This is a genomic window from Nonomuraea sp. NPDC003214, from assembly GCF_053590035.1.
Genome location: NZ_JBSFSX010000020.1, coordinates 1 through 55565, shown reverse-complemented (window position 1 = coordinate 55565; position 55565 = coordinate 1). Strand labels below are relative to the sequence as shown.

The following is a 55565-nucleotide window of genomic DNA, read 5'->3' as shown; positions in this document are numbered from 1 at the left end:
CTTGTTGTTCGAGCGCGGGTTGGCCTCGTCGGCCTGCGCCGGGGTGCGGTTGGTGTTGTTGGTCAGCGCGACGTAGACGGCGCCGGTGACCGGGTTGCGCTCCACGTCCTCGGGGCGGTCCATCTTCGTGGCCCCCACCTTGTCGGCCGCCACGCGCGTGTAGACCAGCACCTCGGCCGCGGTCATGCCCTCGACGTGCGACTCGTTGCCGGTGACCAGCGGGATCCACTCGCCGGCGCCGTCGAAGGCGCCGTCGGACGGCAGCTTGCCCGAGCCGTCGATCTCCTCCGCCGGGCTGTCGCCGGTGAACCGCGCCACGTAGAGCGTGCCCTCGTCCAGCAGGCTCCGGTTGTGCCGGTCGTTGCCCCGGCGGTAGCGCTCCTTCGAGACGAACTTGTAGACGTACTCGAACCGGGAGTCGTCACCCATGTAGACGACCAGGCGGCCGTCCTTGGCCAGCGTCGTCGTGGCGGCCTCGTGCTTGAAACGGCCCAGCGCGGTCCGCTTGATCGGCGTCGCGTCCGGGTCGAACGGGTCGATCTCCACGATCCACCCGAACCGGTTGGCCTCGTTCGGGTGCTTGGCCAGGTCGAACCGCTCCTCGACCCGGTCGAAGCGGCGGTTGTCGGCCGGCGTGCCCGTGGTGAGCGTGTAGCGCTGGACGTACGGCTTCTGCTCGGCGGGGACCTTGTCGCCGTTGACGAAGTACTGGTCGAAGTTCTCCTCGGCGGTCAGCACCGTGTCCCACGGGGTGGTGCCGCCGGCGCAGTTGTTCAGCATGCCCAGCGGCTTGAGTCCGGCCGGGTCGGCCGCGGTCTTCAGCAGGTCGCTGCCGGCGGCCGGGCCGGTGAAGCGCATCGGCGTCGTCGCGGTGATCCGCCGGTTGTAGCGGCGGCGGCCCCGGGTCACCAGCTTCCACTCGCCGCTGCGGTGCTCGCGCTCCACCTCGACCACCGAGCCGCCGTGCGCGGCCAGCGCGATCTTGATCTGCTCCTCGGTCGCGGCGGCGCCGCCGGTGTAGCCGCGGAACATCAGGTTCTCGTCGCTGTACTCGTGGTTCACCCAGAGCAGGCCACGGTCGCGGCCCATCGGGAAGAGGGTGACGAAGTCGCAGTTGTAGCCGAACTGCTTGGCCTGCGCGTCGGCCGTCTGGTTGGCGAAGTCGAACGCGGGCGCGTCCGGCAGCACCGGGTCGCCCCAGCGCACCACGACCGAGGACCGGTAGCCGTCGGGCACGGTCAGCTTGTCGTCGGTGTTCGGAGGAACGGGCGTGAAGTCCAGGCCGCCGCCCCGGTGACCGGCCGCCTCCGGCCTGCCCGGGTCGGCGAACGCCGGCGCGGCCCCGGCCAGCCCGGCCCCCGCCACCAGCACGCCCAGCGCGCCGGCGCGCAGCGCGCCACGACGCGACAGCGCCTGCTCGACCACCTCGCCGAAGTACGGGTTGCCGCTCGTGTTGGCCACGTCATGCGCGCACGCGTTGCCGCACCGGAACTGGCAGGTCATCGCGGATCGGCCACCCTTGTGCGGGGTGGAAAGCAGCGGCAGCAGCCGGCGCGGCGAGAGATTCGCCACAGGGTCCTCCAAGGTAGTGCGCAATCGTTCGAGCCGGACATTACGGTCACCGGAGAAACCGCAGGTGAACGAGGCCCTCCGGCGCGGTGAACGCTTCCAGGGAGCACAATGGTGGCGTGCCACCACGCAAACTCGATCCAGCGAAACTCCGCGAGGCACTCGACGCCCAGCTCGTCGCCCTCGACCAACCGGCTTACGACGGGCCCGCCGGCGCGCTGGCCGACGCCCTCGTCACCGCCGTGCTCACCGCCTACGACCGCGGGGTGCGGCCCGAGCGCGACGCCGCGCGGCAGGCCGTACGCCATCTGCTGGACCGGCTGGTGACCGCCGCGCCCGGGCGCACCGTCGAGGTGCGCGTGCCGCCGTACGCGGCCGTACAGGCGATCGAGGGGCCGCGCCACACGCGGGGGACGCCGCCGAACGTGGTCGAGATGGACGCGCGCACGTGGATCGAGCTGGCGGTGGGGCGGATGACGTGGGAGGAGGCCATGGGGAAGGGGGCGGTGGCGGCCAGCGGATCCCGAGCCGACCTGTCCGGATATTTGCCGCTATAACGCGCCGGAAGGCTACGTCGGCGTCGTCAGGACGGCGTGCTGCCCATCCACGGGATTCGCGCCTCGAAGCACCGGTCGGCCAGCCCGCCCGGGAGCTGGGCGCACTCCTGCACCACGTTCCAGAACCAGATCGCCACCCCCGCGAACAGCACCAGCGCCACGACGCTCAGCACGATGCCGGTGATCGCCCGGCCCTTCCCCACCCGCTTGGTCAGCGCCACGATGCCGAACACGATCGACAGGATCGCCGTCAGCAGGCCGATGAAGCAGACGAACACCAGGAACGGGCTCGCCACGCCCAGCACCAGCGACGCCGTCGCCAGCCCGCTGCCCGGCTGACCCGGCGGCCGCCAGTCCGGGGGGTACTGCCCCGCCCCGCCGGGCGGCGGCGTGTAGGCCCCGCCGGGCGGCGACCCGTACACCGGGCCCGCCCCCGGCGCTCCCCCGTACGGACTCGACGGCGCCGTCCCCGGGACCGCGGGCTCCCGCCCCTCCCCGTGCGGCGCGCCCTCACCGTAGGGGGCGCCCTCCGGCTGGGAGGCGCCTGTCCCGTACGTGGGGCCCTCCTGCGCGGCCCCTGTCCCGTACGGGTGCGCGGCGCCGGTCTCGTGTCCCTGGGGGGTCTCTCCTTGAGGGGCCAGCGGGCTGTACGGGGCGCCCTGGGCTGTGGTGTCGTCCTGTGCCTCGGGGGTCGGCGGCTCGAAGGACGGGCGGTCCGTGGGGGCCGGGTCGTAGCGGGACGGGGTGCGGGGCCCCGAGGGGCCGGGCTCGTCGTCCGAGGCGGCGCCTTCCCAGCCGGGGTACGACGGGGTGGAGCCGGGCATCGGGTAGGACTGCGTGTCGCCGGAACGGTTCCAGTCGGGCGTGCCGAACACCGCCGTGCGCTCCGCGTCCGCCTCGTCGGGGGCCGTCGCGGGCGGCGGCGTCTCGGGCGCCGTGGGCAGATCGGGATGCCGGGGCTCGGGACCGGGCCGCGGCTCTGGGCCGGGGCCGGGCTCTGGGCCAGGACGCGGCTCAGGGCCGGGCCGGGGTTCGGGGCCGGGGCCGGGTTGCGGCGGGGCGGGCGTGCCGGGCTGGGGGACCACGGGCGGCGCCGGGGCGATCGGCTCCTCCCCTTCCCCGGGCCCCTCCCTGGGCCCCTCGCCGGGCTCCTCCGTCCCGGACGGCTCCGTCCCGGGCGGCTCCGACGCGGACGACTCCGTCCCGGACGGCTCCGACGCGGACGGCTCCCCCTGCTCGCGACCGGACCGGCCCGGCCCGGCGGACTCCCCCCGCTCGCGGGCGGGCCGGTCAGGGGCGGGCTCCTCGGCGGCGCCCTCGGCCCACCAGGCGTGCGCGGCCGTCTGACCGGGCTCCTGGACGGGAGGCTCGTGGGCGGGCTCGTCCGGGCCGGGACGGTTCTCGCGCGGGCGAGGCTGGTTCGGGTCCCCAGGTGTGGTCACGTCTGCGTCTCCCCCGACGAGTCGAATGCCGGATACTTCACCTTTTCGCGGGAGCGCCCTTCGAAACCATCCGACACGGTAAGACAGGGGTCATCCTTGGCTCAAACAACCCGGGTGTGCGAGCACGGAAGGCCGCAACCTAGACTGAAGCATGTGCTGAAGGGCGACGGCCGGCTCGGCCATGACCTGGACCCCCAAGACCGCGCTCCGAAGGATGCCTGTGGTGTCTTCGGCGTCTGGGCGCCAGGCGAGGAAGTTTCCAAACTCACCTACTACGGGCTGTACGCGTTGCAGCACCGCGGCCAGGAGTCCGCGGGCATCGCGGTCAGCGAGGGCAGCCGCATCCTCGTCTACAAGGACATGGGCCTGGTGGCCCAGGTCTTCGACGAGTCGGTGCTGGGCACGCTGCGCGGCCACATCGCGGTGGGTCACTGCCGCTACTCCACGACGGGCTCCAGCGTGTGGGAGAACGCGCAGCCGACGCTGAGCTCGACCGAGGTGGGCGGTCTCGCGCTGGCCCACAACGGCAACCTGATCAACACCCCGGAGCTGGCCGAGCGGCTGGAGCCGGGCGCCACGCGGGCGACGACCGACACCGAGGTCCTGACCACGCTGCTGGCGCAGGATCGCAGCCGTTCCATCGAGGATTCGGCCGCCGAGCTGCTGCCGCAGGTCAAGGGCGCCTACTCGCTGGTGTTCATGGACGAGAAGACGCTGTACGCGGCCCGTGACCCGCAGGGCATCCGCCCGCTGGTGCTGGGCAGGCTGGAGCGCGGCTGGGTGGTCGCCTCGGAGACCGCGGCGCTCGACATCGTGGGCGCCACGTTCACCCGCGAGATCGAGCCGGGCGAGCTGCTGACGATCGACGAGCGCGGGGTCAGGTCGCGCCGGTTCGCGCTGGCCGAGCCCAAGGGCTGCCTGTTCGAGTACGTCTACCTGGCCCGCCCCGACACGACGATCGCGGGCCGCGGCGTGCAGGTCACCCGGGTGGAGGTGGGCCGCGTGCTGGCCCGCGAGCACCCGGTGGAGGCCGACCTGGTGATCCCCACGCCCGAGTCGGGCACCCCGGCGGCCGTGGGCTACGCCGAGGAAAGCGGCATCCCGTACGGCCAGGGCCTGGTGAAGAACTCGTACGTGGGCCGGACCTTCATCCAGCCGTCGCAGACGATCCGCCAGCTCGGCATCAGGCTGAAGCTCAACCCGCTGCGCGAGGTCGTCGAGGGCAAGCGGCTGGTCGTGGTGGACGACTCGATCGTGCGCGGCAACACGCAGCGGGCGATCGTGCGGATGCTGCGCGAGGCGGGCGCCCGTGAGGTGCACGTGCGGATCTCGTCGCCGCCGGTGGCGTGGCCGTGCTTCTACGGCATCGACTTCGCCACGCGGGCGGAGCTGATCGCGGGCTCGCTGTCGGTCGAGGAGATCCGCGCCTCGCTGGGCGCCGACTCGCTGGGCTACATCTCGCTCGAAGGGCTGACCGAGGCGACGACGATCCCGGCGGAGCGGCTGTGCCGGGCCTGTTTCGACGGCTCCTACCCCATCCCCATCGACCAGGACAACGTGGGCAAGTTCGTGTTGGAGAGCAAGGCATGAGCACGTACGAGGCGGCCGGGGTCGACATCGAGGCCGGTGAGCGCGCTGTCACGCTGATGAAGGACAAGGTGGCGCGGTCGCGGCGGCCGGAGGTGGTCGACGACGCGAGCGGGTTCGCCGGGCTGTTCGACGCCTCGGCGCTGCTGCGTTACAAGCGGCCGCTGCTGGCCACGTCCACCGACGGGGTCGGCACGAAGGTGATGCTCGCCCAGCAGTACGGCAAGCACGACACGATCGGCATCGACCTGGTCGGCATGGTGCTGGACGACCTGGTGGTGTGCGGGGCCGAGCCGCTGTTCATGACCGACTACATCGCGTGCGGCAAGGTGCTGCCGGAGCGGGTGGCGGAGATCGTCGGCGGCGTCGCCGAGGGCTGCCGGCTGGCCGGGGCGGCGCTGGTGGGCGGCGAGACGGCCGAGCACCCCGGCGCGATGGGCCCGGACGAGTACGACCTGGCGGGCGCGGGCACGGGCGTGGTGGAGGCGGACCGGATGCTGGGCCCGGCCCGGGTCCGCGAGGGTGACGTGGTGCTGGGGCTGGCGTCGTCGGGCGTCCACTCCAACGGCTATTCGCTGGTCCGCCACGTGATCGCCAACTCCGCGCTGACGCTCGACAGCGAGCTGCCCGAGCTGGGCCGGCCGCTGGGCGAGGAGCTGCTGGAGCCGACGCGCATCTACTCTCTCGACTGCCTGGAGCTGGCCCGCACGGTCGACGTGCACGCCTATTCGCACATCACGGGCGGCGGCGTCGAGGGCAACCTGTCGCGCTCGCTGCCGGAGCATCTCGACGCCCGGCTGGACCGTTCCTCCTGGACCCCGCCGGCGATCTTCGAGGTGCTGGCCGGTCACGGCGGCATCGCGCAGAAGGATCTCGACCGCACCTTCAACCTGGGCGTCGGCATGGCGGCGATCGTGGCGGCCGACGACGCCGACGCGGCGATCCGCCTGCTGGCCGGGCGGGGCCTGCCCGCGTGGGTGATGGGCGAGATCGTGCCCGGCTCGGGCCGGGCGGCCTACGCCTGACCGCTCCTGGCCCGCTCGTAGTGGCGGGCCACCCGGACCCGGTTGCCGCACAGCTCGGGCGAGCACCAGCGGCGTCGCGGGTGTGCGGGAAGGAACAGCATCCGGCAGCCCGGGGCCTCGCAGGACCTGATCCTGCTCGCTCCGGGCGTGCCGAGCAGCGTGATGGCGGCTTCGGCGAGCTCGGCGAGCAGCCGGTCGAGCGGCGCGGCGTCGCGGCGGGTCTCCACGCCGGAGCCGCCCAGGAACAGGTGGGTGGGGGCGGCGCGGGCCGCCTCGTTCAGCGCGGCGACGGCTGCGGCGGGCGGCGCCTGGCCTGCGACGACGGCAGTGACGGCCGCTTCGACGTGCGCGCGGAGCCGGTGCACCGCGGCGAGGCCGTCGGCCGTGAGCGGCTGCGGGAGGCCGGTCAGCCGGTCGGACTGGCGGGCCAGCCAGACGCCGAGGCCGTCGGCGGTGCCGAGGAAGTCCACGTCGCCCGCGGGCGTGCGGGCCCGCGTGTTGACCAGGTCCAGCGCCAGCGGCTCGCCTGTCAGCACGTCCATGCCCTAATGGTACGTGGCGCCGTCGACACGTTATGGGCACGCACGACAAAGCCCCACGGTCACCCGTGGGGCCCGACGCTCGTTGAGCGGTGGGTCCGCGCCGGAACGCGAACCCACGTCACGCGGAGGAACGGCTATCGACGGCCGGAGGGACGATCATCGTCGTCGTCTCCGGCACCGTAGCCGTCGGCGTAATCGGCATAGCGATCCGCCAGCTCGTCGTTGAGGTCGTCGGCGTCGTCGTTGCGGCCGGGGTCACCGACCCCGAGTTCGTCGCGAAGTCGGTCAAGATCCGTGCCACCGCTGTTGTACTTCAGCTGGCGAGCAACCTTGACCTGCTTGGCCTTTGCTCGGCCGCGCCCCATTGGCTCGACCCCCTCGTGTGGGGTCGTCCCCGACCCCTCGTCGCTAACGCACCACACACTGACGCCGCCCTGACTTTGGGCGTCAGCCTATCGTTCGCCTATTACCGTACCTGTTTTGTGCCCAGCTCGGTACGTCGTATGGGCGCGGGGCGTCAGCGGCCCAGCCAAATGCCCCTAATGCGCCCGACTTCCGACATTCTACGTTCAGCCAGCCTATCCGCTGCGACCGCCGGAGGAACGCCCTCGTCCGCGGCGATCCCGAAGATCTTCAGAGTCGTGTCGTAGATCTGGGCGGCCTTGGCCCTGGCCCGCTCCATGTCGAAGCCCGAGATCTCGTCGGCCACCTGGATGACGCCGCCCGAGTTGACCACGTAGTCGGGCGCGTACAGGATGCCGCGCTCGTCGAGCTGCTTCTCCACGCCGGAGTGGGCGAGCTGGTTGTTGGCGGCGCCGCAGACGATCCTGGCGCGCAGCCTGGCCACCGTGGCGTCGTCGAGCGCGCCGCCCAGCGCGCACGGCGCGAACACGTCGATGTCGGCCTCGGTGAGGGCCTGCGCGTCGGCCACCACGTCGACCTCCGGGTGGCGCTGCCGCACCCGCTCGACGGCCTGCTCGCTGACGTCGCAGATCACCACGTCGGCGCCGTCCTCGCGGAGCAGGTCGACCAGGCGGTGGCCGACCTTGCCGACGCCCTCGACGCCGACGCGCCTGCCGCGCAGCGACGGCGTGCCGAAGACGCGCTCGGCCGAGGCGCGCATGCCCTGGAAGACGCCGTAGGAGGTGAGGATGGAGGAGTCGCCGGCACCGCCGTTGGCGAGGGTGCGGCCGGTCACGTGGCGCGACTCGCGGGCCACGACGTCCATGTCCTCGCTGTAGGTGCCGACGTCGCAGGCGGTGATGTAGCGCCCGCCGAGCGTCTCGACGAAGCGGCCGTAGGCGCGCAGCAGCGCCTCGCTCTTGTCACGGGCCGGGTCGCCGATGATGACGGCCTTGCCGCCGCCGAGGTCGAGCCCCGCCAGCGCGTTCTTGTAGGCCATGCCCTTGGCCAGGTTCAGCACGTCGGCGAGCGCGGCCTGCTCGCTCTCGTACGGGTAGAACCTGGTGCCGCCGAGGGCGGGGCCGAGCTGGGTGTTGTGGATGGCGATGATGGCACGCAGGCCGCTCTGCTCGTCGGCGCAGAAGACGACCTGCTCGTGGACGTCCTTGTGGGACGTGCCGAAGACGTCGGTCACGGTAGTGACTCCCTGTCCGGTCCGCCGCCCCGTCGCGGCGGAGATCGCCTACCAGCGTAATGGGCGCCACAGTGCGAGCGCCGACGGCTTCATGACACGATGCGTGCGTGCTGCCCTATGCCGCCTACCTCCGCGTCTATGAGCCGCTGACCGCGTTCGCCGAGTCTGAGCGCAAGGTCTGGGCCGACTATGCCGACTCCAACGACCGCCCGCGCCGCGCCAACGCGCTCCAGGCCGAGCACGGCGAGGCCGTCAGGCGGCTGCTCGGCGCCCCTCCCGAGCTGGTCCCCTCGCAGGAGAGCCCCAACGCCTACCTGCGGCGCGTGGAGGACCGGCTGTACGTGTGCCCCTGGCAGACCCGGCTGCGCTCCTGGCTGGCCTTCTCGAAGCTGCGCGGGAGCACTCCGGCCAAGCTGATGGACCGCATCGTCTCCAAGACGATCGCCGACCAGACGGCCGACGACTTCGACCGCTACAAGCGCGCCGGCGGCTCGTCGGCGCTGCGCACCCACATCCGCACCACGGCGTGGCACGTGCCGCCGTCATGGTTCGTGCCTTTCGACGGGAACGAGCGCTGGCTGGTGCTCGGCTCCTCCACGCCCGGGCAGGACGTGACCACCACGACGGGGCGCAACCTCATCTACGTGACGTCCATGGCGCAGGCCAGGAGGCGGGCGGCGCGGGCGCTGCAGGTGCTGCGCCGCCATCTGGGCGAGACCTCGCCCAACTTCGACGTGGAGGACGTGGCGCGGTGGCTGGAGGAGTTCCATCCGCACTCGCTGGTCGAGCTCGACTACGGCGGCCTGGTGCATCTGATGGACGACGACGCCCTCCAGGCGGACCAGTCGGTTGCGGAGCTTTCGGCCGCTTTGACGGGTCTGGACACGGGTCAAGAAGAACTTGCCTATGCCATGTACCAGAGGGTCATCCTTCGCTGGAAGTCAATGCAACTTCTGGAATCTGCCAACTGAACCCCAATACGACGCTCTGACCTGCATGAGTAGGTCACGACTCGCGGCTGCTCTCTTCTGCGAACTGAGTAGTTTGCCGTTTTCACTGCGATACCACGAAACGTGTCGCTAGAATCACCGAGCGTGACATCGCCATGGGGGCGGGCAGTTGGGTCAAAGAAGGGCTCGCCAATCGCTCTGCGTGGCGGTATGGTCACATCGGGTGATGCCGCATATGGCTCAGAAAAGCCGCACGCTCTGCGCCATAGGGGGACATCCGTGACACGCGCAAAGGCAGTCACAGGATCGCGCTAAGCCGGTCCACACGGAGGAGAGGCCGCACAAATGTCAGCTCGTACACCCGAGGCCGAGCCGCTGCTCACGCCCGCCGAGGTCGCGACCATGTTCAGGGTCGACCCCAAGACCGTTACCAGGTGGGCCAAGGCGGGCAAGTTGACGTCGATTCGCACCCTCGGCGGTCACCGGCGTTACCGGGAGACCGAGGTCCGCGCACTGCTCGCGGGGATTCCGCAGCAGCGTTCGGAGTAGTTACGAACCTCAGGGGGGTTGAACGGTGGGCCAGGTCCGCACGACCCGGTCCACCCCTGTGACGATACGACGTCGCACGTGGGAGCTGGCGCCGCCCGCCCGGCGCCATTTCTCCACCGGTCAGCCGTGCTGCTCCAGCAGCCGGCGCGCGTCGGGGTCGTGCCGGGCGGCGACGCCGAGCAACGCCACCATCTGCTCGACGAGCATGCGTTCGAGCGTGGCCCGCTCGATGTCGCGGTGCTCCAGCCAGTCGAGCCCCGCCGTCTCCACCGAGGCGATCCACGAGCGCAGCGTCGCCCGCAGCACCGGGGTCGGCTCCTCGACGCGCATCTGCCGCTGGACGAGCCTGTAGAGCCGCTGCCGGACCCCGTCGACGATCTCCCCGACCTCGCCGGTCCGGTTGGCCGGCCCGCCGCGCAGCAGCGCCGCGAACCCCGCCGCGTGCTCTTCCACGAAGTCGAAGTAGCGCCCGAGCCCCGAGGCCAGATCGCCGAGCAGACCGGCGCCGTCATGCGCGCGCGGCCGCGCCTCCCGCAGCCGCGCCTCCAGCTGGCCGGCCGCGCTTCTCAGCGCCGCCACATAGAGCTCCTGCTTGCCGCCGAAGTAGTGATAGACCAGCGCCCGCGACGCCCCGGCCGCCGAGGCCACGTCGTCGATCGTGACGTCCTCCGCGTCCCGGGCGCCGAACAGCTCCAGAGCCGCCGCCATGAGCTCCTCGCGCCGCCGGTCGACGCTCAGCCTGCGCCGGGGCGGACGCGCCGTCTCGGGTGTCACCCCTGCACAGTATCCGAGCCCTGACCAGTGGAGATCGGGTCGTTGGCGACAAGGCCGTACCCTGCGGCGAACTCGATCGTTTGGTGGTACAGGTGCCCAACTTCGCATCGCGGGGGAGACACATGTCAGGACCGCCCGTCAAGACTCCGACCATCACCGACATGAGAGAGGTAGATACGCTGCCCCGGCCCAGGCCCACCATCCGCAACGTCGCCGAACGAGCCGGCGTCTCGAAATCGCTGGTCTCCCTCGTGCTGCGCGGATCCCCGCACGTGAGCGAGCACCGGCGCCAGGCAGTGCTCCAGGCCGCCCGCGAGCTCGGCTACCGGCCGAACGCGGTCGCCCGCAGCCTGGTCGAAGGCCGTACTCACCTCGTCGGCGCGCTCGTCGCCGACCTGCACAATCCCTTCTACGCCGAGTTCCTCGACGGCCTGCAGGAGAGCCTGCACGGCGACGGGTTACGCATGCTGATCGGCAACAGCCAGTGGGATCCCGCCTTCGAGGACGAGGCCGTGGAGGCCTTCCTGGAGCTGCGGGTCGACGGGCTGGTCCTCCTGGGCATCCCGCCGACCAGCGCCACCCTGATCGAGGCGACCTCCTACACCCCGACGGTCGTCGTCGGGGAACGTGACATCGAGCTCGAAGGCGTCGACATCGTCGTCGACGACGACCGGCTCGGCGCCCGGCTGGCCATCGACCACCTGGTCGAGGCCGGGCACAAGCGCATCGCGCACATCGAGGGCCCGCGGCCCTCCCGCTGCGAGGGCTACCTCGTGGCCATGCGCAGGCACTCCCTCGCCCCGTACATCATGGTCGAAGCCGCGGAGTCGACCGAGAACGGCGGCCACGACGCCGCCATCGCCCTCCTGACCCGGGACCCCAGGCCCACGGCGATCTTCGCCGCCAACGACGTGCTCGCGCTCGGCGTGCTCTCCGCCGCCACCGAGCTGGGCCTGCGCGTCCCCGAAGACCTCTCCGTGGTCGGCTACGACAACACCCACCTGTCGGCCTCGAACCACGTCTCGCTCACCTCGGTGGACCAGCCGCGCCGCGCCATGGGCCGGTCGGCCGCCACGCTGCTGAGCGACCGCATCTCCGAGCCGGGCAAGGGCGCCCGGTTGCGCGAAATCACGCCCGAGCTGATCGTGCGCCGCAGCACGGGTCCGGCCCAATAGCGGGCCAAAGCTGGGTCAACACGCCCCGTGACCGCGCCCCCCGGCTGTTTACTCGTCAGGGTCATGCTAATTGTGGCCGGATTCGGTCCGGCCACGATCTGATCCGGGGGGAACAGTCATGCGTGATCCGGAACTGGTGTCCTGCGCCCAGCGCGCGGCGGCCGAGCTCGAACGCGCCTGGGCGCAGTGGCGGGCCGGGCGCGGGCGGGGGACGGACGTCGGCGCGGAATCCGTGGCCAGCTACGTCGCACACTCCCTCGACCACCCGTGGGGCCGCCCCCGCGTCGTGCTCGGCCTGGACGCCGAGGACGCGCGGGAGCTGGCCGCCCTGCTGCAGCGGCAGGAGGTCGGCGAACACGTCTGGTGAGGCGTTTCGCGGCTCCCCGGGGGCGGGTTTCACGTAAGTTGGAGCCCATGCGCGCTCTACCCGCCTCCGTCCTGGCCGTCTGCGGCCTGCTCATCTCCGCGTGCGGCGGCGCCGGTTCCGGCGGGACCGCCGCCGGTCAGGCCGCCGCCCCGGCCGCCACGCAGGCGGGCTCCCAGGCACGCACCCCGGCCGTCGTCACGGACGAGTCCGGCACGCCCGCCCCCGCCGAGCGGGCCCCGGCGCCCAAGCCGCTGGAGGGCAAGACGGTCGTCATCGACCCCGGCCACAACGGCGGCAACGCGCGCAACCCGAAGGCGATCAACCGCAAGGTCAACGTGCTGACCCAGTGGAAGGCGTGCGACACGACGGGCACCGCCACCAACGACGGCTATTCGGAGGCGGCCTTCACCTGGGACGTCTCCAAGCGGCTCACCAAGATCCTCAAGAACCGCGGCGCCACGGTCAAGCTCACCCGCTCCAGCAACACCGGCGTCGGGCCGTGCATCACCGAGCGGGCCGCCATCGGCAACCGCAGCAAGGCCGACGCCGCGATCTCGGTGCACGCCGACGGCTCCGCCCCGGCCAACCACGGCTTCCACGTGATCATGCCGAAGAAGATCAACGGCCCGGTGGACCCGGTGGTCAAGCAGTCGTCCGACCTGGGCGTGGCCGTGCGTGACGCCTTCCGCAAGGGCACCGGGCTGCCCTACTCCACCTACATCGGCGACAAGGCCCTCGACTACCGCAACGACCTGGGCGGGCTCAACCTGTCGACGGTGCCGAAGATCTTCGTCGAGTGCGGCAACATGCGCAACGCGGCCGAGGCGGCCAAATTCCGTGACGCCCAGTTCCGCCAGCGCATCGCCCTGGCTTTGGCCAACGGTTTGCAGCACTATCTCACTACATGATTCCTCGCCCATCGCTGCACAACCCGCTCTCCGGCTCCTATGAGCTCACCGCCGGGGCCACCGTCTCCGGCCCGCTGATCGAGCCCGTACGGACCGCGCTACCCGGACTGGACCTGCTGCCCGGTGACGACGGCGCCGTCGCCACCCGGCTCGACCCCGCGCTGGGCGCCGAGGCGTACCGGCTGTCGGTCGGCTCGCGCGGCGTCGAGATCGCCGCGGGCGGCCGGGAGGGGGCCTTCTACGCCGCCCAGTCGCTGCGCCAGCTCCTGCCCGCCGACGCCTACCGGTTCGGCGCCGGCCAGGCGTGGAACGTGCCCGGCGTGCGGATCGAGGACGCGCCCCGGTTCGCCTGGCGCGGCCTGCACCTGGACGTGGCCCGGCACTTCTTCCCCAAGCGGGAGGTCATGCGGCTGCTGGACCTGATGGCCGTGCACAAGCTGAACCGGCTGCACCTGCACCTGGCCGACGACCAGGGCTGGCGGGTGGAGAGCCGGGCCTATCCCCTGCTGCACGAGGTCGCCTCGCACCGGCCGCGCACCGCGACCCACTTCTACCGCGAGCCCGAGGCGTACGACGACATCCCGCACGGCGGCTACTACACGCTGGCCGACCTGGCGGAGCTGGCCGCGTACGCGCGCTCCAGGGCGGTCACGATCGTGCCGGAGATCGACGTGCCGGGGCACGCCTCGGCGATCCTGGCGGCCTACCCGCAGCTCGGCGCGACCGGCGAGCCGCACGAGGTGCTGGACCGGTGGGGCATCTCCCCCGCGATCCTGTCGCCGCTGCCGCCGACGGTCGAGTTCCTGACGACGATCTTCGACGAGCTGCTCGGCGCGCTCGGCGAGACGCCGTACGTGCACATCGGCGGCGACGAGGTGGTGCTCGACCAGTGGGCCGCCTCGGCGGAGATCACCGCCTACGGCGAGTCGCTGGGCCTGGCGGGCGCCAACGACCTTCAGGCGTGGTTCCTGCGGCAGCTCGCCGACGCGCTGGCCGAGCGCGGGGCGCGGGCCGTGGTGTGGGACGAGGCGTTCGTCAGCGGGCGGCTGCGCCAGGACACGGTGGTGATGCCGTGGCGCGGCATGAACGTCGGCCGCCGCGCCGCCGCCGCGGGCCACGACGTGGTGGCCACACCGGTGTTCCCGCTGTACTTCGACTACGCGGAGGCCGCCTCGGCGGAGGAGCCGATGGCGATCGGCGAGACGATCACGGTCGCGGACGTGGCCGCGTTCGAGCCGGCGCCGGCCGAGTGGGCGGAGGAGGAGCGGGCGCGCGTCATCGGCGTGCAGGCGCAGCTCTGGAGCGAGCGGGTGCCCGACGGCCGGGTGCTCGACTACCGGCTGTGGCCCCGTACGTGCGCGCTGGCCGACGTCGCCTGGGGCGGCGGCGAGGGCTTCACCGAGCGGCTGGAGGCGCACCTGGGCAGGCTGGACGCGCTCGGCGTCGAGTACAGGCCGCAGGCGGGGCCGCGCCCGTGGCAGCGCCGCCGCCCGCACCGGCCGGGCGTCGTGGACGTGACGGCGGTGCTGGCGCGCATCGACGGCATGACGCACGACGCGGAGTCGACCCGCCCCAGCGTCTGACGGTCACGGCGCGGCGAGCTGGAGCGCCAGCCGGTGGGACAGGGCGGTGTTGCGCCGCCCGCCCAGCCGGTGCACGGCCAGCTCCAGCGCGTCGCGCCCGCCGACCAGCACCACCCACGCCTTGGCCCGCGTGACCAGCGTGTAGAGCAGGTTGCGGCGGAGCATGACGCCGCCCGCCTCGGCCACCACCGGCGCCACCACGAACGGGTATTCGCTGCCCTGGGCCCGGTGGACGCTGATCGCGTAGGCGTGGGTGAGCTCGTCGAGCTCGTCGAAGGTGTAGGGGACGGCGCGGCCGTCGTCGGTGCGCAGCTCGACGAGCCGTTCGCGCGGGTCGACGGCGGTCACGGTGGCGGTCTCGCCGTTGAAGACGCCCTTGTCGTAGTTGTTGCGGATGGGCATCACCCGGTCGCCGGGCCGGAAGACCGACGGGCCCGCCCAGTGTTCGGCGACGCCCTCGCGGGCCGGGTTGAGCCGGTCCTGGAGGCGGCGGCCGAGCTCGGTGGCGCCGGTCTCGCCCCGGCGCATCGGGCACAGCACCTGCACCTGGCCGGGCTCGACGCCCTGCTTGCGGGGGATCGCCTCGGTGGCCAGCTCGATGACCCGATCGGCCACCTTGACCGGGTCGTCCAGCTCCTCGAACCAGAAGCCGCCCCCGCCGGGCAGGTCGGGCAGCTCGCCGGCGCGGATGCGGTGGGCGGCCCGGACGATGCCGCTGTCGTGGGCCTGCCGGAACACGTGGGTGAGCCGCACGCGCGGCACCTCCGGCACGCCGAGCAGGTCGGCCAGCACCCTGCCGGGGCCGATGCTGGGCAGCTGGTCGCTGTCGCCGACGAACAGCAGGTGGCTGCCCGACGGCACGGCGGCGGCCAGCCGGGTGGCCAGGTGCAGGTCGAGCATCGACGCCTCGTCCACCACGATCAGGTCGGCCTGCGCGGGGTCGTCGGCGAACAGCGCGCCGTCGTCGGGCTCGGCGCGGGCGGACAGCAGCCGGTGCACGGTCATCGCGGGCAGCCCGGTCAGCTCCGACAGCCGTTTGGCGGCCTTGCCGGTCGGCGCGCACAGCGTCACCGAGCCGCCCATCGCCCGCACGGTCGAGGCGATCGCCGCCACGGTGTGGCTCTTGCCGCAGCCCGGCCCGCCGGTCAGCACGGAGACGGTGCTGGTCAGCACCAGGTTGACGGCGGCGCGCTGGTCCTCGTGCAGCCGCTCGTCCTCGGAGTAGGGGCGCATCCGCAGCGTCGAGCGGGCCCGCAGCAGCCTGGCCAGGTGGCCGGCCAGCGCCACCTCGCGGCTGTGCTCCTGCTTGCCGTAGACGACGAGCCGGCCCGGGTCGGACGGCGACGGCTCGACGACGACGCGCCGCTCGGCGCTGAGCGCGTCGACGGCCCTTCTGACCGGCCGCTCGTCCTGCTCGACCAGCGCCACCACCTGGGTGACCAGCGCGTGCAGCGACAGGAAGCAGTGGCCGCCGCCCGCGGCCGCCGCCTCCAGCCGGTCGAGGACCGCCGCCCGCAGCCGCGCCGGGCTGCTCTCGGGCACGCCGGAGCGCAGCGCGATGCGGTCGGCCGTGTGGAAGGCGATGCCGCGCACCCGGCCGACGAGCTGGTAGGGGTCCTTGGTCAGCACCTGGAGGGCGTCGTGCCCGTACGCCTGGTAGAGCTTGGCGGCGAGCAGCGGGCTGACGCCGAACCCCTGGAGGGCGACCATGAGCTCGGCCACGGCCTTCTGCTCGGCCCACGCCTCGACGATCTGCGCCTGGCGGATCGCGCCGATGTTGACGACCTCGCGCAGCCGCTCGGGCTCGGTGTCGATGACCTTGAGCGTCTGCTCGCCGAAGTGGCTGACGATGGCGTGGGCCAGGCGCGGGCCGACGCCGCGGATCAGGCCGGAGCCCAGGTAGAGGGTGATGGCGCGGACGGTGGACGGCGCGACGCGCTCGCACTGCTTGACGGCCAGGCGGCGGCCGAAGCGCGGGTGCGACTCCCACGCGCCGGCGAGCTGGAGCCGCTCCCCCGGCTGGATCCCGGCCAGCGGCCGGCCCGCGGCGACGAAGGAGCCGGCGTCGTCGGAGCTCATCCGGGCCACGGTGTAGTGGTCGTCGTCGACGAAGACGAGCTGCTCGACGGAGGCCTCTACCTTCACGCCCGGAGACTAACCCGCGGCTACGACAGTCGAGGGCGTCCCCGGGGCGCCGGTCATGCCGTGCGGCCGATGATCTCGGTGATCGACTTCAGGCCGTGGCGGCGTACGCGTCTGGACAGCTGGCGGTGGATGCGGGAGGCCCACAGCGGGCCGCCGTAGATCCAGCCCGTGTAGCCCTGCACCAGCGTGGCGCCGGCCAGCAGGCGTTCCCACACGTCGTCGACGTCCTCCACGCCGCCCACCGACACGAGCGTCAGGCGGTCGCCCACGCGGGCGCGCAGGCGGCGCAGCACCTCCAGCGAGCGTTCCTTGAGCGGGCGGCCGGACAGGCCGCCCGTCTCGCCCGCGTGGCGGATCGTGGTGTTGGTCGCGATGATGCCGTCGAGGCCCAGCTCGACCGCGAGATCGGCGACGGAGTCGACGTCCTCGTCGGCCAGGTCGGGCGCGATCTTGACGAGCAGCGGGGTGCGCCTGGGCGTGCCGTCGGCCACCTCCTTGACCGCCTTGAGCAGCGGGCGCAGCAGCTCGACGGCCTGAAGGTCGCGCAGTCCCGGCGTGTTGGGCGAGCTGACGTTGACCACCAGGTAGTCGGCCAGCGGCGCCAGCGTCCTGGCACTGGTCACGTAGTCGGCGACCGCGCCCGACTCGGGCACCACCTTGGTCTTGCCGATGTTGACCCCCACCACGACCGGCACCCCGCGGGTGCGGCGCAGGCGGCGGGCGGCGGCGCGGGCGCCCGCGTTGTTGAACCCCATCCGGTTGACGACCGCGTGCTCCGGCACCAGCCGGAACAGGCGCGGACGCGGGTTGCCCGGCTGGCCGTGGGCGGTGATGGTGCCGACCTCGACATGCGAGAAGCCGAGCGCCGCCACCGCCTCCGCGCACGCCGCGTCCTTGTCGAAGCCGGCGGCGAGCCCGAGCGGCCCCGGGAAGTGCACGCCGAAGGCGCTCACCCGCAGGGCCGGGTCGTGCGGTGCGAGAGCCCGGTGCAGGGATCGCTTGAGCAGGGGCAGCCTGGCGAGGATCGCGAGGGCCCTGACGGTCTGATGGTGCACGGCCTCGGCGTCGAACCGCCGCAAGACCTGCGTGAACACGAGGCGATACATCACGGGTCAGGCTACCAATCCAGCCTCGTGGGCGATGATCGCGGCCTGGACGCGGTTGCGCACGTCGAGCCGGGTGAGGATGGCGCTCACGTACGCCTTGACCGTGCCCTCCACGATGTGCAGCGTGCGGGCGATCTCCGCGTTGGACAGGCCCGCGCCCAGCAGGGCCAGCACCTCGCGCTCGCGGTCGGTCAGCCCGGCGATGCGGTCGCGGGCGGCGGCGCCGCGCGCCATCCGGCCGCCGGCCAGCTGCTCGATGACCCGCTGGGCGACCTTCGGCGACAGGTACGCGGCGCCGTCGGCGACGGCGTGCACCCCGGCGATCAGCTCGCGCGGGTCGCCGGACTTCAGCAGGAACCCGTTCGCGCCCACGTCCAGCGCCTTGGCGATGTAGTCGTCCTCGCCGAACGTGGTGAGCATCACCACCGCCGTGCCCGGCGCCGCCCTGCGGATCTCCGCCGCCGCCGCGAGCCCGTCGAGCCTCGGCATGCGGATGTCGAGCAGCGCCACGTCCGGGTGGTGGCTGATGGCCAGGTCCACCGCCTCGCGGCCGTCGCCGGCCTCCGCCACCACCTCCAGGTCCGGGTCGGAGGCGAGGATGGCCCGCACCCCGGCGCGGATCATGGCCTCGTCGTCGGCCAGCAGTATGCGAATCACACGCTCTATATTGGCCGACATGGCACAGGTGAAGGTCTACGGGCGCAGGGACGTGTGGGGCGGCCACCAGAAGGAGGTCTCCGACCTGCTCCACCAGTGCGTGGTCAAGGCGTGGGGGCTGCCCGAGGACAAGAGGTTCCACCGGTTCCTGCTGCTCGACGCCGACGACTTCATCTGCCCGCAGCGCGGCGACGGTTATCTGATCATCGAGATCGTCTGCTTCACCGGCCGCAGTGAGGAGGCCAAGCGCGCGCTGATCCGCGAGATCTACGACACGTTGCCGTATCCGAAGCAGGACGTGGAGATCACCATCATCGAGATGCCGCAGGTCAACTGGGGCATCCGGGGCGTTCCGGCGGACGAGTTGACGCTGTCCTACCGGGTCGAGGTATAGCGCGTCAGGACCGTGCGCGGGCGGGCGGTATGGTCCGAGTCATGAGCACAGACTATGACGTCGTCGTTCTCGGCGCCGGTCCGGGAGGATACACGGCCGCCGTCCGAGCCGCCCAGCTCGGGCTGCGCACCGCGGTCGTCGAGGAGAAATACTGGGGAGGCGTCTGCCTGAACGTGGGCTGCATCCCGTCCAAGGCGCTGCTGCGCAACGCGGAGCTGGCCCACATCTTCACCAAAGAGGCCAAGACCTTCGGCATCAGCGGCGAGGTCAGCTTCGACTACGGCGCGGCGTTCACCCGCAGCCGCAAGGTGGCCGACGGCCGGGTCAAGGGCGTCCACTACCTGATGAAGAAGAACTCCATCACGGAGTACGACGGCCGGGGCACCTTCCTCGACGCCAACACGCTGCAGGTCAACGGCGAGACCATCACCTTCCGCCACTGCATCGTCGCCGCCGGCGCCACCACCCGGCTGATCCCCGGCACCCAGCTCTCCGAGCGCGTGGTGACGTACGAGGAGCAGATCCTCTCCGAGGACCTGCCGTCCAGCATCATCATCGCGGGCGCGGGCGCCATCGGCGTCGAGTTCGCGTACGTGCTGCACAACTACGGCGTCAAGGTCACCATCGTCGAGTTCCTCGACCGGATCGTGCCGCTGGAGGACGAAGAGGTCTCCGCCGAGCTGGCCAAGCGCTACAAGCGGCTCGGCATCGAGGTGCTCACCTCCACCCGCGTCGACAACATCGAGGACACCGGCTCCGCCGTCAAGGTCACCGTGTCGCGTGACGGGCAGCAGCAGGTGCTGGAGGCCGACAAGGTGCTCCAGGCGATCGGCTTCCAGCCGCGCGTCGACGGCTACGGCCTGGAGAAGACCGGCGTGCAGCTCACCGACCGGGGCGCCATCGCGGTCGACGGCCGCTGCCGCACGAGCGTGCCGCACATCTTCGCGATCGGCGACGTCACGGCCAAGCTCATGCTCGCGCACGCCGCCGAGTCGATGGGCATCATCGCCGCGGAGACGATCGGCGGGGTCGAGACCATGGAGCTCGACTACGTGATGATCCCGCGCGCCACCTACTGCCAGCCGCAGGTGGCCAGCTTCGGCTACACCGAGACGCAGGCCCGTGACCTGGGCTATGACGTCAAGGTGGCCAAGTTCCCGTTCACCGCGAACGGCAAGGCGCACGGCCTGGGCGACTCGGCCGGCTTCGTCAAGATCATCAGCGACGAGAAGTACGGCGAGCTGCTCGGCGCCCACCTGATCGGCCCCGAGGTCACCGAGCTGCTTCCGGAGCTCACGCTGGCCCAGCAGTGGGACCTCACGGTGCACGAGGTCGCCCGCAACGTGCACGCCCACCCGACTCTCGGCGAGGCGGTCAAGGAGGCGATCCACGGCCTGTCCGGTCACATGATCAACATGTGAGCCCGACGGCCGGGACGGCCTGCCCGGCATCGGCGCCGTCGTGGCCGCTAGCCGAAGAAGCGGCGCAGCTCGGCGGCCACGCGCTCCGGCCTGCCGCCGGTGTCGGCGTTCCCGGAGCCGCTGTGGCCGACCCCGGCGAGCTCGACGCGGGCGGCGCCGGGGACGACCTGCTCCAGGGCGTCGAGGGCGGCCTTGAAGTAGGCGGGGCTGCGGCTGCCGCCGAGCAGGAGCGTCCGCGCGCCGACCGCGCCGTAGGCCGCCTGGGAGCGGGCCAGCTCGGCCACCACGCGCGTCTCGTGGCGCAGGGTCGGGGCGAGCATCCGCATCGTGACGTCGCCGTCGCCCGCCTTGCGGTCCTGGGCCGCCAGCATGCGCGCCGACAGGGCGTCGAGCAGCCGGCGCGGCATCAGGTCGAAGATCGCCGGGCCGAGCCGGGCGGCCTTCATCGCCGTGATCAGCGCCGCCGCGTCCCGCCCGGCGGCCAGTTCCCGCTCGTACCGCTCCAGCCACGCCGTGGGCGCCGGTCCGTCCACGAACAGCGCGGGCTCGTAGAGGGCCAGCTCCCGGATCAGCCCCGCGCCCGCCGTCCGCAAGCCGCCCGCGTGCTCTTTCGGTGAGCCCGCGCTCCCCGCGCGGTGGCGGGCGGCGGTGTGGAGGGCGACGAGGGCGCCGACGCTGACGGCGAAGACGCGGGAGGCGCCCGTGTGCGCGAGGAGCGCTTCCAGGTCTTCGGCTTCGCGGTCCGCCACGTGGTGCGGGCCGTAGGGTCCGCTGAGCCCGCGGCCCCGGCGGTCCGGCAGATAGACCGTGTACGTGCCGGCCAGCGCCTCGGCGAGCTCCAGGTGGCTGCGGGCCGACTCCATCTGGCCGTGCAGCACGACCAGGCCGGGCCCGGCGCCGAGCCGGTGGAACCCGATGACGGTGCCGTCCGCGGAGGTGACGTGTCCTGTGTCCATGAGCCCTCCCTCATAGTTGACATCAACTATTAGTCACAGGATAGTCAGTGTCAACTAAGCGATATTGTCGATCTTCCGATGACAAACACCGAGATTTCCCCCAGCACAGCCGCCCCCGTGCGCACCCGGCTCGGCTGGCTCGACGCCCTGCGCGGGCTGGCCGCCCTGGTGGTCGTGTACGAGCACGCGCTGAACCCGCTCTACCCCGAACTGCGCGGCGTCACGGGCCCGTGGTTCGACGCCGGTTGGTACGGCGTCATCGTGTTCTTCCTGGTCAGCGGCTACGTGATCCCGGCGTCGCTGGAGCGGCGGGGCAGCGTGGCCGGCTTCTGGATCGGCCGGGGCTTCCGGCTCTACCCGCTGTGGGCGGTGGTGGTGTGCGCCGCGCTGCTGCTGGTGGTGACGGGGATCGACGGCATCCACGTCTACCTGACCGACAACCCGGTCACGGCCACGCTCGCCCATCTGACGATGCTCCAGGACCTCCTGAACGCGCCCAACGTCGTCAACGTGCTGTGGACGCTCTCGTACGAGATGGCCTTCTACCTGCTGGTCACGGCGCTGTTCGTGGCCGGGTGGCACCGGCGCAGCGCGGAGGTGGCGGCCGGGTTCGGCGTGCTGGCCGTGGTCGCCGGCGGGGTGCTGCCGACGATCCTGCTCACGCACCGGGGGCCGACGCTCGTCACGACGCTGGCGGCGGTCGTGCTGGGCGGCGGCGGACTGGCGGGCGTGCTCAGCTCACGCCCGGCGCTGCGGCGGGCCGGGGCGGTGGCGCTGGCGGTGCTCCCGCTGGGGCTGATCGCGGTCAACAGCCGCATCCCGGCCTGGCAGAGCCTGACGATCCTGGCCACGATGTTCGCGGGCACGGCGCTGTACCGGTGGCAGGCAGGGCAGATCCCCCGGGGCCGGGGCTGGGCCGTCGCGGGCGGGGTGCCGGCGGCGGCCACCGGAGCGGCGCTGCTGTGGCACGACGGCGACCCGCTGCCGTGGGTGGCGGCGGTCCTGGCGGCGTGGGCGACGTTCGGGGCGGGGATGCTGCTGGCCGACCGGCGGGTGCCCGCGTGGTGGGCATGGCTGGGGATGGTGAGCTACTCGGTCTACCTGATCCACCCGATCCTGCTGGAGGTCGTCGACGGCTTCCTCGACGAGCCGGCCGCCGTCGCCTGGCCGTACCGGGTGGGGCTGGGGGCGCTGGTCGTGGCGGTGCTGCTGGGCTGCTCGGCGCTCACGTACCGGCTCGTGGAGGCTCCGGCGCAGCGCCTGGGACGACGGATCGCCGCTCGATCCACGGGATCGTCGAACGCGCGGCGGAGCAGTCCGGGGGGCGGGTGAAGCTGCTCGTGCCAGGACTACCCTCACCTCTCCTCCGAGCACCAGTGAGAACGGCCGCCCGCGTCACTTGAATGGCGGGCATGACATCAACAGAGCTGCCAGGCCGCTGGGTCGAGGGCGTCGGCATGATCCTCGGCCCGCTGCTCCTCCTGGCCGGGGTGCTGACCCGGATCGGCGCGGACGACTTCTTCACCGGGCAGCTCGCCGCCCACGCCGCCCGGCCCGGCGAGATGGCGCTGTCCTACGGGCTGTTCGCCGCCGGGGTGGTGCTGCTGTGGCCGGCGGTGACGGGGCTGGCCCGGCGGCTGGAGCCCGGCTGGGGGCGCTGGGGCGTCACGCTGGTGGTGCTCGGGCTGTTCGGGCGGGTGTTCCACGCCGGGGTGAGCCATCTGGCGTTCCAGCTCGTGGACGTGCTCGGGCTGGAGGCCGCCCAGCGCGTGGTGGCCGGCACGTACGGGGCCTTCCACGTGTTCAAGGCGGTCAACGTGTGCATCATGGCGGGCTGGATCGTGCTGGCCGTGGGCGCGTACCGGGCGCGGGCGCTCGGGGCGGCCCGGTGCGTGGCGCTGGGCCTGACGGCCGCGCTGCCGCTCGGCGTGCTGAAGGGCAGCAGCGACCCGGTCTCGCTGGTCGCCCTGGCCGGGCTGGCCGTCGCGCTCGTCCCGCTCGGCGTCACCACGTTGCGTACGGGACCGGCGCCCCGCTGGTGGGCCGTGGCGCTCACCGTCGGCCTGGTGCCGGTGGCGTACCTGCTGGGTCTGGTGGGCTGATTTTTCCGATCATGCGGTAACAACGGGACTGCTCGGACCACTACCGGGTGTCAGAAACATCCGGAACGAAGGGGCGGGGCGGTGACGGATGATCAGCACCGGTTCACCGGCGTGTACGACGAATGCCGGCAACGCGTGTGGGCGTACGTGGTCAGTCGCTCGGGACGTCAGGTGGCGGACGAGGTCGTGAGCGAGACGTTCGCGATCGCCTGGCGGCGGCTGGAGGACGTGCCCGACCCGGCGCTGCCCTGGCTGCTCGGCGTGGCGCGCAACGTGCTGCGCGACACCATCCGCGCCGAGGCCAGGCGCGAGGCGCTCGCGCAGGAGTTGCGCGCCTGGACCGAAGGGGACGTGGCCGACCAGGTGACCGAGCGGATCGGCGTGCTCCAGGCGCTGGCCGCGCTCGGCGACGACGACCGGGAGATCCTCGTCCTGGTGGCATGGCAGGGGCTGTCGCCGAAGGAGGCCGCGAGGGTCGTCGGCTGCTCGACCGCCGCGTTCCGGGTCCGGCTGCACCGCGCCCGCAAACGGCTCAAGCAGGCCATGGAGCCCGCCGGGCCGTCCCGTCCCCGAGTGCGCAACAACCTCAGCGAGGAGTGGTCATGAACCCGATGGACGAGCTGCGTGCCGCTCGGCCCGCACACCTCGGCGACGCCCCGGTGGACGAGGGCACCCGGGCCAGGGAGCTCACGTACGCCATGTCGCAGCCGCGCAAGGCGCGGCGCGGCCGGAAGGTCGTCCGGCCGGTGTGGGGCATCAGCCTGGCCGGGGCCACGGCCGCGGTCGCGGCGGCCGCCGTCGTCGTGACCGGGACGGGCGGCGCGCCGCCGAGCGCCCCCGACTCCGTCGCCCAGCCCGCCGCCACCGCCACCGCGACCGCCACGAAGGTGCGGCTGTCGGCGCGCGAGGTGCTGCTGGCCGCCGCCGAGAAGGCCGGCAGCCAGCCCGACGAGATGGGCGCGTGGTGGCACACGTCCACCATGCAGCGCACCCTGCACCAGGTCGCCGAGGGCGGCTACACGGTCGTGGAGCGGCAGCGGAGCGAGGGCTGGACGTCCAGCGCGACCGGCGGCGAGCAGGGCGGCACCTACCAGTCGCTCGGCGCGCGACCGGCCACGCCCGAGGACGAGGCGGCCTGGCGGCGGGCGGGCTCCCCCCGCGAGTTCAAGGTGAAGGTGCCCGGCAAGCCGCGCGCGATCACGCTGTCCACCTCGCCGCGCAAGCCGTGGGGCGGCTTCAGCCCGCTGGTCGACGGTGACAAGGTGTTCTGGCTGGGCCGCAACGTGACCATGAAGGAGCTGCGCGCGCTGCCGTCCGATCCGGGCAGGCTCAAGGCGTGGCTGCTGCGCTCGTACAAGGGGCACGACACCGAGTCGGAGAGCGTGCCGATGGCCTCCGACCCGTGGCTGTACCGGGTGAGCACCGGGCTCATCCTGGACATGCCGGTCACGCCTGAGGTGCGGGCCGCCGCCTTCCGGATGCTCGCCGACCTGGACTCGGTCAAGGTCGTCGAGAACGTGACCGACGCCGAGGGCCGCCAGGGCGCGGCGGTGGCGGTCGAGGAGAAGGTCAAGGACGGCGTCATGGAGACCCGGCTGATCTTCGACCAGGAGACCGGGCGGGGCCTGGCCAGCGAGAGCGTGGTGGTCAAGCCGGGCGACGCGCACGCCGGGCACGAGCCGGGCACCGTGGTGAGCACCACGACGGTGCTGGAAGCGGGCTGGGCCGACAGCAGGCCGTGACATCCCGCCGGGGGCGCGGCGACGTGATGATCGCCACCAGCAGCAGCGGCGCCCCCGCCAGCGCGAAGCACCACTCCAGCGGCAGCCGCTCCACCACGAGCCCGGCGCCGGCGGTGCCGAGGGAGTTGCCGGCGTTGAAGGCGGTGTTCACCCACGCGCCGGCCTGGGTCCGGTTCCGCGGCCCGGCCAGCTCGTCGGCCAGGAGATAGGCGGTCGTCAAGGCGGGGGCCACGAACAGCCCGGCCACCGCCGCCGCGCCGGCCAGCCCGGCGAGGTTCGGCACAGCTCCGGCCGCGGCGACGGCCAGGCCCAGCGCGGCGGCCAGCAGGCGCAACCGCACCGCCCCCGACGCGCGCCAGGCGATCGCGCCGTAGGCCAGGCCGCCCGCCGCGCTGCCCGCCGACAGCGCGGCCTCGACCCACGCGACGGCGGCGGGCTGCTGCTGCCGCTGGGCGAAGACGACCACGAGCAGCGTCAGCGCCCCCAGGCACAGGCCCAGCGCGGCCGCGACGACGACGGGCGTGAACAGCGCCCGGACGCCGGGCCCGCGTTCCCGGCGACGGGCGGCGGCCGGGGCGGCGCCGGGCCGCATCGCGGGTGACGTGACGAGGGCGAACGTGCCGGTCGCCACCAGGCAGGCGCTCATGGCCACGCCCGCCGCCGGATCGACGACCACGGAGACCAGCCCGGCCAGCAACGGGCCGGCGATGTAGAGCAGCTCCTCGGCGACGGTGTCGAGGCTGTAGGCGCGTTGCAGCAGCCGCTGGTCGCCCAGCAGGTCGCTCCAGAGCGTGCGCATGACGGGCCCGAGCGGCGGCGAGCACCCGCCCGCCGCTGCGGCCAGGACGGCCAGCAGCCACCAGGGCGCCCCGGGCTGCCAGGTGAGCACGGCCAGGCAGCCCAGCAGTGCCGCGTAGAGCCCGGCCATCGGAGGCAGCGCCCGGCGCGGCCCGTACCGGTCGACGAGCCAGGCCCGCACGGGAGACAGGACGGACACGGCGAGCCCGAACAGGGCCAGGACGCCGGCGGCGAGCGCGTAGGAGCCGGCGGTGGCCGTGAGCGCCAGCGTCAGCGACAGGAAGACGGTCCCGTAGGACAGCCGCCCGAGCAGGGCGAAGCCGAAGGCGCGCGCGGCGCCGGGGTGGGAGAGGACGGCGACGTAGGAGGGAGACATGAAGGTTCCTCAGGAAGGCAGCGCGTCGCGGCGCTGAGACGTGCGAAGGACACCGGCACGCCGCACGCGTCGGTGCGGCCGGGCGGTGGCCTAGGCACGGGTGAGGAACATGGCGATCACCTTACACGGCTACGCCGGCGTGCCTTACGGCTGGTTCAGGCAGGGCAGGTTGGCCGAGCGGTAGAGGACGACGACGAGCACCACCAGCGCCGCGAACCAGGCGACGGTCACGGCCAGGGGCAGCCCGGCGTAGCCGTACGGGGCCAGCATGCCGGCGACGCCCAGCGCGGCGACCGCCCAGCGCAGCACGTCGAGGAGCGCGGCGCGGGACGCGTGCCCGCCGGGGCGGAGCCGCCCGGCCACGATCTCGCCGATCAGCCAGACGGCGAGCAGGGAGCCGGCCCTCTCGGCGAGGTCGAGCGCCTGCTCCAGGGACGTGTCCGGCGCGGCCGGGCCGATTATCAAGAGGTCGACGATCGACAGGACGACCATCGACGTGGTGGCGGCGGCCCCCGCCGGGTCGGCCGGGTGGAGGGAGACGCCTCGCAGCCGGGACAGCCCGACCGCGCACATGGCCCAGCCGGCCGGGTCGAGGAGCAGGTCGAAGCCGTCGAACCGGAGGGCGGCGTAGACGATGACGAGACCGGTGGCGATCAGCGCGACGGGCGGCATGAGACCGCCGGACGCGGCGCGCGGGTGGGGGTTCGTCAGGACCATTCGTCGCTCACCGCTTCGCTGCACACCTTGTCGGACAGGCCGCGCTGCCAGGCGACCGGGACCGTCGCGCCGTCGGGCCCGGTCAGCTGCCAGGAGTCCCAGGTGACCTCCGCCGTCCGTGCCCCCAGATAGGTCTCGTACGTGAACCGCACCGGCTGCGGCGTGTGAGGCACGGCCGCGCAGTCGGTGATGGCGACGTGCCTTTCCATCACCTCCATGTCGCCTCCTTCGACGGTGACCTTCTCCGCCCCGGGGTTCTCGGCCGGCAGCAGCCGCAGGCCCGGGATGTTCATCGAGAGGCCGGAGACGGTGAAGGTGGTGGACCCCTCGTTCTCGATTTCCACGAAAAACCTGGTGGACAGGGCGCCGCTTTTCTCGTCCACCCAGGCGCCGGCGAAGAAGGAGTTGATGTTCCAGTTGATATGCGGGGTCACCGCTCCGGTCCCCCACAGAATCGCGGTCACCATGACGAGCGAAAACGACGTCCAGATCACCACGCGTAATCGGACCGGTTCGGCACGCCAAGAGGTGACGCCGTATTGCTGCCAAATTTCATCGGAAGCCACGAGGTGAAACCATATATGGTGGCATCTCGTGACAATACCCCCGCTGATTCTCTGGGTGGCCGCCCTGCTCACCGTGCTGGCGGCCGCCTCGCCGGTCAGCCGGGAACGGCTCGACAGGTTCGCCGCGCAGACCGGATTCACCGTCACCGCGGCCGACGCCGAACAGGTCGTCGGCCATTTCCGGGCCGTGCGCCGATGGCGTCTGATCGCGCTCGTCGTCGCCGTTCCCGTGGCGGGGCTCACCAATGACCCGTTCTCTTTGGTGCTCGGCTGGTGCGCGGTTTCCGTGGTGTTCTCGCGGGGGGCCTCGAACGCGTACAACGAGGCGCGCGTTTATCGTGGCGCATGGCTTCTCGGATTGGCCGGCGCCGTTTCGGCGACCGCCTTTCTCCTGCGAGACGTCACCCCGGCCCGGATCGCGCACACCGGAATCCTGATCGCCGTGGCCGTGGCGGTGACGTTCGCCGCCCGGCGCGAACCGGCGAGCGCCCCGGCCGAGCTGGCCATCGGCCGCTGGTCCACGCGCGGCCTCTATCTGGCGGGGGCCGCGATCGTGCTGTCGGCCGCGCTGCTCACCCCCGGCCTGCCGGTGCTCCCCGAGCCGCCCGCGTACACGCCGCCCCTGACGTTTTCCGACAGCCGCTCGAGCTTCGAGACGGTGCGCACGTATAAGGCGCCCTCCTGCGCGTGGACCACGCAGGTGGCGGCCGACTGCAGAGGCTGGCTGGTCAACGGTCAGCCGTTCCCGCAGGCCGCGCCGTACGTCGTCATCCCCGGCAAGGCGCCCCGGCCGGCCCCGTTCACCCGCAGCCCCGACAAGAAGGCCCTGGTCTACCTGCACCGGCACGACCGCCGCCTGGTGTACGAGGACGAGGCGGGCGCGCGCCCGCTCACCGGCGCGCTGGCCGACACCGAGCTGCCCAAGGTCACGTTCGCCGGCCAGAACAGGTACCTCGCCCTGGTCCGGGACGGCGCGCGGATCATCGACACCCGGACCTGGCGGACGCTGGAGCTCCCCGACGTCCGGCGCGTCCACGACCTCGGCAGGAGCGGCATCGTGGCCGCCACCGCCTCGCGGGCCCTCGTCCTCGACCACCAGGGGAAGCCCCGCATGAGCCTGCCCGCCGGGGACGCCTACCACCTGCACCCGAAGGGCCACCGACTGGTCGTCATCGACGGCGAGGGGCGGGTCACGACCTACGACGTGAAGACCGGCGAGCGCCTGGGCGCGGTCACCCCGGTGTTCCGCGGCGACGACAGTCTCGGCTCCGGGCTCGGCTGGTCGGCCAAGGGCGCCTTCCAGGTCCGCGCCGCCTGGTCCGAACGGGTCTACAACCTCGACCTGTCCACCGGGAAACTGTGGCGCTGAGCAGCGGACCGAACCCGGGGTGAAAGTTTCAGCGTCGTTTGACGGGTGCGCCGCGCGCCACTCATGATCATGTCGTCTCCTGGTCAGGAGGAGGCGTCGAGTGAGGAACCACTGCCACGGCGAGGTGCACCGATGCCGAGAACCCTGCTGCGCTCCGCGTCCGCGATCCTGCTGGCGCTGACCGCCCTGAACGCCCCCACCGCCCATGCCGACGACGGCGCCCCCGTCGAGATCACCGTCAACACCCGTGCCGCGCTGGCCGGCGTGCCCGAGACCGGCATCGGGACCAACCACGCCATCTGGGATGCGCACCTGGGCAGCGACCAGACCGCGGACCTGCTCAAGGACGCGGGCGTGCGGCTGCTGCGTTACCCGGGCGGCTCGTACTCCGACATCTACCACTGGGCCGACCACACCGCCCCCGGCGGCTATGTCGCGCCGAACACCGACTTCGACACCTTCATGGCCGGGGCCCGCCGCACCGGCGCGCAGCCGATGGTGACCGCCAACTACGGCACGGGCACGGCCGAGGAGGCCGCCGCCTGGGTCCGCTACGCCAACGTCACCAAGGGCTACGGCGTGAAGTACTGGGAGATCGGCAACGAGAACTACGGCAACGGCCACTACGGCGCGGCGTGGGAGGCCGACAACCACGCGGACAAGAGCCCGGCCGAGTACGCCAGGCACGTCGTCGCGTACGCGGACGCGATGAAGGCGGTCGATCCCACGATCAAGGTCGGCGCGGTGCTGACCACGCCCGCGAACTGGCCCGACGCGATCAGGGCGGAGGGCGACGCGGGAAGCTGGAACGAGGTCGTCCTGTCCACCGCCGGCTCGAAGATCGACTTCGTGGTCCTGCACTGGTACCCGGGCGCCCTGGACCGCACGGGACACGTACCGGACATGATCCAGCTCACCCGCGAGCAGATCGCCAGGCTCGCCGGGCCGGGCGCGGAGCGGATCGGCATCGCGATGACCGAGTTCAACACCGGGTCCAGCAGCAACGGCACCAACACCCAGCCGGGCGCGCTGGCCGCCGCCGACGCGTACGCGACGCTGCTGGCGAACGGCGTGTTCACGGTCGAGTGGTGGAACGTCCACAACGGCATCGGCACGGTCACCGAGGTCGAGGGGCACACCGACTACGGCGACTTCGGCCTGCTGTCGAGCGGGACGTGCACCGCCGACGGGTCGGTCTGCGAGCCGGCGTTCAACACGCCGTTCGCGCCCTACTACGCGCTGCAGATGGTCGGCAGGTTCGCCCGGCCGGGTGACCAGTTCGTCCGGGCGGCGAGCGACACGTCCGCCGTCAGCGCGCACGCCGCCCGCCGCCCGAACGGCGACCTGGCGGTCATGATGATCAACACCTCGCGCGACACCTCGTACGCGGCGGCGATCGACTACGCGGGCTACACCCCGGCGGCCGGCGCGCCGACGGTGCTCACCCACACCAACGGCGCGACCTCCATCGCCACCGCGACCAGCGGCAGCGCCACCAGCCAGACGCTGCCGCCGCTGTCGCTGACGACGATCGTCCTCAAGCCGGCCGCCAACCGGTCCGGCCCCGCCGCCCCCGCCCAGCCCGTCGCGTCGGCCGTCACGGACACCAAGGCCACGATCACGTGGCCGCGCGCCACGGCCGGCGACCGGCCCATCGCCAAGTACGAGATCCACCGCCAGCACGGCGCGGTCACCGAGCAGCTCGGCGAGACCTCGGGCACCTCGTTCACGGCAGGCAACCTGCGGCCGGGCACCCGCTACACGGTCAACGTGATCGCCCGCGACGCCGGCGGCGGCCTCTCCTGGGCCTCGCCACCGCTGACGTTCACCACGAAGGCCCCTGCCACCAGCTCGTGCTCGGTACGGCTGAACGTCCAGTCCGACTGGTCGAGCGGCTACGTCGGGTCGATCGACGTCACCAACACCGGCGCGCCGATCGACGGCTGGACCCTCGACTTCGCCTGGCCGAGAAGCTGGCAGAGTCTGGGGAGCGGCTGGAGCGCGGTCTGGACGCAGGACGGGCGGGCGGTCAAGGCCGTCAGCGAGCCCGGCAACCGCGCCCTGGCCACCGGGGCGTCGGCCACGATCGGCTTCGTGGGCAACTACTCGGGGCCGAACGTGCTTCCGTCCGTGTTCAGGCTCAACGGCACGGTCTGCGCGGCCGGGTGAGAGGCCGCCGCTGGCATTTTCACGACATGTCGCCATCCGGTCAGCCGCATACCCCCCATTGAGCGGTCCTTATCCCGCATCCTCATGAACGAGTAAAGCAATGTGTCATTGCACGACAGATCGGGTTCGTTCATGGGATGGATCACCCGCTTCACCGCCGTCGGCGCGGGCCTGGCGATGCTCGCCGTGCCCACGCAGGCGCAGGCGACGCCGCCGGAGCCGGCCTCCGGCGGCGGTGACCTGCACGAGGTCACGCTGATCACCGGTGACGTGGTCACCGTCAGGGAGGTCGCCGGCGGCAAGCGCGCCGCGACCGTGCGGCCGGGCAAGGGCCGGGAGGACGTCAGGTTCTTCACCGAGGAGGAGGACGGCGAGCTCACCGTCACTCCCGCCGACATGGTCCCCTACGTGTCCCGGGGCCTGGTCGACGAGCGGCTGTTCGCCGTGAGCGACCTCATCGAGCAGGGGTACGACGACGAGAGCAGCGAGGTCCTGCCGCTCATCCTGTCCTACCGCGACAGCGACGCGAAGGCCGTCACGCTGCGCAGCGTCAACGCGCGGACGATGCGGGCCGACAAGGACGAACTGCCCGTGCTGTGGGCCGCCGAGCGCGCGGGCGGCGAGCCGAAGCTGCGTGACGGCCTGGCCAAGGTCTGGCTGGACGGCAAGGTCACCGCGACGCTGGAGCACAGCGTGCCGCAGGTGGGCACGCCGCAGGCGTGGCAGGACGGCTTCGACGGCAAGGGCGTGAAGGTCGCGGTCCTCGACACCGGGATCGACGAGACGCACCCCGACGTCAAGGACAGGGTCGTCGAGGCCCGCAACTTCACCGACGACCCGTCGGCCAAGGACGAGCACGGGCACGGCACCCACGTCGCCGCGACCGTCGCCGGCGTCGGCGCGGCCTCGGGCGGCCTGCGCAAGGGCGTCGCGCCAGGCGCCGAGCTGGTGATCGGCAAGGTGCTGAACGCGAGAGGCAGCGGCACGGAGTCGCAGGTGCTCGCCGGCATGGAGTGGGCGGCCAGGGAGAGCGGCGCCGACGTCGTCAACATGAGCCTCGGCGGCGGCGCCACCGACGGCACCGACCCGCTCAGCACCGCTGTGGACGTGCTGACCGAGCAGACCGGCACGCTGTTCGTGATCGCCGCGGGCAACGACGGCAGCGAGTACAGCGTCGGCTCGCCCGGCGCCGCCACCTCGGCCCTGACCGTGGGCGCGGTGGACGCCGACGACGCCCTCGCCCCCTTCTCCAGCCGCGGCCCCCGCCTGGACGAGGCGGTCAAGCCGGACATCACCGCACCGGGCGTCGGCATCGTCGCCGCGCGGGCCGCGGGCACCGGCCTGGGCACCCCGGTCGACGAGCTCCACACCAAGCTCTCCGGCACCTCGATGGCCACGCCGCACGTGGCCGGCGCGGCGGCGATCCTGGCCCAGCGACACCCCGGCTGGACCGCCGCGCAGCTCAAGAACGCGCTGGTGTCCACGTCGAAGACCATCGCCGGGCAGACCCCGTACGAGCAGGGCGGCGGGCGGCTGGACGTGACGCGCGCCCTGCGTCAGACCGTCACCGCGACGGGGACGCTGAGCCTGGGCGTGCACGAGGACGGCGACACCGGCGTCCCCGGCGGCGAGATCACCTACACGAACACGGGACAGGCGCCCGTCACGCTCGCCCTCACCCCCTCCGTCACCAACCTCGACGGCCAGGCCCCGGCCGAGGGCGCGGTCACGCTGTCGGCGACCACGCTCACCGTCGAGCCGGGCGCGAGCGCGAGCGTGCGCGTCACCGTGGACCCGGCCAAGCTCCAGCACGGCCGGCACGCGGGCTACGTCACCGCCACCGCGGGCGACGCCGTCGCGCACACCACGATCGCCCTCACCCGCCGCGGCAAGATCCACAAGGTCCGCTTCACCGCCGTGCACGCCGACGGCTCCCCCGCCCGCGTGCCCTTCATCTCCATGTACGGGGCCTCCAGCAGGGACGACGCCTACGGCTACATCCTCGACGAGCAGTCCGGCTGGACGGCCGAGGTCACCGAGGGCACCTACCACATGCAGGCGATCCTGGGCGAGACGAGCTCCGAGACGCCCGTCGACACGCTCGTGATGAACCCGGAGCTGCCGGTGACCGGCGACATGGAGATCGTGCTCGACCCCAGGACCGCCGTGCCCGTCGAGATCCGGACCTCGCAGCCGGTGATCCAGGAGGGCATCTCCACCTACTTCACCCACCGCACGTACGGGTCGCGCAAGATCAGCCTGGGCTCGATGAACTTCCCGTCGGTCGACGGGCTCTCGGTCACGCCGACCAAGCCGGTCACGAACGGCACGTTCGAGTTCGCCTCGCGCTGGCAGCTCGCCGCGCCCCGCGTGACCGCCCAGCTGGGCCGCGACCCGCTGGTGGTGCGCCCCGCGATCAGGTCGCCGGAGTTCGCCGGCAAGAAGCGCTGGCCGCTGGCCACCGCCGACGCCGGTGACGTGAAGGGCAAGGCGGTCGTCCTGGTCAGCGAGCAGTTCGGCGACTGGACGAGCAAGCTGCAGGGCATCGCCGACGCCGGAGCCGCCGCGGTGATCGTCGTCGGCCCCGACGGCCGGGCCATGTGGCAGCCGTGGAAGCCGGAGGGCGAGCGAGACCCGCTGCCCACCCTGCTGATCACCCACGACCGCGGCCAGGCGCTGCTGGAGAAGGCGCGCTCGGGCGGCATGATCGAGGTGACCGGGCAGTTCGCCCCGCCGTACCTGTACGAGGTCATGCAGGTCTCCTCCGGCCACGTGCCCGAGCGGGTCGTGCACGACGTGAACTGGCGCAACACCGCCCTGGTCGAGGCGGGCTACCACGAGTCCGGCGGCGACCGCTACGGCAAGGACCAGCGCTTCGGCTGGCGCTCGTGGCAGACGTACGACCTGGGCTCGCAGATGGAGACGCAGCGCATCGTCAACACGCCGCTGCGCCGGGCCGAGTACGTCAGCGCCGGCGACACCCAGTGGCAGCACGTCGTGCAGCACGCGCTCACCTGGGAGTCGATGAGCCGGCTGCGCGGCGGGCTGATCGACCGGCCGCGGACCTACCGGCCGGGCGAGCGCGTCAAGGAGGACTGGTTCGCCCCGGTCGTGCGCCCGGCCGTCGAGGCGGCGACCCGGACGGGTGACGTGCTGACCGTGCAGGTGCCCGAGTTCGTGGACGCCGACGGGCACCAGGGCTACGCGCGGGACAGCGCCGACAAGGACACCACCGCGGCCCGCTTCTACCGGGACGGGCAGCTGGTGGAGGAGCGCAGCACGCTGCGCGGCGCCTTCCCCGCCGTGGCCGAGGACGCCGAGTACCGGCTGGAGCTGGACACCACGCGCACCGGCGACGAGTGGCTGCACGCCACGGCCACGCGGACGTCGTGGACGTTCAGGTCCGCCAGGACGGAGGACACCCGGCCGCTGCCGATGCTCGGCGTCGGCTACGACATCCCGGCCGACCTGGAGGGCCGGGTCCACCGGACGCTCCCGGTCAAGCTCGGCTTCACCGCGCCCGGCGCCAGGAAGCTCAGCGCGGAGCTGTCGTACGACGACGGCAGGACCTGGCGGCGGCTGCCGCTGATCCCCGCCGGCCGGGGGCAGCACGTCGCCCTGGTCTCGCACCGCAGGACCGACCTCGGGGTGTCGCTGCGGGTGACCGCGACGGGCGCCGCCGGAGAGCGGTTCGAGCAGACCGTCACCCGCGCGTACGGGGTCCGGTAGTCACAGCCAGCGCTCGCGGGCCGCATGCCAGGCAAGCTGCATCCTGGTCTGCGCGCCCGCGCGCCGCATGAGGTGGTAGACGCGGCGCTGCACGGTACGCAGGCTGAGCCCGAGCTGGCTCGCGATCGACTTGTCGGGGACGCCGGCGACCAGCAGCGAGAGCAGGTAGAGCTCGTCGGCGTCCAGCGGGCAGCCGGGCGCCGCGTCGATGACCTGCCCGTCGTCCAGCGACCGGATCGGCGTGGCCCGGTCCCACTGGGCCTCGAACAGCGCGATCAGCGCGTCCAGCAGGCTGCTGCCGCGCACCAGCGCGGCGGTGGTCTCGGTCCGGCCGCCCGCGTGCTGCACCAGCGGCAGCAGCGCGGTCGCCCGGTCCGCGATCATCATCCGCACCGGCAGGGACCGCACGGCGCGGGCGCGCTCGCCGAGCTTGATGCCGTAGGCGACGTTGGCCACCATCCCGGGCTCCTCCAGCAGGGCCCGCTCGTAGATCACCCGGTAGTCGACGCCCCGGCCGAGCGCGTCCAGCTCCTCGGTGTTGTCCTGGGACGGCATGACCACGTGCCCGGCGCGGCAGAAGTACATGACCTCCTCGCGGGCGCTGTTCTGCAGGTGGCGCACCTGCTCACGCAGCGCGGCGCGGCTCGGCAGCACCTCGATCAGCCGGTCGGCGTCGCGGCGGCGCAGGCTGGTGCGGTATTCCTCGGCGAGCTGCTCGACCGCCTGGCGGGCCCAGTCGATGCTCTCCTGCCGCCGCATCAGCAGCGGCCCGAGCGCGACGTCCGGGGCCACCGGCGCGAACCCGCGCCCGCCTGCGTCACGGACCAGCCCCAGGTCCCGCATCGTGGCGAGCGCGCCGGCCGCCGCCTCGGCCGTGATCCCCAGCTCCTCGGCGACGTCGGCCGCCTCCGCCTCGCCCGCGCGGACGAGTAACCGGTACGCCCGTTCCGTCACCTCGTCGAGCCCGGCAGCCTCCAACATGGTCCCCATGATGACAGGTGACCCCCAAACGGCACATAAGTGCACTTAAATACGGGGATCTCGTCGCGCTCTCGGCTCCGCTCAGGCCGCGGCGATCCACAGGTCGGGGCCGAACACCTCGTAGTGGATGTCCTTGGGCGCCACGCCCGCGCCGATGAGCTGGGCCCTGGCCTCCCGCATGAACGGCAGCGGCCCGCACAGGTAGGCCACCGACCCCGCCGGGATGTCGACCCCGGCCAGGTCGATCCGGCCCGCCCTGCCCCGCCGGCCGTCCTCGTACCAGAAGATCTTCTCGCCCCGGGGCAGCACGGCGGTCAGTGCCTCCATGTCCTCGCGCAGCGCGTGCTCGGGCTCGGAGCGGTCGGCGTGCAGCAGCAGGACGCGGCGGTCGCTGCCGGTCTCGGCCAGGTGCTGGAGCATCGCGGTGATCGGGGTGCAGCCGATGCCGGCGGAGGCCAGCACGAGCGGCGCGTCGCCGCCCGCCAGCGTCACGTCGCCGAACGGGGCCGACAGCGTCAGCTCGTCGCCCGCCTCGACGGTGGCGTGCAGCAGGTTGGACACCTCGCCCTCGGGGGCGCCCTCGCCGCGCACCCGTTTGACGGTGATCCGCCGCAGCCCGTCGGCGCCGTGGCCGGACAGCGTGTACTGCCGGAGCTGGTGCACCCCGTCGGGCATCCGCACCCGGACGCTGACGTACTGGCCGGGCAGCGCGGGCGGGACCGGCTCGTCGCCGACGGGCGCGAGCACGAGCGACATGACGTCGGCGGTCTCCTCGCGGCGCTCGACGACCCGCCACGGGCGCCAGGTGCGGCCCTCGCTCGCGCCGGCCTGCGCGTAGATGCGGGCCTCCATCGCGATCAGGGCGCCGGCCATCAGCCAGTAGACCTCGTCCCAGGCGGCGGCGACCTCGGGCGTGACGGCCTCGCCCAGCACCTCGGCGATGGCGGCGAACAGGTACTTGTGCACGATCACGTACTGGTCGTCGGTGATGCCGACGGCGGCGTGCTTGTGCGCGATGCGGGTGAGCAGCGCGTCGGGGCGCTCGTCCGGGTTGTCGAGCAGGGCGCCGGCGAACGCGGCGATGGACCCGGCCAGCGCCCTGCGCTGCTCGCCGCTGCGCTGGTTGCCCCGGTTGAACAGGCCGTCGAGCAGCTCCGGCCGCTCGGCGAACATCGTCTCGTAGAAGCGGGCGGTGATCGTGTCGAGCGACGCGCCCACGACGGGGAGGGTGGCGCGGACGGTCGCGGCGCTTTCCGCGGACAGCATGGGGGACCTCCAGATAATTGGTATCTGGAATGCATATTAAAGAGCCGGTCCGCCGGTCCCCGATCTGGGTGGGACGCCCAGCCCGAGCAGCACCGGCCCGGTCGGCCCCGCGACCAGCGCGTCGACCGTCAGCGTGTCGAGCGACGCGTAGAAGGCCTCCTGCGCCTGGCGCAGCGCCCCGCGCAACCGGCAGGCCGCCCGCAGCGGGCACGGCAGCAGCGCGTCCTCGCACCCCACCACCTCGTGCTCGCCCTCCAGCCGGCGCACGATCGAGCCCACCGTCGCCTGCCGCCCCGCCGCCGTGAGCTGCAGCCCGCCGCCACGCCCCCGCCGGGTCTCCACCAGCCCCATCTCGCTCAGCCGCGAGACCGCCTTGGCCGCGTGCGTATAGGGGATCGCCAGCACGTCGGCGGCGGCCCGCGTGGTCAGCAGCTCGTCACCGCTCACGACGGCCAGGCGCATCACGATCCGCAGGGAGATGTCGGTGAAGGCGGTCAGGCGCATGCCCCCAAGGTAATCCTCCCCACCGGCCCACCTTGACACCACGAAAGGTAAAGCTACAGTTACCCTCAGTTATGGGGGTGGTCATGCTCTTGCCGCGGCACGTCGCCTGCGTGATGGACGGAAACGGCCGGTGGGCCGCGCAGCGATCACTGCCGCGCACCGCCGGCCACGAGGCCGCCGAAGCCGCCGTGATGGACGTCATCGAGGCGGCGCGCAGCGCCGGGGTCACCTGGCTGAGCCTGTACGCCTTCTCCACGGAGAACTGGCGGCGCCCGGCCGCCGAGGTCGACATCCTCATGCGGCTCGTCCGCCGCGCCATCCGCAAGCACGCCCCCGCCCTGCACGCCCGGGGCGTCCGCTGCCGGTTCCTCGGCATGGCCGACCCGCGCATCCCGCAGCCCCTGGTCCGCGACATCACCGACCTGATGACACTCACCGGCGACAACAGGCGCATGACGCTGACCGTGGCCTTCGACCACGGCGGACGCCGCGACATCGTGGCCGCGGCCCGCTCGCTGATCCGCTCCGCCACGCCCGCCGACCAGGTCACCGAGGACAGCTTCGCCCAGCACCTGCCCTACTCCGACACCCCCGACGTCGACCTCGTCATCCGCACGTCCGGGGAGCAGCGGATCTCCAACTTCATGCTCTGGCAGGTCGCCTACGCCGAATGGGTCTTCCCACAGGTCCTCTGGCCCGACTTCCGCGCCACCCACTTCTGGGAATGCCTCGACACCTACCGGCGGCGCCAGCGCCGCTTCGGCGACGTACGCCAGTCCACCACCTTGACCGGGGAGGGTCACCGATGAGCCGCACCACCACAGCGGAGACGACGGACGTCTTCGGCGCCGACTCCATCCTGCGCCGCCTGGTCGGCGAGGCGCGCTGGGGCCTCGCGGTCACCCGCGCCACGCTGCTCGAAGCCGCCCATCCGCAGATCGGCGCGGCGCTGATGGAGAACTCGACGTTCCTCACCCACCCCTGGCGGCGGCTGCGCAACACCGCGACCAGCTCGCGGCGCATCCTCAGCCCCGACCCTCGCGTACGCGACCGCGAGGTGGCCCGGCTCAACCGCCTCCACGCCCGCATGTCCGGCACCGACGCCCAGGGCCGCCCCTACGACGCCACCGACCCCGAGGCCCGCGCCTGGGTCGCCGCCACGCTCTTCGAGTCCACGGTGGCGATGTGCCGGCTGAGCGGCGAAACGCTCGACGCCGGCGAGATGCGGCGGCTCTACGACGAATACCGCATCTTCCTGACCCTCATCGACGGCGACAACGAGCACCTGCCCGCCACGCTGCAGGAGTTCTGGCCCTACTACGACCACGTCGTCGAGAACCGCCTGGAGAACAACGACGCCGTGGGCGTCATCCTCTACCGGCTCCTGGCCAACGTCCCCGCGCCGCCGGTGCTGCGCGGCCATCCCCTGGTGTGGACGGTCGGCCGGGCCGTGGCAGGCCCGCTGGCCACCGCGGTCATCATCGCCTCGCTCCCGGAGCCGTTCTGCCGGCGCGTCGCGCTGCCCGACCTCCCCGGGGCCCGGACCCTCATGCAGGGCGCCTACCTGACCGCCGGCCTCGCCACCCGCTACCTCCCGGAGACCTGGACGCGCGTCGACTCCGTCATGGGCCTGCTCGACCCGTCGTCCGCCACCCCGTGGGACACCGTACGCCGCAAGGCCGGGCAGGCCGCGGCCCTCCTGCGCCTCATCACCCCCGCCCCCGCCGCCGACGACCAGCAGGTGGTCCTGTCGGCCGACCGCTTCTTCAGCGAGGTCCTCGACCAGACCGGCGACGGCTACCTGCGCTGGCCCGACCTGGCCGCCATGGCGAGGGAGGTCGCCACCCGGCTCGACCTGGGCGAGCAGGACGAGGAGCGGCTCTTCCAGGCGTACGCCGCCTGGTGGCGGGAGCTGCAGTCCGCCCTCGACAGCGACGGCGACGGCCGCGTCACCCGCCAGGAGTACGCCGCCGCGGCCGCCTCGCTGCCCGGGGCCGGCCTCATCAAGATCGCCGATGTGCTGTTCGACGTCACCGACGTGGACGACGACCAGAAGATCGACGCCCAGGAATACCGCGACCTGTTCCGTACCGCCTTCGGCCGCGACCTGGCCGGTGACGGCAGCTATTCGCGCGGCGCCTTCGTCCGGCAGTTCGTCTCGTTCATGTCCGGCCAGGAGCACTCCCAGGCCTACAGCACGCTCCTGACCCAGGCGTGACGACGCCCGCGCCCTGAGCGACTGGGGCATCGACGCCCCCCACCCGCCCGAGCCCACCTCACTCAGCGCCACCTCGGTGCTGATCTGCCTCCGGGACCACGTCCACCCCGACCCGGCGGCGCCGCCGACCGTCTGCCGCCTCGAACTCCGCGCGGAGTCCGGCCGGATCCAGGTCCACAGCGGCGAACCCGCCACGGCCGACCTCTCACTCCGCACGACCCCCAAGACCCTCAGCGCCCTGCTGACCGACCCCGCCGCCCTCGACGGCCTGCTGTACGGACGCTGACGATGCTGCCACCCCTATGGGGGGCCGGCGCCGTTCTACTCTCAGCAGCCAGAAGCTCGACGGCCTGCGACTTGACCGAAGGCGAGGTATCACGCAGCAGCTCGATCATCGTGACGGTGTCGACGGCACGGACCGTCCGAAGCGCCCCGGGCCAAGGTGGTAACCATACGCACGCCAGCCTGCCACTCCCGGCCCACTAAGGGGCGCGTCCAGGAGCTCCTGCTCAGTAGAGCCACTTCTCGCATCGGCGGTGTCTGGTCGGCGCCGGCTCCTCGCCTCTCAGCAGGGTCAGCCGTACGCGCTGCCGGGCTTTCCGCTCAGCGATGTTCGCGTCTCTCCCGACGCCCTTGTAGGACCCGCCCACGTCGTGCCTGAAGCGGCGGCCGTCCTGCTGCTGGATGCGTAACGGCATGGTGTTGTCCGTCCGGCTCACACCTGGATTCTGCCAGCCGCCGGTGTCGTCGGCACACAAAAACGCCCCGGAGCGAGATCGCTACGGGGCATCTTGGTTGTTCGAAAGCTGGTGGTCAGGGGCAGGGTCGAACTGCCGACCTTCCGCTTTTCAGGCAAACCGAACCCGCCTTCGACGTCGTTGATAGGTCCTTGACCTGCCTCCAGTCGTCCGCAGGTATCCGCCGGCGTCTGTGATCGCCTTCCGCCGTTGTCACTCAGTTAGGCACACACAACCGGCAAGAAGGCGCTTCGCGCGGCTTGCAGACGTGCTGCGCACAAGAGAAGCACTGCAACACGTTTCAGCGTCCTCCCGCACGAAGCGCGCCGGATAGGGCGCACGAAGCGCCTCCACGCTTATCGGTCGTCTCTCGGAGGTAGCACGGTCGCCTCTAACCTGCGGGTCCTCAGGGCGGGCGGACAGTGAGGGTCAACCGCTGGCGTTGACCACATCGCCATCACACGGCTTTGACCTCAACGACTGGGAGGCGGAGATGGGCTACCACCCCCACCCCCGCCTCCCGATGCTGCGTCCTGTCGCGCTCGGCAAAGAGGCTAAGGTCGAGCGTCCTCCACCTTATTCGATTTTCGTGCCCGATATGTCGGGATCTACTGTGCGAGGTAGAAGTATGCCCCTCCGGGCTAGAGAAAACCAAACCGTGCAATCCAATTGCCCGATATGGTTTCAAGGTGCCTGGAAGGGCATTCTTGCAGGTCAGGCAGGCCGAACCCCTTAGATTACTACACCGCGCCAGCGCGAGGCCACCCGATCGCACCCGTGGTCTATTGTCTTCCCCGTAGCGGGGACCTACCACGCCGCTATGTCCTGATAAAAGCGCTCGGCAAAGATGCTAGGGGAAGGGGATGCGAGTGAGGGATACACAAGCTCTCATAGTAGGAGCTGTCGTCATCGTCTTGATTGTCTGTGTAGTCGGATATGCCGCCATCCGACTCTCTGCCATGGACTCTAAGCGAGTCGCCCGTATTCTACTGGCCTTCGCCGTTGTCATCACGGCACTCCCGGCCGTCCTATATGCGCTCTACGGCACACAGTGACCCTCAGGCAAATGACTCCAAGAGTACGTCGCCCTGCCCAGATAACCTTCTGGTCCAACCTCTCTCAACTCGAACGCGCTCTGATCTTACGCAAGAGTACGCGAAAGAACGTATACCGAGGCGACATCGTAATGTCGAATGAGCCTGCCATGATAATCATGCGCGCGGGATGCTGGGTCCGACTCGAAGTCGAAAAGCTCGGTAGCACTCGAGCCGTACTAGATATCGTCGGTCCTGACGATCTCCTAAGCGGACTCCACGCGACAAGTCCCGTTAGCCCTGTCTGGCTAGGGCAAGCGAAATATATCGGCACGGTTCTCAAACGAGGCAAGATTCTCGAAATTCCCCTGCATAGCGTCCGAGAGATCATCAACAAGAAGCCGTCCCTTAAGGATCACATCGCACACAGGCATAGCGTGCAACTGCATATGGCGACTTGGATCCATGCAATTACCCACCTTGCGGTCGAGACACGTGTCGCGCTGCTACTTATCAGCCTGCTATACCGATACGGCGAGAATACGCCGGGCGAAGGAGGTACCGTGCTAGCCCCGCCCTTATCCCAACCAGATATCGCTGGATGGATTGGTGCCAGCACTGCGTCGGTCGCCCGCGTCTTTAACAAATGGAAGAGAGCAGGCCTCATCCGCAATAGCCACACAACAGTGGCTATTGCTGACGTTAGGGGGCTCTTTACTCTAGCCGCGTCCGATGCTCCATCTGAGGTGGTCCCAGGCTGGGGCATCCATAGTCCATACGAGTTCCCCGCCAAGCCAGATTCGCACAGGAAAAAGAAGAGTCTGTAGCACCACCACCTCGCACCCTGAGGCCCGAAGAAGTACTCCTACGGGTCTCTACGGGTCTCAGGTATCGTGCTGCTATGGGGACACCGGGGACACTCCTGGGTCCATGCCGTATCAAGCCGTAGCCAGCTACATCGCCAAGTACGCCACCAAGGCCGCCGAGTGCGTCGGCACCCTCGACTGCCGCATCAACCCACTAGACGACCTGGAGTCGTACCACCTCCGCCCCCCAGGCCCGCTGCCTCATCAGCACCTGCCTCGAACTCGGCAAAGAGCCAGACCTAGCGGACCTCCGCCTCGCCGACTGGGTCCATATGCGCGGCTTCCGCGGCCACTTCTCCACCCGCTCCCGCAACTACTCCACCGCCCTCGGCGACATCCGAGCTGACCGCGAACACCACGCGCGCCGAAGAGATCACCACCGGCCGCCTGCCCCTGTTCGACGAAGACACCATCCTCGTCATCAGCGAATGGCAGTACGCCGGCAAGGGCCACTCCCCCGGTGACGCCCTCCTCGCCGCCGCCATCACGGACAAGCCCTGCACTCCGCTGGCCTGTGAGGAGGCCCCGCATGAGTGACCTCGTACTCACCGGGGACGAGGCCGCCGATCGCCTCCGCGTCAGCCGGTGGACCCCGTACACACTGATCCGCTCCAGCCAGCTCCGAACCGTCAAGATCGGCCGTCGCCGCCTGGTCCCGGCAGACGCTCTGGCCGAGTGCATCAGGACTCTGCTGGAGGTGGCGTGATGACCAAGGCCATGCTCGGCACCCCGGAAGAGGAGCCCAAGCGCCGAACGGGCCGCCGCATCCGCAAGCGCTCCAACAGTGAAGGGAGCATCTGGCCGCGCAAGGATGGCCGATACGGGTACGCCGCCTTCGTCCAGACCACCGGCCGGAACCACGAAGCGAGTTCAAGGCTCCGCGCGTACTCAGGAGGACGCCCGCAAGAAGCTGACCGAACTCCTCCGCCAGTCCGACGAGGGCATCCCTGTCTCCTCAGAGAACTGGACGCTCGCCGACTTCCTTACCTACTGGCTGAAGAACATCGTCAGCCAGGAACGCCACCCTAAGACCTACCAGGGATACGAAAGCGTCGTCCACCTCCACCTCGTCCCGGGCTTGGGCAAGAAGCGCCTGGGCAAGAAGCGCCTGGGCAAGCTCAATGCCCAAGACGTCCGTCTCTTCACCAACCGCGTCCGCTCCGAATGCCAATGCTGCCGCAACGGCTGGGACGCCGCGCGGGAGAAGCCGGTGTGCTGCGCTCTCAAGGGCGGGCAGTGCTGTGACTCCTGGTTGTCCACACGCATGGTCCAGTTCATCCACGCAGTCCTCCGGAACGCCTTGGAGTGCGCCGTGCGCGAGGAAATCGTCACTCGCAACGCCGCCAAGCTGGTCAAGGTGCCGGTGCCCAAGTACAAGGTCAATCGCGGCCTGACCGTCCCGCAGGCCCGTGCTGTCCTCAAGGCGCCCGCGACCACCGCCTCTACGCGCTGTACGTCCTGGCGCTCTGCCTCGGCCTGCGCCGTGGGGAACTCCTCGGGCTCCGCTGGACGGACGTGAACCTTGAGGCCGGCAAGCTGGAGGTGGTCCAAAGCCTTCAGCGAGTCGCGGGCCGCCTTCAGTTTCTCCGTCTCAAAACCACCGGCTCGGAACGAACCATCCCACTGCCACCCATGTGCGTGGATGCCCTGAAAGAGCACCGGAAGAAGCAGTTCGCCGAACGCTCGGACCGCTGGGAGGAGTGGACGGAGCATGGCCTCGTCTTCCCCTCGCGCTGCGGCACCCCGATGGAGCCGGACAACCTGCGGCGAAGCTGGGGAGCGATCCGCAAGGCCGTCGGCCTTGGTGAGATGAGGTTCCACGACCTCCGCCACACCTGCGTGACCCTCCTGCTCAACCTCGGCGTCCCCCCTCAGGTCGTCCGCGACATTGCCGGTCACAGCGACATCGAGGTCACGATGACGATCTACGCTCATGTCTCCCTCGACGACAAGCGTCGCGCTCTGGGCAAGATCGATGACACGCTCGCATAAGAAATCAGGAAGGCAGCGCCTCAGCCTAACCGGGTTGAGGCGCTGAACCATGTGTGCCCACTTGCTTTATGGAATGGGACGAGTCTTCGCCATCGATGTGGCCTGACCTATTCGATCACTTTCCGGTCACGTGGGCCTGAAGGACCTCAGCTGCGGTCTCCCACGCGGTGCGACCGGCGACAAGCTTCCCGGTCTCCGTGTCGATCAGGTTGCCGGCGAAGGGAGTGTCCGCCGTGGTGATGTCCTTGACCTTCTTCGTGCGACGGAAGTTGAAGCTATCCATGGCCTTGACGGCCTCGGTGACAGTAAGTCCATCCTTCTGGAGGAGGTAGACGGCCATCGCCATGGCGTAGAGGACACCGGCTGACAGGAGGTAAGTGTCCTGACGCAACTCGTATGCCTTCACACTGTCGTCGATGACGTCGGCGAACGGGGTGAGTTCGCCCAACGCGGTCCAGAACTCGACCAGTTCCTGACGTGCCTTCTCGGGGTCTGCATCCGGTCCCTCGAACCGACCGTTGACGGCCCGGTCCATCGTGGCGGGGGACCGGTAGCCATTGCCGACGAGGAGCAGCCCGGAGACGTAGCGCACCGTCTTGAAGCTGAACAGCTTGGCGGACAACTTCCCCGGGTTGTCCTTCTGGTACTCGACGCGGTCGACCAGGACGGGGACAGCGTCGAACAAGTCGTTAAGTTCGCGGTTGATGGGCTGGCGACGGTCCATTGACTGGCCAAGGGACGCGGTGGGGGCCTTGACGTTGCGCTGAAGGTCGGCAAAGTCCTGAGCGCGTCGGCGGGGGTCGTCCTCGATGACGATGATCAGCGGCTGGCCGGACTCACGGAGGCGCTCGATGACCGGGTCTCCGTCCTCATCGCGGTTCTGGACGATGTGTTCGTACGCGCCGATCCGGTGCTGCCCGTCACCGATGTCGAACAGGGCACCAATGTCGACGGCCAGAGTGCCGATAGAGGCGGCGTCCTTATCGGTGGAGACCCCGTCGATCGGTATCGGCTTGAACTCGGCCTCGCGCTGGGTGAGGTAGAGCACGGCGGCACCCAAGACGAAGTGCTCTTCCTCTTCGAGGTACTTCACGATGCCCTGTAGATGCGCCTTATCGCGCGGCCGGTTGCCGTGCTGAGTGGTCTTGACTGGGTCCCATGCTTCAGGCTTGCGGACCATGCGGACCAGATCCGTAGGCGACATCGCGGTGACGAGCATCTGCCGGCCGCCCTGCCGGTAGCTGATTGCGGGGATGTGGATCTTAGGCATCTCGGCCCTCTCGAAGGTTCGGGATCCGGATCTCCACCATAGCTACGCCGAATTCTGGCGTCAACGAGGGAATTTTTTGGCGTAGTCGCTTATCTGGATTGCGTAGCTATGCCTATTTGTGGCGTAGTAGAGAGCGGTGGCGGAGAGTAGGACACCCGCCGGACAGGCGACCCGGATCTGACTAACGCTCAGGAGGCGTGACGGCATGACCAAGGACAGGGACAACAGCACCACCATCGCGGCTCGGTGCCGCGCGCAGGACGGGCTGATCGAGGTGAATCTGGGAGACCTCAGGGAAGAGCTCGGATACAAGAAGCTGGGCAAATGGGTGCTCATCGAGGTGGCGGAGGCGCTGGCTAGGGACAAGCTGGGCTACTTTCCGGAGGGCGTCCTCGACCCGCAGCACAACACCGTTCCGCGCCAGTCGCAGACGGTCTGGATCTACGAGAACGATGGCGGCGCCCGCGCTCAGGTCATCAACGCTGTTCTGCACCCGGACCAGCGCGACGTTCGGGCGGCGCTGGACGCCCTGGCAGACCACGGTGAGGCACTGACGCCGGAGCAGAAACTCGACCGCATCCGCGACCTGGTTGGCTCGTAGGTGAAGGAAGCCGTGATCCCGGCAAGGGCAACCGCTTGGGTAGGGGTCACGGCTGCATAGCCTTGTTTGGGGACGCGCTTGCCCCCTACCTCAAGTGCTCAATGGGGTGACGTTGCTGTCAGCGTTGCTGTCGCCGAAGATCAAAAGCCCCGAGCGATTATTCGTTCGGGGCGTTTCTACTGTTCAAAGCTGGTGGTCAGGGGCAGGGTCGAACTGCCGACCTTCCGCTTTTCAGGCGGACGCTCGTACCAACTGAGCTACCTGACCCAGAGCGGTCCTGACGGGACTTGAACCCGCGACCTCCACCTTGACAGGGTGGCGAGCACTCCAAACTGCTCTACAGGACCTTGCGACTTGCTTCGTTCTCTTTGCGCTCGCTTAGCTTACCAGCTCTTCGGAGGTCCTTCGACCTGCCGTTTCGCGGGTGCGCTAGGCGCTCGCGGTGCCCCCAACGGGATTCGAACCCGTGCCGCCGCCTTGAAAGGGCGGTGTCCTAGGCCGCTAGACGATGGGGGCTCAGGATTCCCTGTCGCCTTCCGTCGGAGACCTCTGAAGCATAGGGGACGATTGCCCTTGATGCCAAAGTGGCGAACCGGCGGCCGGTGACGTAGTGCCGCTGAGCGTCCCCGTTGGCGACGGGGCGTTCGTCGGCGCTGGGGAAATCATACGTCCCGGGTCGGGCTCCACGTGACGCTGCATGTACACCGACTGCTCGCCGAGTCCGCCGAGGGTGATGTCGTCCCAGGCCTGCAGGCGTTTCGTCTCGCGGTCGAAGTACAGGACGGAGGCCTGGACGGGCGTGGGCTCGGCGTGTTCGAGTGCGCGCAGGCCGGCGCCGCCGGTGGAGCCCTGGACGAGGACGCGGGTGCCGGTGGGCAGCATGGTGGTGGAGCGTTTGTGGGCGTGACCGGCCAGGACCATCGGCGTGGCGCCGGAGAAGCCGCGGGCGACGATGTCGTCGTGGACGGCCACGAGGTCGGCGTTCTCGACGTTCTCGCGGTGGGCGCGGCCGAAGGCTTCGAGCGAGGCGGGGTCGGAGTCGACGTGTACGGACTTGTCCGGGGTGAAGCGCGGGTCGCCGAGGCCGTAGATGCTGAGTCCGGCGACGTTGCGCATCTTGTCGTCGAGGACGACGGCGTTCTTCTGCTTGGCGACGGCCTTCTCGGTGGTCTTGGAGTCGTGGTTGCCGCGTACGTACACGTACGGGACGCCGAGGCGGCCGATCTCCTCCACGAACTTGTTCTCGGCCTTGCTGCCGTGGTCGGAGATGTCGCCGGTGTCGACGATCAGGTCGACGGTGAACTGTTCGGTCAGGGACCGGATGACGTTCCAGGCGATCGGGTTGATGTGGATGTCGGAGACGTGCAGGACGCGGATGGAACGGGGGTCGGCGTCGTACACCGGAAGGGTTGAGACCGCGTCGTACAGCTTCGAGACGTTGGTGACGAGTTTGGTGAGTTGCGAGCGGTACGACTCGAACCGGGTGACGATCGACTCGGCGCTGCCCACGAGGGAGGGCGCCGCGGCGACGAGGCCCGTGTAGCGGGGCTCGACGAGCGAGCCGGGGTGAAAGGTCCGGGCGGCGACCAGTCCGGTCGTGGCGAGCGCCACAGCGGCCACCAGGAGGCCCGTCAGGGCGACGCGGGGCCGCCTGAACACCATGAGGACGGCGATCAGCGCGCCGGCGGCGGCGCACAGCAGCGAGCGGATGGCGAGCTCGCGCACGCCGGCGAGCAGGTCGCGCTCGATGATGCTGGGCAGCCGGTCGGTGAGGCGGGGGTCTTCGAGGAGCGACTTGGCGCGTTCCTGGTCGATGTTCTCAAGCGTGATGCGCAGGGTCAGCGGGGCGTCGTGGGTGCCGAACGTGAGCGTGCCCAGCGGGCTGGCGTCGACGATCGTCTCGCCGCTCCAGGAGGGGGCGACGGACATGCCGGTCTCGACGGGGCCGACCTGCGCGTGCACGGTCCCGCTGAGGAAGATGCCCAGCCAGGCGCCGGCCGCGGCGACGACGAGCACCGCCACAGCTTTGGACGCTCGCGACCTGATGACTGCTTTCAACCTGTCCAGGAACTTCATACGGTTTCTTGCTTACCCAGCCCGCGGGGCAGAATGGCACGTGTGATCGAGGTTTCCCCGGAGAAGTTCGAAGAGCTCGTGGCCGAGGCGCTGGACACGATCCCTCCGGAGCTGACCCGTGTCATGAGCAATGTTGTCGTCACAGTTGTGGACGATCCGCCAGAACCCCACCTTCTGGGCCTGTACACCGGCATTCCCCTCACCGAGCGCGGCGACTGGTACTCCGCAGTCCTGCCCGACCGCATCGAGATCTACCGCAATCCGATCTGTCAGATCTGCGACACGGAAGAGCAGGTCGTCGAGGAGGTACGGATCACGGTGGTTCACGAGGTCGGCCACCACTTCGGCATCGACGACGACCGTCTCCATGAGCTGGGTTGGTGACCCTTTAACCTCCGGGTGACGCCAATGGGTTGCGCCTTGCCGAATGATCGGGCACCTTAGGTGACATACTGAACACTCTCAGTCAGGCACAGCGGAGTCCAATGGGGGCCATGCGGACGCGACGGCTGCCGGGACGGCATCGCCGTGCCACAGAGCGCCAAGCCACTTACGGTGAGGTCATCGCCGTCAAGGAGTTCAGAGCGCTCTGGTACGGCCAGGGGCTGTCGCTGCTCGGCGACCAGCTCGCCCAGGTGGCCCTCGCCGTGCTCGTCTACGACCGCACCCGCTCCGCCCTGGCCACCGCCGCCGTCTACGCGCTGACCTACCTGCCGTCGATCCTGGGCGGGCCGCTGCTGGCCGGGCTCGCCGACCGGTTCGCGCGCCGGGGCGTCATGGTGGCCTGCGACCTGCTGCGCGCCGCGCTCGTGGGCGTGATGGCGCTGCCGTTCATGCCGTTCCCGGTGCTGTGCGGGCTGGTGTTCCTCGTGGTGCTGCTCAGCGCCCCGTTCTCGGCCGCGCGCGCCGCGCTGCTGCCCGAAGTGCTGGAAGGCGACCGCTACGTCGTCGGCTCGGCGTTGCAGAACATGACGAACCAGGCCGTGCAGATGCTCGGCTTCGCCGCCGGCGGCGCCGTGATCGCCGCCCTCGGCCCCTACCGCGCGCTCGCCATCAACGCGGCCACGTTCCTCGCCTCCGCGCTGATCCTCGTCACCGGCGTACGGCGGCGCCCCGCGAGCGAGCAGGCCGGCGGCAGACCGTCCATGTGGACGATGACCAGGGCCGGCGCCCGCCTCGTGTTCGGCGACCGCAAGCTGCGCACGCTGGTGCTGTTCGCCTGGCTGTGCGGCTTCTACGTGCTGCCCGAGGGCATCGCGGTGCCGTACGCCGTCGAGCTCTACACCGGCACCCTGCCCGTGCCGGTGATCACCGGCCTGCTGATGGCGGCGATGCCGCTGGGCACGGTGGTGGGGGCGTTCCTGTTCAGCAGGTTCGTCACGCCGCCCGGGCGGATGCGGCTGATGGGCTGGCTGGCCATGCTGAGCTGCGCGCCGCTGATCGTGACGGCGATGCGGCCGCCGCTGGAGGTCGTGCTGGGGGCGTGGGTCCTGTCGGGGATCGGGGGCGCCTATCAGCTCGCCGCGAACGCCGCCTTCGTCCAGCGAGTCCCTCCTGATCAGCGCGGACAGGCGTTCGGGCTGGTGCAGTCCGGGCTCATGGCCGCGCAGGGCGTCGCGATCCTCATCGGCGGCTACGCCGCCGAGAAGCTGGGCCCCGAGCCGGTGGTCGCCCTGTCGGGCATCACCGGCCTCATCGTGGCCGCCGTGCTGGCCATGATCTGGACCGAGTCGCGCGGCCGCGTGCGCACGCAGACCGCGACCTGATCACTGCTGCGGCTTCTGCTCGTCGCTCCACGGGCTGGTGCCGCCGCCGCTGTTGCTCTGCTGCTTGTTGATCAGGTCCTGGACGATCGACGTCTCCTTGCCCTCCTCGGGCATGAGCAGCCAGCCGATCGCGTACACGCCCACGCCCAGCCCGCCGAACAGCGTCATGACCGCGAGGCCGATGCGGATGAGGTTCGCGTCGATCCCGACGTACTCCCCGACGCCCGAGCACACGCCCGCGATGATCCTGCCCTTGCGGGTCCTGCGCAGCTGCTTGGTGTTGTATTCGCTCATGCCCCAAGACTGCCCTGCCGCCCTGCGTTCGCACATCGGGATTGCCCCTGGTAGAACCCTGGTAGCCCCCTAAGCGAGGAGAGGACGCGCGATGGACGACCTGCTGCGGCTGGACGACCGGCTCGACGCCGACCAGCGACTCATCCGCGACACCGTGCGCACCTTCGTCACCGACCGCGTGCTGCCGCACGTCGGCGACTGGTTCGAGGAGGCGACCTTCCCCGCCCGCGAGCTCGCCCCCGAACTCGGCGCGCTCGGCCTGCTCGGCATGCACCTGGAGGGCTACGGCTGCGCCGGCACCGACGCGACCTCGTACGGCGTCGCCTGCCGCGAGCTGGAGGCCGGCGACTCCGGGCTGCGCTCGTTCGTGTCGGTGCAGGGCTCGCTCGCCATGTTCCCCATCTGGCGCTACGGGTCCGACGAGCAGAAGGAGCAGTGGCTGCCGCGCATGGCCGCCGGCGAGGCCATCGGCTGCTTCGGCCTGACCGAGCCCGACCACGGCTCCGACCCCGCCAACATGCGCACCTACGCCAAGCGCGACGGCGACGACTGGATCCTCAACGGCTCCAAGATGTGGATCACCAACGGCTCCATCGCCGACGTGGCCGTCGTCTGGGCGCAGACCGACGACGGCATCCGCGGCTTCGTCGTCCCCACCGACACCCCCGGCTTCTCCGCCCCTGAGATCCACAAGAAGCTGTCCCTTAGGGCGTCGGTCACCTCGTCCCTCTACTTCGACGACGTCCGCCTGCCCGGCAGCGCCGTGCTCCCCGGCGTACGCGGCCTCAAGGGGCCGCTGTCGTGCCTGTCGGAGGCGCGCTTCGGCATCCTGTGGGGAGTCGTCGGCGCCGCCCGCGCCTGCCTGGAGGCCGCCGTCGAGTACGCCAAGACCCGCGTGCAGTTCGGCAAGCCGATCGGCGCCTTCCAGCTCACCCAGGACAAACTCGCCTGGATGTACGTCGGCACCGCCCAGGCCGGGCTGACCGCCCTCCACCTCGGCGCGCTCAAGGACGCCGGCACCCTGGAGCCCCGGCAGATCAGCTTCGGCAAACTCGCCAACGTCCGCGCCGCCCTGGACATCGCCCGGGAAGCCCGCACCATCCTCGGCGGCAACGGGATCACCCTGGAGTACCCTGTGATCCGGCACATGAACAACCTGGAGTCGGTGCTGACCTACGAGGGCACCCAGGAGATCCACACGCTGGTGCTCGGCGAGGCGCTGACCGGGCTGGCCGCCTACCGGTGACGAGACGAGAGCGAATGGCGTCGCGGGCGGGGCGGTAATCTCTGTACGCTTGTCGTTGCGAGGGGCGTTAGCTCAATTGGCAGAGCTGCGGACTTTTAATCCGTAGGTTCCGGGTTCGAGCCCCGGGCGCCCTACCACTCCACACCCCACCTGACCTGGGCTTTCTCGATTCTCGCTCGTCTCCGTGAGGTGAAGATGGCCGAGATCATGCTCGTTACATGCTCTTCGGCACGGGTTCGGCATGTCGGTGGGCTGTGTCCAGGGATGAAATGCCCGCTTCGCGTAGGCGGCTGCCGGGCAGCCTGGCCCCGATGGGTAAAGTCGGACCCGCCAGGCGTTCAAGGCAAGGGGTGCGATGCAAGGGGCGCGCGGCAGGCCGCGCCCGACATGCCCTCAGACCCGTCCAAAAGCTCGCAAAGCCGCTCTTGGCCGAGATGTTGCCTATTTCGTCAGGGCATCATCCTGGTCTTCGCCGCCCTCAGCGCGTTTCGGGGTCAGCGGAATGAGGCGATATGCGTAGCTCCCCACAGGTGCGAAAACTGCCGATCCTTTCGGGTAAAGCCAGTCCTGTCCGATGCCCAAGCAGAGGGGCGCAAGGCAAGGGGTGTGGGGCGGGCTGCGTCCGACTTGATCGTAGACCCGCCTAGAGCGTGCCTCAAAGCCGGGTCAGCCAGTCGTTGATGGCAGCTATGAGGACGCTCGCTTCGTATCGGACGGCGAGTTTGTCGAATCGGGTGGCGACGCCGCGGTGACGTTTGAGCCGGTTGATGCCGCATTCCACCGCTGAGCGGGCGCGGTAGTCGGTCGAGTCGAACGCCGGGGGACGCCCATCACGGCTGCCCGGCCGACCGTGTCGCCGGGCGGCGACACGGTCGGCCAGTTCGGGGATCGTGCAGCGGATGCCGCGCGAGCGCAGATGAGCGCGGATCGCCCGCGAGGAGTACGCCTTGTCGGCGCGGACGACCTCGGGCCTGATCCGGGGCCGGCCCAGTCCGAGCCGGGGCACCCGGATGGCGTCCATGACCGCGGTGAACTGCGGCGCGTCCCACGCTGCCCGGCGGTGAGCACCACCGCCAGCAGCCGCTGGCCCTGCTCACAGGCGAGATGCAGCTTGGTCGACAGGCCGCCCCGAGAGCGGCCCAGCGCATGATCGGCAGGCTCGGAATGGACACCGCCGGGCAGCTCGACCTGCGTCTGTCCATGCCGGGATGCGCCGGCCGCGTGCTGATGCGCCCGACAGATGGTGGAGTCGACCCCGACCTGCCAGCCGATCAGGCCCGCGGCATCGGCCAGGGTCTGCAGCCGGGTGAGGATCTGCTGCCAGACACCGGCACGCTGCCAGCGGCGAAACAGGCTGTAGACCGCCCGCCAGGAGCCGTAGCACTCCGGTACGTCCCGCCACGGCGCCCCGACCCTCACCCGCCAGCGAATCCCGTCGATGAGTTGGCGCTTGGTCCACTGCGACGGCCGACCTGGCCTTTTGCCTGCGGGCAGCAGCGGCTCCATCCGCGCCCACTGTGCATCGGTGAGGTCGAACCGCCGCGCCACCGCTAAGGTGGCCACGAGGTCTCCGGGTTACAGGTTCTTCTTAGTCGATGAACCCTCTACCGGAGACCTCTCTGCTTTCCGGCTGCGACACGCCGTTGATCACACTTCGAGACAGGGCCTAGGTGCTGGCCAAGCCGCTCTCGGCCGAGGTTGCCGCCTTTTCATATGGCTGCCGGCTCTTCACTGGCGAAGGGGCTCGATGGCTCGATCGTCTACGTCTGAGCTTCGAGAAGTCAGGGGCCTTCGACTCTTACGGAAGGCCCCTGACCTGCATCATTTCCGGTTGGTGCTAGAAGTCGAACTCGCCTTTTTTGGCACCGTCGATGAACGCGGCCCAGACCGAGGGCGAGACCACATATGCGGGCTGTTCGGGGTGTTCGGAATCGCGCAGCCCGACCCTGCCGTCGGCCAGGGGGGCCACTTCGATGCAGTCGCCGGCCTCGCCGGAGCGAGTCGCCTTGCGCCACTGGGCGGTCCTCAGCAGCTCTGCCGTTACGTCGTCCACTGCTCTGCCATCTCCCTCATCAACTGGAGCGAAGCCCTCCGGGGCAGAGCTTCGTTGTGCAACATCTCATATCTCCACTGGATCTCCTGGACAGATCCACTGTCGGCGGTGATCTGGCTCAGTGTGATCGACTCGATGTAGGCCGTATCCGGCATCCCCGGTCCGCCGGCAAGAACGAAGGCTCCTTGCAGGCCGCTGGTGAGCCAGGAGGTGCGCGGAAGCACTCGGACGTTGATGCGAGGGTGGTCATCCAGCCCTGCCAGGTGCGCCATCTGCTCCGCCATCACCGCCTCACTGCCAATAGGCCGGATAAGGACCACTTCGTCCAGTATTACCCAGATCGTAGGGCCGTCATCGCGGTGAAGGATCCTCTGGCGTTCCAGCCGTGCCGCGAGGTTCCGCTCGACGTCCTCAGCGGTGGTTCCAGGCTTGCCCCAGTAGACCGCTCGCGCGTACTCGGGAGTTTGCAGTATGCCGGGGACGATCGTTGGCTGCCAGAATTTGAGGGTTGTGGCTTGCTGTTCGATCTCCGCGAGTTGAGCGAGCCAGACGGGCCAGCGCGAGGCGTGTTCGACGGTTTCTCGCCAACGCCGCAGCAGCCCGCCAGCAGCCCCCAGAGCGGCGTCGGCGTCGCGGGCGAAGTCCTCATCGGCGGGGCGTTCTCCGCGTTCGACCATGCTGATCTTCGATACGGACCAGCCGAGCATGGCGGCGAGGTCTTTTTGTCTTTTGCCTGCCATTATGCGGTATTCGCGAAGATAGGCGCCGAATTCCGCTCTGGGAGCTTTCAGGGCAGGTTCCGGCTCGGTGTTTTCCAAGACGGGCAACCTCCATTCCGGCGAGAACACGAGTAACGCACGGGCATGTGTAGTAGCACACCTGGTTCGTGCCTGGGAAGTGCTTTGCAATACCCCCTGAGTACAGGGGGTTTCTGAGATGATCTGTTCAGGCCAGCTCGACGTATCGCGGTCAGCACGGAAAGAATGATCGTGCGTGCACGCGGACCCACATCATTCTTCGCATGAGCGGCTTGGCGGGTGACCAAGGAATAGCGAGGCGGATTCGGTGATCTACGTACGTCCCTCTCAACTTGCGACAATCGGCGCTATCACCGTGGAGCGCAGCGATCGGGCTCCCTCTCGCGCCCGAGAGGCCGTCAACAGTTGGCTGGAGACCACACACCCCGCCCGCGAGATCACGGTGCTGGCTGCGTCGGAACTGGTCACCAACGCCGTCCAGCACTCCAACCCCACGCGGGACTCCGCCTCTCCCCAGGGAACTGCGGATGTGATCACGCTCAGGCTGACCCAAGAGCCGGACTTTCTTCGGTTGGCGGTGACCGATCCAGGGCTGACGTGTTCGGAACCGTCGATGATCCCCTTGCAGATGCCGAGTGTGAACGCCGAGCGCGGGCGAGGGCTGGCGATCGTCGACGCCCTGTCTCGGGGCCGATGGGGCAGCTACCGGCTTCCTCAGGCCGGGTTGCGCCTGGTGTGGTGTCACCTCGACCTCACACCCACCCCGGCAGAACTCAACGCACTCTTTTGCACCCCCGTCTGAGCGGCCCTCACACCCCGAGTGCGTGCCGACCCGCAGACAGGAGAAGCATCGTGCGCCGTCATCACCCGGTCACATGTTCATCCCGGTGCTCATCACGACCGCATGCGTCGGTTGGATCACCGCCACTCGCAGCATGGGCTTGATCCGGTTTGACGGACATCCGAGATCAGGGGTTCGTCCCCGGAAGGATGTCCATGATGGAGAGCATGGGGAAGAAGAAGCCGCGTCC

Annotated in this window: 54 protein-coding genes and 5 tRNA genes (1 of these 59 running past the window's edge); 32 read left to right on the top strand and 27 right to left on the bottom strand. The window is 70.5% G+C overall.

What is annotated here, in order from left to right:
* A protein-coding gene (locus ACWDXC_RS40185) for a PhoX family protein (RefSeq protein WP_449991400.1) crosses the window boundary here: on the bottom strand, window positions 1-1572 show its 5' portion. The gene continues 480 nt to the left of window position 1, outside the view; 1572 of the gene's 2052 nt are visible here — the first part of the coding sequence; the start codon lies at window positions 1570-1572; its stop codon lies off the left edge, out of view.
* Between the two features lie 116 nt (window positions 1573-1688).
* Between ACWDXC_RS40185 and ACWDXC_RS40180 the strand changes: the two genes are divergently transcribed.
* Complete coding sequence (locus ACWDXC_RS40180) at window positions 1689-2126, top strand: sterol carrier family protein (RefSeq protein ID WP_449991398.1); 438 nt, start codon at window positions 1689-1691, stop codon at window positions 2124-2126.
* Between the two features lie 26 nt (window positions 2127-2152).
* Here the strand turns inward: ACWDXC_RS40180 and ACWDXC_RS40175 are convergent, their stop codons facing one another.
* Window positions 2153-3568, bottom strand: coding sequence for a hypothetical protein (locus ACWDXC_RS40175; RefSeq protein ID WP_449991395.1), 1416 nt, complete (start codon window positions 3566-3568; stop codon window positions 2153-2155).
* 153 nt (window positions 3569-3721) lie between these two features.
* Here ACWDXC_RS40175 and purF point away from each other — a divergent pair, with 153 nt between their 5' ends.
* Complete coding sequence (gene purF, locus ACWDXC_RS40170; protein WP_219506526.1) at window positions 3722-5158, top strand: amidophosphoribosyltransferase; 1437 nt, start codon at window positions 3722-3724, stop codon at window positions 5156-5158.
* On the top strand, window positions 5155-6180 hold the full coding sequence (purM, locus tag ACWDXC_RS40165) for a phosphoribosylformylglycinamidine cyclo-ligase (protein WP_364171930.1): 1026 nt from the start codon (window positions 5155-5157) through the stop codon (window positions 6178-6180). Before purF ends, purM begins: the two co-directional genes overlap by 4 nt.
* On the opposite strand, the gene ACWDXC_RS40160 is transcribed toward purM, so the two are convergent.
* The 3 genes from ACWDXC_RS40160 to ACWDXC_RS40150 form a co-directional block, all read right to left on the bottom strand.
* Complete coding sequence (locus ACWDXC_RS40160; protein WP_449991392.1) at window positions 6171-6722, bottom strand: CGNR zinc finger domain-containing protein; 552 nt, start codon at window positions 6720-6722, stop codon at window positions 6171-6173. The two genes, purM and ACWDXC_RS40160, sit on opposite strands and share 10 nt — an antisense overlap.
* Before the next feature lie 134 nt (window positions 6723-6856).
* A complete protein-coding gene (locus ACWDXC_RS40155; protein WP_219506533.1) occupies window positions 6857-7087 on the bottom strand; it encodes a DUF3073 domain-containing protein in 231 nt (76 codons plus the stop codon).
* Between the two features lie 152 nt (window positions 7088-7239).
* Complete coding sequence (locus tag ACWDXC_RS40150; protein ID WP_219506535.1) at window positions 7240-8319, bottom strand: Leu/Phe/Val dehydrogenase; 1080 nt, start codon at window positions 8317-8319, stop codon at window positions 7240-7242.
* A 107-nt stretch (window positions 8320-8426) separates the two neighbouring features.
* On the opposite strand from ACWDXC_RS40150, the gene ACWDXC_RS40145 reads away from it, so the two are divergent.
* Window positions 8427-9290 carry a hypothetical protein gene (locus ACWDXC_RS40145; RefSeq protein WP_449991388.1) on the top strand — a complete coding sequence of 288 codons (864 nt, stop codon included), beginning with the start codon at window positions 8427-8429 and terminating at the stop codon, window positions 9288-9290.
* 324 nt (window positions 9291-9614) lie between these two features.
* Complete coding sequence (bldC, locus tag ACWDXC_RS40140; RefSeq protein WP_013133571.1) at window positions 9615-9818, top strand: developmental transcriptional regulator BldC; 204 nt, start codon at window positions 9615-9617, stop codon at window positions 9816-9818.
* Window positions 9819-9938: 120 nt separating this feature from the next.
* Here bldC and ACWDXC_RS40135 read toward each other — a convergent pair whose 3' ends face one another.
* Complete coding sequence (locus tag ACWDXC_RS40135) at window positions 9939-10592, bottom strand: TetR/AcrR family transcriptional regulator (RefSeq protein ID WP_449991385.1); 654 nt, start codon at window positions 10590-10592, stop codon at window positions 9939-9941.
* A 161-nt stretch (window positions 10593-10753) separates the two neighbouring features.
* Between ACWDXC_RS40135 and ACWDXC_RS40130 the strand changes: the two genes are divergently transcribed.
* From ACWDXC_RS40130 to ACWDXC_RS40115, 4 genes are all read left to right on the top strand, one after another.
* Window positions 10754-11767, top strand: coding sequence for a LacI family DNA-binding transcriptional regulator (locus ACWDXC_RS40130; RefSeq protein ID WP_219506537.1), 1014 nt, complete (start codon window positions 10754-10756; stop codon window positions 11765-11767).
* A 118-nt stretch (window positions 11768-11885) separates the two neighbouring features.
* Window positions 11886-12134: a hypothetical protein gene (locus ACWDXC_RS40125; RefSeq protein WP_049572779.1), complete on the top strand. Its 249-nt coding sequence runs from the start codon at window positions 11886-11888 to the stop codon at window positions 12132-12134.
* 47 nt (window positions 12135-12181) lie between these two features.
* Complete coding sequence (locus tag ACWDXC_RS40120) at window positions 12182-13042, top strand: N-acetylmuramoyl-L-alanine amidase (protein WP_449991381.1); 861 nt, start codon at window positions 12182-12184, stop codon at window positions 13040-13042.
* A complete protein-coding gene (locus ACWDXC_RS40115) occupies window positions 13039-14625 on the top strand; it encodes a beta-N-acetylhexosaminidase (RefSeq protein WP_449991378.1) in 1587 nt (528 codons plus the stop codon). The genes ACWDXC_RS40120 and ACWDXC_RS40115 overlap by 4 nt, the downstream gene beginning before the upstream one ends.
* A gap of 3 nt (window positions 14626-14628) precedes the next feature.
* Here the strand turns inward: ACWDXC_RS40115 and recD2 are convergent, their stop codons facing one another.
* From recD2 to ACWDXC_RS40100, 3 genes are read right to left on the bottom strand one after another with little or no spacing between them, the layout of a single operon-like run.
* Window positions 14629-16770, bottom strand: a complete 2142-nt coding sequence (gene recD2 / locus ACWDXC_RS40110) for an SF1B family DNA helicase RecD2 (RefSeq protein WP_449991375.1) — start codon at window positions 16768-16770, stop codon at window positions 14629-14631.
* A 53-nt stretch (window positions 16771-16823) separates the two neighbouring features.
* Window positions 16824-17876 (bottom strand): quinone-dependent dihydroorotate dehydrogenase, encoded by a 1053-nt coding sequence (locus ACWDXC_RS40105; RefSeq protein WP_364171917.1) that lies wholly within the window; start codon window positions 17874-17876, stop codon window positions 16824-16826.
* A gap of 6 nt (window positions 17877-17882) precedes the next feature.
* Window positions 17883-18533 (bottom strand): response regulator transcription factor, encoded by a 651-nt coding sequence (locus tag ACWDXC_RS40100; protein WP_357583652.1) that lies wholly within the window; start codon window positions 18531-18533, stop codon window positions 17883-17885.
* 19 nt (window positions 18534-18552) lie between these two features.
* Between ACWDXC_RS40100 and ACWDXC_RS40095 the strand changes: the two genes are divergently transcribed.
* Together ACWDXC_RS40095 and lpdA are read left to right on the top strand one after the other, a co-directional pair.
* Window positions 18553-18927, top strand: coding sequence for a tautomerase family protein (locus ACWDXC_RS40095; RefSeq protein ID WP_449991371.1), 375 nt, complete (start codon window positions 18553-18555; stop codon window positions 18925-18927).
* Between the two features lie 41 nt (window positions 18928-18968).
* Window positions 18969-20348: a dihydrolipoyl dehydrogenase gene (gene lpdA, locus ACWDXC_RS40090; protein ID WP_219506551.1), complete on the top strand. Its 1380-nt coding sequence runs from the start codon at window positions 18969-18971 to the stop codon at window positions 20346-20348.
* 47 nt (window positions 20349-20395) lie between these two features.
* Here lpdA and ACWDXC_RS40085 read toward each other — a convergent pair whose 3' ends face one another.
* Window positions 20396-21304 (bottom strand): alpha/beta fold hydrolase, encoded by a 909-nt coding sequence (locus tag ACWDXC_RS40085; RefSeq protein WP_449991368.1) that lies wholly within the window; start codon window positions 21302-21304, stop codon window positions 20396-20398.
* A gap of 78 nt (window positions 21305-21382) precedes the next feature.
* Here ACWDXC_RS40085 and ACWDXC_RS40080 point away from each other — a divergent pair, with 78 nt between their 5' ends.
* From ACWDXC_RS40080 to ACWDXC_RS40065, 4 genes are all read left to right on the top strand, one after another.
* Window positions 21383-22636: an acyltransferase family protein gene (locus ACWDXC_RS40080; RefSeq protein WP_449991366.1), complete on the top strand. Its 1254-nt coding sequence runs from the start codon at window positions 21383-21385 to the stop codon at window positions 22634-22636.
* Between the two features lie 80 nt (window positions 22637-22716).
* The gene (locus ACWDXC_RS40075) at window positions 22717-23406 is read left to right on the top strand and encodes a hypothetical protein (protein WP_246645112.1); all 690 of its coding nucleotides are present in this window, start codon (window positions 22717-22719) and stop codon (window positions 23404-23406) included.
* Between the two features lie 81 nt (window positions 23407-23487).
* Window positions 23488-24012 carry an RNA polymerase sigma factor gene (locus ACWDXC_RS40070; RefSeq protein WP_308125807.1) on the top strand — a complete coding sequence of 175 codons (525 nt, stop codon included), beginning with the start codon at window positions 23488-23490 and terminating at the stop codon, window positions 24010-24012.
* A complete protein-coding gene (locus ACWDXC_RS40065; RefSeq protein WP_449991362.1) occupies window positions 24009-25148 on the top strand; it encodes a CU044_5270 family protein in 1140 nt (379 codons plus the stop codon). Before ACWDXC_RS40070 ends, ACWDXC_RS40065 begins: the two co-directional genes overlap by 4 nt.
* Here the strand turns inward: ACWDXC_RS40065 and ACWDXC_RS40060 are convergent.
* From ACWDXC_RS40060 to ACWDXC_RS40050, 3 genes are all read right to left on the bottom strand, one after another.
* Window positions 25054-26322 carry an MFS transporter gene (locus ACWDXC_RS40060; RefSeq protein ID WP_449991359.1) on the bottom strand — a complete coding sequence of 423 codons (1269 nt, stop codon included), beginning with the start codon at window positions 26320-26322 and terminating at the stop codon, window positions 25054-25056. The genes ACWDXC_RS40065 and ACWDXC_RS40060 overlap by 95 nt on opposite strands.
* A gap of 144 nt (window positions 26323-26466) precedes the next feature.
* Complete coding sequence (locus ACWDXC_RS40055) at window positions 26467-27039, bottom strand: hypothetical protein (RefSeq protein WP_449991357.1); 573 nt, start codon at window positions 27037-27039, stop codon at window positions 26467-26469.
* Entirely contained in the window at window positions 27030-27605 is a 576-nt protein-coding gene (locus ACWDXC_RS40050) for a hypothetical protein (RefSeq protein WP_449991354.1), read from the bottom strand. Before ACWDXC_RS40050 ends, ACWDXC_RS40055 begins: the two co-directional genes overlap by 10 nt.
* A 28-nt stretch (window positions 27606-27633) precedes the next feature.
* Between ACWDXC_RS40050 and ACWDXC_RS40045 the strand changes: the two genes are divergently transcribed.
* The 3 genes from ACWDXC_RS40045 (at window position 27634) to ACWDXC_RS40035 (ending at window position 34872) form a co-directional block, all read left to right on the top strand.
* Window positions 27634-28974 carry a hypothetical protein gene (locus tag ACWDXC_RS40045; RefSeq protein ID WP_449991351.1) on the top strand — a complete coding sequence of 447 codons (1341 nt, stop codon included), beginning with the start codon at window positions 27634-27636 and terminating at the stop codon, window positions 28972-28974.
* A 132-nt stretch (window positions 28975-29106) separates the two neighbouring features.
* Window positions 29107-31143, top strand: a complete 2037-nt coding sequence (locus tag ACWDXC_RS40040; RefSeq protein WP_449991349.1) for a cellulose binding domain-containing protein — start codon at window positions 29107-29109, stop codon at window positions 31141-31143.
* Between the two features lie 132 nt (window positions 31144-31275).
* Window positions 31276-34872, top strand: a complete 3597-nt coding sequence (locus ACWDXC_RS40035) for a S8 family serine peptidase (RefSeq protein ID WP_449991346.1) — start codon at window positions 31276-31278, stop codon at window positions 34870-34872.
* Here ACWDXC_RS40035 and ACWDXC_RS40030 read toward each other — a convergent pair whose 3' ends face one another.
* The 3 genes from ACWDXC_RS40030 to ACWDXC_RS40020 all read right to left on the bottom strand — a co-directional run bounded on the left by ACWDXC_RS40030 (window position 34873) and on the right by ACWDXC_RS40020 (window position 37623).
* The gene (locus ACWDXC_RS40030) at window positions 34873-35853 is read right to left on the bottom strand and encodes a LuxR C-terminal-related transcriptional regulator (RefSeq protein ID WP_449991343.1); all 981 of its coding nucleotides are present in this window, start codon (window positions 35851-35853) and stop codon (window positions 34873-34875) included.
* A gap of 81 nt (window positions 35854-35934) precedes the next feature.
* On the bottom strand, window positions 35935-37119 hold the full coding sequence (locus ACWDXC_RS40025; protein WP_449991341.1) for a globin domain-containing protein: 1185 nt from the start codon (window positions 37117-37119) through the stop codon (window positions 35935-35937).
* 36 nt (window positions 37120-37155) lie between these two features.
* Entirely contained in the window at window positions 37156-37623 is a 468-nt protein-coding gene (locus ACWDXC_RS40020) for an RrF2 family transcriptional regulator (protein ID WP_449991338.1), read from the bottom strand.
* Between the two features lie 83 nt (window positions 37624-37706).
* Between ACWDXC_RS40020 and uppS the strand changes: the two genes are divergently transcribed.
* From uppS to ACWDXC_RS40005, 3 genes are all read left to right on the top strand, one after another.
* Complete coding sequence (gene uppS / locus ACWDXC_RS40015; protein ID WP_246645113.1) at window positions 37707-38432, top strand: polyprenyl diphosphate synthase; 726 nt, start codon at window positions 37707-37709, stop codon at window positions 38430-38432.
* Entirely contained in the window at window positions 38429-39841 is a 1413-nt protein-coding gene (locus ACWDXC_RS40010; protein ID WP_449991334.1) for an oxygenase MpaB family protein, read from the top strand. The genes uppS and ACWDXC_RS40010 overlap by 4 nt, the downstream gene beginning before the upstream one ends.
* Before the next feature lie 76 nt (window positions 39842-39917).
* The gene (locus ACWDXC_RS40005; protein WP_449991331.1) at window positions 39918-40127 is read left to right on the top strand and encodes a hypothetical protein; all 210 of its coding nucleotides are present in this window, start codon (window positions 39918-39920) and stop codon (window positions 40125-40127) included.
* A gap of 223 nt (window positions 40128-40350) precedes the next feature.
* Here ACWDXC_RS40005 and ACWDXC_RS40000 read toward each other — a convergent pair whose 3' ends face one another.
* Together ACWDXC_RS40000 and ACWDXC_RS39995 are read right to left on the bottom strand one after the other, a co-directional pair.
* On the bottom strand, window positions 40351-40560 hold the full coding sequence (locus tag ACWDXC_RS40000; protein WP_449991328.1) for a hypothetical protein: 210 nt from the start codon (window positions 40558-40560) through the stop codon (window positions 40351-40353).
* A gap of 88 nt (window positions 40561-40648) precedes the next feature.
* A tRNA-Phe gene (locus tag ACWDXC_RS39995) sits at window positions 40649-40736 on the bottom strand.
* Window positions 40737-41644: 908 nt separating this feature from the next.
* On the opposite strand from ACWDXC_RS39995, the gene ACWDXC_RS39990 reads away from it, so the two are divergent.
* The 5 genes from ACWDXC_RS39990 to ACWDXC_RS39970 all read left to right on the top strand — a co-directional run bounded on the left by ACWDXC_RS39990 (window position 41645) and on the right by ACWDXC_RS39970 (window position 44470).
* Window positions 41645-42439, top strand: coding sequence for a Crp/Fnr family transcriptional regulator (locus tag ACWDXC_RS39990; protein WP_449991325.1), 795 nt, complete (start codon window positions 41645-41647; stop codon window positions 42437-42439).
* A 242-nt stretch (window positions 42440-42681) separates the two neighbouring features.
* Window positions 42682-42942 carry a replication initiator gene (locus ACWDXC_RS39985; protein ID WP_449991465.1) on the top strand — a complete coding sequence of 87 codons (261 nt, stop codon included), beginning with the start codon at window positions 42682-42684 and terminating at the stop codon, window positions 42940-42942.
* Between the two features lie 65 nt (window positions 42943-43007).
* The gene (locus ACWDXC_RS39980) at window positions 43008-43184 is read left to right on the top strand and encodes an excisionase family DNA-binding protein (protein ID WP_449991324.1); all 177 of its coding nucleotides are present in this window, start codon (window positions 43008-43010) and stop codon (window positions 43182-43184) included.
* A 105-nt stretch (window positions 43185-43289) separates the two neighbouring features.
* Window positions 43290-43997 carry a tyrosine-type recombinase/integrase gene (locus ACWDXC_RS39975; RefSeq protein ID WP_449991321.1) on the top strand — a complete coding sequence of 236 codons (708 nt, stop codon included), beginning with the start codon at window positions 43290-43292 and terminating at the stop codon, window positions 43995-43997.
* Window positions 43928-44470: a site-specific integrase gene (locus tag ACWDXC_RS39970; RefSeq protein ID WP_449991462.1), complete on the top strand. Its 543-nt coding sequence runs from the start codon at window positions 43928-43930 to the stop codon at window positions 44468-44470. The genes ACWDXC_RS39975 and ACWDXC_RS39970 overlap by 70 nt, the downstream gene beginning before the upstream one ends.
* 115 nt (window positions 44471-44585) lie before the next feature.
* Here the strand turns inward: ACWDXC_RS39970 and ACWDXC_RS39965 are convergent, their stop codons facing one another.
* Window positions 44586-45740, bottom strand: a complete 1155-nt coding sequence (locus ACWDXC_RS39965; RefSeq protein ID WP_449991319.1) for a DNA sulfur modification protein DndB — start codon at window positions 45738-45740, stop codon at window positions 44586-44588.
* Window positions 45741-45945: 205 nt separating this feature from the next.
* Here ACWDXC_RS39965 and ACWDXC_RS39960 point away from each other — a divergent pair, with 205 nt between their 5' ends.
* Window positions 45946-46341 carry a hypothetical protein gene (locus ACWDXC_RS39960; RefSeq protein ID WP_449991316.1) on the top strand — a complete coding sequence of 132 codons (396 nt, stop codon included), beginning with the start codon at window positions 45946-45948 and terminating at the stop codon, window positions 46339-46341.
* Between the two features lie 190 nt (window positions 46342-46531).
* Here the strand turns inward: ACWDXC_RS39960 and ACWDXC_RS39955 are convergent.
* The 4 genes from ACWDXC_RS39955 to ACWDXC_RS39940 form a co-directional block, all read right to left on the bottom strand.
* Window positions 46532-46608, bottom strand: a tRNA-Phe gene (locus ACWDXC_RS39955).
* A 5-nt stretch (window positions 46609-46613) separates the two neighbouring features.
* Window positions 46614-46688 (bottom strand) — tRNA-Asp (locus ACWDXC_RS39950).
* Window positions 46689-46784: 96 nt separating this feature from the next.
* A tRNA-Glu gene (locus tag ACWDXC_RS39945) sits at window positions 46785-46857 on the bottom strand.
* On the bottom strand, window positions 46858-48357 hold the full coding sequence (locus ACWDXC_RS39940; RefSeq protein WP_449991314.1) for a metallophosphoesterase family protein: 1500 nt from the start codon (window positions 48355-48357) through the stop codon (window positions 46858-46860).
* Window positions 48358-48450: 93 nt separating this feature from the next.
* On the opposite strand from ACWDXC_RS39940, the gene ACWDXC_RS39935 reads away from it, so the two are divergent.
* Together ACWDXC_RS39935 and ACWDXC_RS39930 are read left to right on the top strand one after the other, a co-directional pair.
* Entirely contained in the window at window positions 48451-48801 is a 351-nt protein-coding gene (locus ACWDXC_RS39935; RefSeq protein WP_219506583.1) for a metallopeptidase family protein, read from the top strand.
* A 110-nt stretch (window positions 48802-48911) separates the two neighbouring features.
* Entirely contained in the window at window positions 48912-50183 is a 1272-nt protein-coding gene (locus ACWDXC_RS39930) for an MFS transporter (RefSeq protein ID WP_449991310.1), read from the top strand.
* Here the strand turns inward: ACWDXC_RS39930 and ACWDXC_RS39925 are convergent, their stop codons facing one another.
* Complete coding sequence (locus tag ACWDXC_RS39925; protein ID WP_357583575.1) at window positions 50184-50477, bottom strand: PspC domain-containing protein; 294 nt, start codon at window positions 50475-50477, stop codon at window positions 50184-50186. It lies immediately after the preceding gene.
* 91 nt (window positions 50478-50568) lie between these two features.
* Here ACWDXC_RS39925 and ACWDXC_RS39920 point away from each other — a divergent pair, with 91 nt between their 5' ends.
* Together ACWDXC_RS39920 and ACWDXC_RS39915 are read left to right on the top strand one after the other, a co-directional pair.
* A complete protein-coding gene (locus ACWDXC_RS39920) occupies window positions 50569-51723 on the top strand; it encodes an acyl-CoA dehydrogenase family protein (protein WP_449991307.1) in 1155 nt (384 codons plus the stop codon).
* A gap of 61 nt (window positions 51724-51784) precedes the next feature.
* A tRNA-Lys gene (locus tag ACWDXC_RS39915) sits at window positions 51785-51860 on the top strand.
* A gap of 518 nt (window positions 51861-52378) precedes the next feature.
* On the opposite strand, the gene ACWDXC_RS39910 is transcribed toward ACWDXC_RS39915, so the two are convergent.
* The 3 genes from ACWDXC_RS39910 to ACWDXC_RS39900 form a co-directional block, all read right to left on the bottom strand.
* Window positions 52379-53229, bottom strand: a protein-coding gene (locus ACWDXC_RS39910) for an IS5 family transposase (RefSeq protein ID WP_449991460.1) whose coding sequence is annotated in 2 segments (ribosomal slippage) — window positions 52379-52770 and window positions 52770-53229 — 852 coding nt in all. Because the reading frame shifts where the segments join, the coding sequence is not laid out codon by codon here.
* 331 nt (window positions 53230-53560) lie between these two features.
* Window positions 53561-53776: a DUF397 domain-containing protein gene (locus tag ACWDXC_RS39905; protein ID WP_449991304.1), complete on the bottom strand. Its 216-nt coding sequence runs from the start codon at window positions 53774-53776 to the stop codon at window positions 53561-53563.
* Window positions 53764-54594, bottom strand: a complete 831-nt coding sequence (locus ACWDXC_RS39900; RefSeq protein ID WP_449991301.1) for a helix-turn-helix domain-containing protein — start codon at window positions 54592-54594, stop codon at window positions 53764-53766. Before ACWDXC_RS39900 ends, ACWDXC_RS39905 begins: the two co-directional genes overlap by 13 nt.
* Window positions 54595-54841: 247 nt before the next feature.
* Here ACWDXC_RS39900 and ACWDXC_RS39895 point away from each other — a divergent pair, with 247 nt between their 5' ends.
* Entirely contained in the window at window positions 54842-55336 is a 495-nt protein-coding gene (locus ACWDXC_RS39895) for an ATP-binding protein (RefSeq protein ID WP_449991299.1), read from the top strand.
* Window positions 55337-55565: the final 229 nt, after the last annotated feature.

Bases quoted from the DNA above. Each gene is read 5' to 3' on its own strand.
- purM (WP_364171930.1), top strand. From the start codon at position 5,155: ATGAGCACGTACGAGGCGGCCGGGGTCGACATCGAGGCCGGTGAGCGC.
- ACWDXC_RS40160 (WP_449991392.1), bottom strand. From the start codon at position 6,722: ATGGACGTGCTGACAGGCGAGCCGCTGGCGCTGGACCTGGTCAACACG.
- ACWDXC_RS40155 (WP_219506533.1), bottom strand. From the start codon at position 7,087: ATGGGGCGCGGCCGAGCAAAGGCCAAGCAGGTCAAGGTTGCTCGCCAG.
- bldC (WP_013133571.1), top strand. From the start codon at position 9,615: ATGTCAGCTCGTACACCCGAGGCCGAGCCGCTGCTCACGCCCGCCGAG.
- ACWDXC_RS40130 (WP_219506537.1), top strand. From the start codon at position 10,754: ATGAGAGAGGTAGATACGCTGCCCCGGCCCAGGCCCACCATCCGCAAC.
- ACWDXC_RS40125 (WP_049572779.1), top strand. From the start codon at position 11,886: ATGCGTGATCCGGAACTGGTGTCCTGCGCCCAGCGCGCGGCGGCCGAG.
- ACWDXC_RS40120 (WP_449991381.1), top strand. From the start codon at position 12,182: ATGCGCGCTCTACCCGCCTCCGTCCTGGCCGTCTGCGGCCTGCTCATC.
- ACWDXC_RS40115 (WP_449991378.1), top strand. From the start codon at position 13,039: ATGATTCCTCGCCCATCGCTGCACAACCCGCTCTCCGGCTCCTATGAG.
- ACWDXC_RS40105 (WP_364171917.1), bottom strand. From the start codon at position 17,876: ATGTATCGCCTCGTGTTCACGCAGGTCTTGCGGCGGTTCGACGCCGAG.
- ACWDXC_RS40095 (WP_449991371.1), top strand. From the start codon at position 18,553: ATGGCACAGGTGAAGGTCTACGGGCGCAGGGACGTGTGGGGCGGCCAC.
- lpdA (WP_219506551.1), top strand. From the start codon at position 18,969: ATGAGCACAGACTATGACGTCGTCGTTCTCGGCGCCGGTCCGGGAGGA.
- ACWDXC_RS40085 (WP_449991368.1), bottom strand. From the start codon at position 21,304: ATGGACACAGGACACGTCACCTCCGCGGACGGCACCGTCATCGGGTTC.
- ACWDXC_RS40080 (WP_449991366.1), top strand. From the start codon at position 21,383: ATGACAAACACCGAGATTTCCCCCAGCACAGCCGCCCCCGTGCGCACC.
- ACWDXC_RS40075 (WP_246645112.1), top strand. From the start codon at position 22,717: ATGACATCAACAGAGCTGCCAGGCCGCTGGGTCGAGGGCGTCGGCATG.
- ACWDXC_RS40065 (WP_449991362.1), top strand. From the start codon at position 24,009: ATGAACCCGATGGACGAGCTGCGTGCCGCTCGGCCCGCACACCTCGGC.
- ACWDXC_RS40060 (WP_449991359.1), bottom strand. From the start codon at position 26,322: ATGTCTCCCTCCTACGTCGCCGTCCTCTCCCACCCCGGCGCCGCGCGC.
- ACWDXC_RS40055 (WP_449991357.1), bottom strand. From the start codon at position 27,039: ATGGTCCTGACGAACCCCCACCCGCGCGCCGCGTCCGGCGGTCTCATG.
- ACWDXC_RS40040 (WP_449991349.1), top strand. From the start codon at position 29,107: ATGCCGAGAACCCTGCTGCGCTCCGCGTCCGCGATCCTGCTGGCGCTG.
- ACWDXC_RS40035 (WP_449991346.1), top strand. From the start codon at position 31,276: ATGGGATGGATCACCCGCTTCACCGCCGTCGGCGCGGGCCTGGCGATG.
- ACWDXC_RS40030 (WP_449991343.1), bottom strand. From the start codon at position 35,853: ATGTTGGAGGCTGCCGGGCTCGACGAGGTGACGGAACGGGCGTACCGG.
- ACWDXC_RS40025 (WP_449991341.1), bottom strand. From the start codon at position 37,119: ATGCTGTCCGCGGAAAGCGCCGCGACCGTCCGCGCCACCCTCCCCGTC.
- ACWDXC_RS40020 (WP_449991338.1), bottom strand. From the start codon at position 37,623: ATGCGCCTGACCGCCTTCACCGACATCTCCCTGCGGATCGTGATGCGC.
- uppS (WP_246645113.1), top strand. From the start codon at position 37,707: ATGCTCTTGCCGCGGCACGTCGCCTGCGTGATGGACGGAAACGGCCGG.
- ACWDXC_RS40010 (WP_449991334.1), top strand. From the start codon at position 38,429: ATGAGCCGCACCACCACAGCGGAGACGACGGACGTCTTCGGCGCCGAC.
- ACWDXC_RS39990 (WP_449991325.1), top strand. From the start codon at position 41,645: ATGACTCCAAGAGTACGTCGCCCTGCCCAGATAACCTTCTGGTCCAAC.
- ACWDXC_RS39980 (WP_449991324.1), top strand. From the start codon at position 43,008: ATGAGTGACCTCGTACTCACCGGGGACGAGGCCGCCGATCGCCTCCGC.
- ACWDXC_RS39975 (WP_449991321.1), top strand. From the start codon at position 43,290: ATGGCCGATACGGGTACGCCGCCTTCGTCCAGACCACCGGCCGGAACC.
- ACWDXC_RS39965 (WP_449991319.1), bottom strand. From the start codon at position 45,740: ATGCCTAAGATCCACATCCCCGCAATCAGCTACCGGCAGGGCGGCCGG.
- ACWDXC_RS39960 (WP_449991316.1), top strand. From the start codon at position 45,946: ATGACCAAGGACAGGGACAACAGCACCACCATCGCGGCTCGGTGCCGC.
- ACWDXC_RS39935 (WP_219506583.1), top strand. From the start codon at position 48,451: ATGGCACGTGTGATCGAGGTTTCCCCGGAGAAGTTCGAAGAGCTCGTG.
- ACWDXC_RS39930 (WP_449991310.1), top strand. From the start codon at position 48,912: ATGCGGACGCGACGGCTGCCGGGACGGCATCGCCGTGCCACAGAGCGC.
- ACWDXC_RS39925 (WP_357583575.1), bottom strand. From the start codon at position 50,477: ATGAGCGAATACAACACCAAGCAGCTGCGCAGGACCCGCAAGGGCAGG.
- ACWDXC_RS39920 (WP_449991307.1), top strand. From the start codon at position 50,569: ATGGACGACCTGCTGCGGCTGGACGACCGGCTCGACGCCGACCAGCGA.